At 57.6% G+C, this 56,938-nt stretch carries 52 protein-coding genes and 2 pseudogenes (2 of these 54 cut by a window edge); 25 read left to right on the top strand and 29 right to left on the bottom strand.

Annotated elements, in window-relative coordinates; genetic code table 11:
- Both EE949_RS30250 and EE949_RS30245 read right to left on the bottom strand, forming a co-directional pair.
- A protein-coding gene (locus EE949_RS30250) for a methyl-accepting chemotaxis protein (protein ID WP_422765485.1) crosses the window boundary here: on the bottom strand, positions 1-208 show its 5' end (the start). The gene continues 521 nt to the left of window position 1, outside the view; the window shows 208 of its 729 coding nt (coding positions 1-208); its start codon is at positions 206-208; the stop codon falls past the left edge of the window.
- 126 nt (positions 209-334) lie between these two features.
- Positions 335-1,105 (bottom strand): annotated as a pseudogene (locus EE949_RS30245) (MCP four helix bundle domain-containing protein); the annotation flags it as partial.
- Between the two features lie 170 nt (positions 1,106-1,275).
- On the opposite strand from EE949_RS30245, the gene EE949_RS11850 reads away from it, so the two are divergent.
- Positions 1,276-2,286: an AraC family transcriptional regulator gene (locus EE949_RS11850; protein ID WP_122664453.1), complete on the top strand. Its 1,011-nt coding sequence runs from the start codon at positions 1,276-1,278 to the stop codon at positions 2,284-2,286.
- Positions 2,287-2,623: 337 nt separating this feature from the next.
- Here the strand turns inward: EE949_RS11850 and EE949_RS11845 are convergent, their stop codons facing one another.
- The 10 genes and pseudogenes from EE949_RS11845 to EE949_RS11805 all read right to left on the bottom strand — a co-directional run bounded on the left by EE949_RS11845 (position 2,624) and on the right by EE949_RS11805 (position 11,767).
- The gene (locus EE949_RS11845) at positions 2,624-3,853 is read right to left on the bottom strand and encodes an OprD family porin (RefSeq protein ID WP_122664452.1); all 1,230 of its coding nucleotides are present in this window, start codon (positions 3,851-3,853) and stop codon (positions 2,624-2,626) included.
- A gap of 101 nt (positions 3,854-3,954) precedes the next feature.
- On the bottom strand, positions 3,955-5,268 hold the full coding sequence (locus tag EE949_RS11840; protein ID WP_122664451.1) for a dicarboxylate/amino acid:cation symporter: 1,314 nt from the start codon (positions 5,266-5,268) through the stop codon (positions 3,955-3,957).
- 54 nt (positions 5,269-5,322) lie between these two features.
- Positions 5,323-6,186, bottom strand: a complete 864-nt coding sequence (locus tag EE949_RS11835) for an amidohydrolase family protein (RefSeq protein WP_122664450.1) — start codon at positions 6,184-6,186, stop codon at positions 5,323-5,325.
- 107 nt (positions 6,187-6,293) lie between these two features.
- Positions 6,294-7,079 (bottom strand): LysR substrate-binding domain-containing protein, encoded by a 786-nt coding sequence (locus EE949_RS11830; protein ID WP_240350639.1) that lies wholly within the window; start codon positions 7,077-7,079, stop codon positions 6,294-6,296.
- Between the two features lie 40 nt (positions 7,080-7,119).
- Positions 7,120-7,173: pseudogene (locus EE949_RS29795) on the bottom strand (hypothetical protein); the annotation flags it as partial.
- Between the two features lie 66 nt (positions 7,174-7,239).
- Entirely contained in the window at positions 7,240-8,319 is a 1,080-nt protein-coding gene (locus EE949_RS11825) for a 4-oxalomesaconate tautomerase (RefSeq protein ID WP_122664449.1), read from the bottom strand.
- A 3-nt stretch (positions 8,320-8,322) separates the two neighbouring features.
- Positions 8,323-9,051 carry a 4-carboxy-4-hydroxy-2-oxoadipate aldolase/oxaloacetate decarboxylase gene (locus tag EE949_RS11820; protein WP_122664448.1) on the bottom strand — a complete coding sequence of 243 codons (729 nt, stop codon included), beginning with the start codon at positions 9,049-9,051 and terminating at the stop codon, positions 8,323-8,325.
- Positions 9,048-9,785 carry a 4-oxalmesaconate hydratase gene (gene galB / locus EE949_RS11815; protein ID WP_122664490.1) on the bottom strand — a complete coding sequence of 246 codons (738 nt, stop codon included), beginning with the start codon at positions 9,783-9,785 and terminating at the stop codon, positions 9,048-9,050. Before galB ends, EE949_RS11820 begins: the two co-directional genes overlap by 4 nt.
- A gap of 207 nt (positions 9,786-9,992) precedes the next feature.
- Positions 9,993-10,919: a LysR family transcriptional regulator gene (locus tag EE949_RS11810; protein WP_122664447.1), complete on the bottom strand. Its 927-nt coding sequence runs from the start codon at positions 10,917-10,919 to the stop codon at positions 9,993-9,995.
- A 158-nt stretch (positions 10,920-11,077) separates the two neighbouring features.
- The gene (locus EE949_RS11805) at positions 11,078-11,767 is read right to left on the bottom strand and encodes a GntR family transcriptional regulator (RefSeq protein WP_205505096.1); all 690 of its coding nucleotides are present in this window, start codon (positions 11,765-11,767) and stop codon (positions 11,078-11,080) included.
- A 320-nt stretch (positions 11,768-12,087) separates the two neighbouring features.
- Between EE949_RS11805 and EE949_RS11800 the strand changes: the two genes are divergently transcribed.
- The 3 genes from EE949_RS11800 to EE949_RS11790 all read left to right on the top strand — a co-directional run bounded on the left by EE949_RS11800 (position 12,088) and on the right by EE949_RS11790 (position 15,542).
- The gene (locus EE949_RS11800) at positions 12,088-12,765 is read left to right on the top strand and encodes a DUF2848 domain-containing protein (protein WP_122664446.1); all 678 of its coding nucleotides are present in this window, start codon (positions 12,088-12,090) and stop codon (positions 12,763-12,765) included.
- Positions 12,766-12,770: 5 nt separating this feature from the next.
- The gene (locus tag EE949_RS11795) at positions 12,771-14,111 is read left to right on the top strand and encodes an amidase (protein WP_122664445.1); all 1,341 of its coding nucleotides are present in this window, start codon (positions 12,771-12,773) and stop codon (positions 14,109-14,111) included.
- Positions 14,112-14,210: 99 nt separating this feature from the next.
- A complete protein-coding gene (locus EE949_RS11790) occupies positions 14,211-15,542 on the top strand; it encodes an MFS transporter (protein WP_122664444.1) in 1,332 nt (443 codons plus the stop codon).
- Between the two features lie 70 nt (positions 15,543-15,612).
- On the opposite strand, the gene EE949_RS11785 is transcribed toward EE949_RS11790, so the two are convergent.
- Positions 15,613-16,284 (bottom strand): Crp/Fnr family transcriptional regulator, encoded by a 672-nt coding sequence (locus EE949_RS11785; RefSeq protein WP_122664443.1) that lies wholly within the window; start codon positions 16,282-16,284, stop codon positions 15,613-15,615.
- Positions 16,285-16,377: 93 nt separating this feature from the next.
- Between EE949_RS11785 and EE949_RS11780 the strand changes: the two genes are divergently transcribed.
- Entirely contained in the window at positions 16,378-17,070 is a 693-nt protein-coding gene (locus EE949_RS11780) for a hypothetical protein (protein ID WP_122664442.1), read from the top strand.
- 66 nt (positions 17,071-17,136) lie between these two features.
- On the opposite strand, the gene EE949_RS11775 is transcribed toward EE949_RS11780, so the two are convergent.
- Positions 17,137-18,477, bottom strand: coding sequence for an MFS transporter (locus EE949_RS11775; protein ID WP_122664441.1), 1,341 nt, complete (start codon positions 18,475-18,477; stop codon positions 17,137-17,139).
- A 176-nt stretch (positions 18,478-18,653) separates the two neighbouring features.
- Positions 18,654-19,559 (bottom strand): LysR family transcriptional regulator, encoded by a 906-nt coding sequence (locus tag EE949_RS11770; protein WP_122664440.1) that lies wholly within the window; start codon positions 19,557-19,559, stop codon positions 18,654-18,656.
- Positions 19,560-19,647: 88 nt separating this feature from the next.
- On the opposite strand from EE949_RS11770, the gene EE949_RS11765 reads away from it, so the two are divergent.
- Positions 19,648-20,025, top strand: coding sequence for a carboxymuconolactone decarboxylase family protein (locus tag EE949_RS11765; protein ID WP_122664439.1), 378 nt, complete (start codon positions 19,648-19,650; stop codon positions 20,023-20,025).
- A 245-nt stretch (positions 20,026-20,270) separates the two neighbouring features.
- Here the strand turns inward: EE949_RS11765 and EE949_RS11760 are convergent, their stop codons facing one another.
- A complete protein-coding gene (locus EE949_RS11760; RefSeq protein WP_122664438.1) occupies positions 20,271-21,626 on the bottom strand; it encodes a dicarboxylate/amino acid:cation symporter in 1,356 nt (451 codons plus the stop codon).
- A 93-nt stretch (positions 21,627-21,719) separates the two neighbouring features.
- Complete coding sequence (locus EE949_RS11755) at positions 21,720-22,775, bottom strand: tartrate dehydrogenase (RefSeq protein WP_122664437.1); 1,056 nt, start codon at positions 22,773-22,775, stop codon at positions 21,720-21,722.
- A gap of 137 nt (positions 22,776-22,912) precedes the next feature.
- On the opposite strand from EE949_RS11755, the gene EE949_RS11750 reads away from it, so the two are divergent.
- Positions 22,913-23,821, top strand: a complete 909-nt coding sequence (locus EE949_RS11750) for a LysR family transcriptional regulator (protein WP_122664436.1) — start codon at positions 22,913-22,915, stop codon at positions 23,819-23,821.
- Here the strand turns inward: EE949_RS11750 and EE949_RS11745 are convergent.
- On the bottom strand, positions 23,818-24,960 hold the full coding sequence (locus EE949_RS11745; RefSeq protein WP_122664435.1) for a glycerate kinase: 1,143 nt from the start codon (positions 24,958-24,960) through the stop codon (positions 23,818-23,820). The genes EE949_RS11750 and EE949_RS11745 overlap by 4 nt on opposite strands.
- An 83-nt stretch (positions 24,961-25,043) precedes the next feature.
- Positions 25,044-26,174 carry a sugar diacid recognition domain-containing protein gene (locus EE949_RS11740; protein WP_122664434.1) on the bottom strand — a complete coding sequence of 377 codons (1,131 nt, stop codon included), beginning with the start codon at positions 26,172-26,174 and terminating at the stop codon, positions 25,044-25,046.
- Between the two features lie 322 nt (positions 26,175-26,496).
- Between EE949_RS11740 and EE949_RS11735 the strand changes: the two genes are divergently transcribed.
- The 3 genes from EE949_RS11735 (at position 26,497) to EE949_RS11725 (ending at position 29,866) form a co-directional block, all read left to right on the top strand.
- Positions 26,497-27,507, top strand: a complete 1,011-nt coding sequence (locus EE949_RS11735; RefSeq protein ID WP_122664433.1) for a zinc-binding alcohol dehydrogenase family protein — start codon at positions 26,497-26,499, stop codon at positions 27,505-27,507.
- Between the two features lie 23 nt (positions 27,508-27,530).
- Entirely contained in the window at positions 27,531-29,054 is a 1,524-nt protein-coding gene (locus EE949_RS11730; protein WP_122664432.1) for a UxaA family hydrolase, read from the top strand.
- A 98-nt stretch (positions 29,055-29,152) separates the two neighbouring features.
- The gene (locus EE949_RS11725; protein WP_122664488.1) at positions 29,153-29,866 is read left to right on the top strand and encodes a FadR/GntR family transcriptional regulator; all 714 of its coding nucleotides are present in this window, start codon (positions 29,153-29,155) and stop codon (positions 29,864-29,866) included.
- 96 nt (positions 29,867-29,962) lie between these two features.
- On the opposite strand, the gene uxuA is transcribed toward EE949_RS11725, so the two are convergent.
- The 6 genes from uxuA to EE949_RS11695 all read right to left on the bottom strand — a co-directional run bounded on the left by uxuA (position 29,963) and on the right by EE949_RS11695 (position 37,316).
- Positions 29,963-31,138, bottom strand: coding sequence for a mannonate dehydratase (gene uxuA, locus EE949_RS11720; protein WP_122664431.1), 1,176 nt, complete (start codon positions 31,136-31,138; stop codon positions 29,963-29,965).
- A 17-nt stretch (positions 31,139-31,155) separates the two neighbouring features.
- Entirely contained in the window at positions 31,156-32,628 is a 1,473-nt protein-coding gene (locus EE949_RS11715) for a mannitol dehydrogenase family protein (RefSeq protein WP_122664430.1), read from the bottom strand.
- 11 nt (positions 32,629-32,639) lie between these two features.
- Entirely contained in the window at positions 32,640-33,938 is a 1,299-nt protein-coding gene (locus EE949_RS11710) for an MFS transporter (protein WP_122664429.1), read from the bottom strand.
- A gap of 67 nt (positions 33,939-34,005) precedes the next feature.
- Entirely contained in the window at positions 34,006-35,037 is a 1,032-nt protein-coding gene (locus EE949_RS11705) for a Zn-dependent oxidoreductase (RefSeq protein WP_122664428.1), read from the bottom strand.
- Between the two features lie 60 nt (positions 35,038-35,097).
- Positions 35,098-36,309, bottom strand: a complete 1,212-nt coding sequence (manD, locus tag EE949_RS11700) for a D-mannonate dehydratase ManD (protein ID WP_122664427.1) — start codon at positions 36,307-36,309, stop codon at positions 35,098-35,100.
- Positions 36,309-37,316 carry a sugar kinase gene (locus tag EE949_RS11695; RefSeq protein WP_122664426.1) on the bottom strand — a complete coding sequence of 336 codons (1,008 nt, stop codon included), beginning with the start codon at positions 37,314-37,316 and terminating at the stop codon, positions 36,309-36,311. The genes manD and EE949_RS11695 overlap by 1 nt, the downstream gene beginning before the upstream one ends.
- A 151-nt stretch (positions 37,317-37,467) precedes the next feature.
- On the opposite strand from EE949_RS11695, the gene kdgR reads away from it, so the two are divergent.
- On the top strand, positions 37,468-38,250 hold the full coding sequence (gene kdgR / locus EE949_RS11690) for a DNA-binding transcriptional regulator KdgR (protein ID WP_122664425.1): 783 nt from the start codon (positions 37,468-37,470) through the stop codon (positions 38,248-38,250).
- A gap of 6 nt (positions 38,251-38,256) precedes the next feature.
- Here the strand turns inward: kdgR and EE949_RS11685 are convergent, their stop codons facing one another.
- Positions 38,257-39,222, bottom strand: coding sequence for a LysR family transcriptional regulator (locus EE949_RS11685; protein ID WP_122664424.1), 966 nt, complete (start codon positions 39,220-39,222; stop codon positions 38,257-38,259).
- A gap of 153 nt (positions 39,223-39,375) precedes the next feature.
- On the opposite strand from EE949_RS11685, the gene EE949_RS11680 reads away from it, so the two are divergent.
- From EE949_RS11680 to EE949_RS11665, 4 genes are read left to right on the top strand one after another with little or no spacing between them, the layout of a single operon-like run.
- Entirely contained in the window at positions 39,376-40,686 is a 1,311-nt protein-coding gene (locus EE949_RS11680; RefSeq protein WP_122664423.1) for an MFS transporter, read from the top strand.
- Positions 40,683-41,438 carry a class II aldolase/adducin family protein gene (locus EE949_RS11675; protein ID WP_122664422.1) on the top strand — a complete coding sequence of 252 codons (756 nt, stop codon included), beginning with the start codon at positions 40,683-40,685 and terminating at the stop codon, positions 41,436-41,438. The genes EE949_RS11680 and EE949_RS11675 overlap by 4 nt, the downstream gene beginning before the upstream one ends.
- On the top strand, positions 41,435-42,364 hold the full coding sequence (locus EE949_RS11670) for a 2-hydroxyacid dehydrogenase (RefSeq protein ID WP_122664421.1): 930 nt from the start codon (positions 41,435-41,437) through the stop codon (positions 42,362-42,364). Before EE949_RS11675 ends, EE949_RS11670 begins: the two co-directional genes overlap by 4 nt.
- Before the next feature lie 22 nt (positions 42,365-42,386).
- Complete coding sequence (locus EE949_RS11665; protein WP_122664420.1) at positions 42,387-43,616, top strand: Zn-dependent hydrolase; 1,230 nt, start codon at positions 42,387-42,389, stop codon at positions 43,614-43,616.
- Positions 43,617-43,712: 96 nt separating this feature from the next.
- Here the strand turns inward: EE949_RS11665 and EE949_RS11660 are convergent, their stop codons facing one another.
- Positions 43,713-44,570: an SDR family oxidoreductase gene (locus EE949_RS11660; protein ID WP_122664419.1), complete on the bottom strand. Its 858-nt coding sequence runs from the start codon at positions 44,568-44,570 to the stop codon at positions 43,713-43,715.
- 331 nt (positions 44,571-44,901) lie between these two features.
- Between EE949_RS11660 and EE949_RS11655 the strand changes: the two genes are divergently transcribed.
- The 3 genes from EE949_RS11655 (at position 44,902) to EE949_RS11645 (ending at position 46,784) form a co-directional block, all read left to right on the top strand.
- Positions 44,902-45,417: a DUF4142 domain-containing protein gene (locus EE949_RS11655; protein ID WP_122664418.1), complete on the top strand. Its 516-nt coding sequence runs from the start codon at positions 44,902-44,904 to the stop codon at positions 45,415-45,417.
- 69 nt (positions 45,418-45,486) lie between these two features.
- Positions 45,487-45,708: a PLD nuclease N-terminal domain-containing protein gene (locus tag EE949_RS11650; protein ID WP_122664417.1), complete on the top strand. Its 222-nt coding sequence runs from the start codon at positions 45,487-45,489 to the stop codon at positions 45,706-45,708.
- A gap of 398 nt (positions 45,709-46,106) precedes the next feature.
- On the top strand, positions 46,107-46,784 hold the full coding sequence (locus EE949_RS11645; protein WP_122664416.1) for a DUF3313 domain-containing protein: 678 nt from the start codon (positions 46,107-46,109) through the stop codon (positions 46,782-46,784).
- Positions 46,785-46,999: 215 nt separating this feature from the next.
- Here the strand turns inward: EE949_RS11645 and EE949_RS11635 are convergent, their stop codons facing one another.
- Entirely contained in the window at positions 47,000-47,917 is a 918-nt protein-coding gene (locus tag EE949_RS11635) for a LysR substrate-binding domain-containing protein (protein ID WP_122664487.1), read from the bottom strand.
- 199 nt (positions 47,918-48,116) lie between these two features.
- Here EE949_RS11635 and EE949_RS11630 point away from each other — a divergent pair, with 199 nt between their 5' ends.
- The 4 genes from EE949_RS11630 to EE949_RS11615 all read left to right on the top strand — a co-directional run bounded on the left by EE949_RS11630 (position 48,117) and on the right by EE949_RS11615 (position 52,129).
- The gene (locus tag EE949_RS11630; protein ID WP_122664415.1) at positions 48,117-48,866 is read left to right on the top strand and encodes an SDR family NAD(P)-dependent oxidoreductase; all 750 of its coding nucleotides are present in this window, start codon (positions 48,117-48,119) and stop codon (positions 48,864-48,866) included.
- Positions 48,867-48,959: 93 nt separating this feature from the next.
- The gene (locus EE949_RS11625; protein WP_205505097.1) at positions 48,960-50,264 is read left to right on the top strand and encodes an MFS transporter; all 1,305 of its coding nucleotides are present in this window, start codon (positions 48,960-48,962) and stop codon (positions 50,262-50,264) included.
- Between the two features lie 18 nt (positions 50,265-50,282).
- Positions 50,283-51,125, top strand: a complete 843-nt coding sequence (locus EE949_RS11620) for a transketolase (RefSeq protein ID WP_122664414.1) — start codon at positions 50,283-50,285, stop codon at positions 51,123-51,125.
- Positions 51,122-52,129: a transketolase family protein gene (locus EE949_RS11615; RefSeq protein WP_122664413.1), complete on the top strand. Its 1,008-nt coding sequence runs from the start codon at positions 51,122-51,124 to the stop codon at positions 52,127-52,129. Before EE949_RS11620 ends, EE949_RS11615 begins: the two co-directional genes overlap by 4 nt.
- A 67-nt stretch (positions 52,130-52,196) precedes the next feature.
- Here EE949_RS11615 and EE949_RS11610 read toward each other — a convergent pair whose 3' ends face one another.
- Positions 52,197-53,141, bottom strand: a complete 945-nt coding sequence (locus tag EE949_RS11610) for a LysR family transcriptional regulator (protein ID WP_122664412.1) — start codon at positions 53,139-53,141, stop codon at positions 52,197-52,199.
- 128 nt (positions 53,142-53,269) lie between these two features.
- Here EE949_RS11610 and EE949_RS11605 point away from each other — a divergent pair, with 128 nt between their 5' ends.
- From EE949_RS11605 to EE949_RS11595, 3 genes are all read left to right on the top strand, one after another.
- Positions 53,270-53,674 carry a RidA family protein gene (locus EE949_RS11605; RefSeq protein ID WP_122664411.1) on the top strand — a complete coding sequence of 135 codons (405 nt, stop codon included), beginning with the start codon at positions 53,270-53,272 and terminating at the stop codon, positions 53,672-53,674.
- A gap of 153 nt (positions 53,675-53,827) precedes the next feature.
- Positions 53,828-56,209: a TonB-dependent siderophore receptor gene (locus EE949_RS11600; protein WP_122664410.1), complete on the top strand. Its 2,382-nt coding sequence runs from the start codon at positions 53,828-53,830 to the stop codon at positions 56,207-56,209.
- Positions 56,206-56,938: the 5' portion of a FecCD family ABC transporter permease gene (locus tag EE949_RS11595; RefSeq protein WP_122664409.1), read on the top strand. Its footprint extends 326 nt past the window's final position; only the first 733 of its 1,059 coding nucleotides appear in the window; its start codon is at positions 56,206-56,208; the stop codon falls past the right edge of the window. The genes EE949_RS11600 and EE949_RS11595 overlap by 4 nt, the downstream gene beginning before the upstream one ends.

The following is a 56,938-nucleotide window of genomic DNA, read 5'->3' as shown; positions in this document are numbered from 1 at the left end:
TGGTGTATGAGGACAGCAGTTGAGCCTCGGTTGACGCACTGGCAACGTGCTCAGCCAGCTCGGAGACCGATCTGACGGTGCTTTCAAGCTCCTCTTGCCCCTCGCGGGCAGCACGCGTCGACGATCGCGATTCTTCCGACGTTGCCACCGCATTTCGCGCGACCTCCTCGACAGCGTGACTCATTTCTGTGACCGCAGTAGCCGCCATCTCTATTTCGCCGTTCTGGACGTTGAGATCGGCGTTACTGTCTCGCATCAATGCGTCCATTTCCTCAGCCGCAGAACCCAACTGATCAGAAGCTCCGCCCACTTGGGAAAGGGTCGCCTGCAGACTTGCTCTCATACGCTCCATTGACTGCAATAACATCGCCGCTTCGTCGGTCCCGGTGATGTCTTGCTCCAGACTGCGCAAGTCGCCAGAGGACACTTTTTCGGACGCAGCAAGCGCCTGGCTGATAGGCCCGGCGATGCTGCTGGTCAGGCGCCAGGCCAAAAGAATCGTAGCCAGGACCGCCAGGGCAATCACCCAGTAGATAATGATTTCCGCATCATCGTAAGCGTCACTCGCACGGTCGCTGGCAATCGACTTTTCGTTATCGTTGAAGGCTTCCAGCTCTTTCAGGAGCCTGGTGACCTCCTGGGCGGTAATGGTCATCTCATCCACGACCAGCCCGCGTGCGGCGTCTCGTTGATGCGCTTTCAACAGCTCATACGCGCGGACCGCGCCTGCGCTGTATTGGCGGTAAGACGAGGCGATGCCATCGATAAGATCAGCTTCGTTTTTCGAGCCTATCAGTGGCCGGTAAGCAGCTATCGCGGCATTGAATACTTCGAGTTGAGATTGCAGGTTCGCGTAAGCAGCCTGAAGATGCTGATCATCAGCAGAAACCAGTTTGACCGCATCAACCCGGGTATTGGAGAACGCCAGCGCAATGTCATCCCCCAGAGCAATACCTGGGAGAGAGCTGTTTTCAATCACCAGGCCTTCATTACGCACGGTAGACATTTGATGAAGGCTAAACAGCCCTAGCGCACCGACGATCAATACAATCAATGCAAAACAGGCCATGACACGATTGGCTATTTTCAACGTTCTTAGCAGCATGTGGAGAGACCTCGTTAATTCATATAAAAACCGTTCTGCTTTGCTCACATCGTTGGCAGCAGCGAAGTACGCGAGCAACACAGCGCTGAGCAAATGAGTTAAATTCGCTCCCTGAAAAACCTTCATAACCACAATAAAAAAGGAACAATTTAATTTGACACGGGATAAAAATGCTCAGCCTCTCCCCCACCTTTGCTCAGGCGTGTATCGACGCAATAACGCCCTCCGCAAACAGCCGTCGTGATTTACAAGCCGGTTCTGCAAATACAGCGCCGTCGGGTGGCGATAAAAACATCCCGCTAAACACAATCATGCAACTTCTGGTGGCTGCGCAGCAGCGCGCGGGCAATGAGGACATCGGCTTGCTGGCCTACAACAAAGCACACCCAGGTAATCTGGGGCTTTTAGGTTATGCAATCATGTCCAGCGCAACAGTGCTCGATGCACTCCGGCATATTGTTGAGTACCACGAAACCATCGGCATCGGCTTCTGTATGTTCCTCGATGAGTCGCCTGCCGCGATTCGTATTGCGGGTGTTCCTTCGGACGCACAAGCTGCTTGCCTGCCGAGGGCATTCATCGATGCAGTGACGTCGATTACCCTGGGGCTGATCCACTGGCTAGTGCCCGCCACTCGAATAATGCCGTTGGCGGCCGAGTTCACATACTCGAAGCCCGCGCAGACCGGGCAGCTGGAAGCACTCTTCGGCAAAAATATAACGTTCAACGCCCCCGTAAACGCGATGACGTTTTTACGCACGGATTGCGACTTATCCATACCGACCGGCGATACATCGCTGCAGTCGATTCATGGAAACCACCTTGCCATGCAAAAACAGCAACTGGAAATGGACAGTGCAGTTGCCCGGACCCGGCGCGTTATATTGCAACATCTTCATCAAGGCAAATCGTTGGCGATGGACGATGTGCTGAACAGTTTGAACCTCACCCAACGTCAACTTTCGCGTTTCCTGAAAGCCGAGGGTATGTGCTTTCAACGTCTGGTCGACGACGTAAAGCATCAGCACGCCATTCATTTGCTGATCAATACTTCAATGGCGCTCAAAGAAGTTGCTTATCGTTTAGGATTTAAAAATCAAAGTGCATTCAACAAAGCGTGTGAACGATGGTTTGGCAAGTCGCCGGGTAACTACCGTATCACCACCAGACCCCAGTGCTGATGTACCCCGTCAAAAGATGAGCCAGTTTAATCGGTTCGATGCAGTTGCGCCGCCCAGGTCAGGTGTTTCCATTTGTCCTGAGGCGCCATGCGCTTATCCCCGGCATACTTTCAGGCGACACGGGTGGTCCAGCAATGCCTGGCCAGCTCACGAACCTGATTTCACTTTATCGGTGGAAGTTCGCTCACTGGGTCGTGCCAAAGGATGAACACACCCCACAGTCGACGCTTGCAGTCAGGAAGAGGCCCCGCTCCGTGACTTCGCCCTCCCCGCACCATCGATGCGCAGATTGGTTGAAGGGTTCAGCCGGCCCGGCACATGGCCGGGCCGGGAGGCACTACAGCGAGTTGAACAGATAGCTCACGATGAACCGGTTTTCATCGATGTCACGTCCATCATCACTGCGATAAGTGGCGTTTCTCAACCGTACCGACAGACCTTTTAATGTCGTCTGGAAGGCATAAGCGATGTCTATGTCCCGCTCCCACTCTTGCTCGGCACCCTGTTTCTTCAGACCGTCACCTTTGATGTACGCGGTGAAAAAGCTCAGTCCCGGAATACCCAGTGCCGCAAAATCATAGCCATAACGCGCCTGCCAACTGCGTTCACCCGCGCTCCCGAAGTCGTGATATTGGACGTAGTTCGGCAGATAGGGGTTATTGACGTAGGGGAAGCCAGTAGCGCCTTTCATTATCTGATAGGTCGCCATGACGCTATGTCCCGAATCGAAGCTGTAGCCGAAAGCTGCAGAATAGGCTCGGTTATCAACTTCTCCGGTCCTCGCAGCGCCCACCTCGTCGCTGGCAAACGCGCGCAGGTCACTGGTTAGTACACCGTCGGCAATTCGGGTCGTGTGGGTAAGGCCGAGAAATTGCTGGCGATAGACGTTTTCAAGTTCGCCATAGTAGTAAGTCGCGGTTAAAGCCGGCGTCAGCTTATAGCTCCCGCCCCCATAGCGAAAAGATTCACCGATCCCGGTAGCGCGGTAACGCCCATCTTTCGGGTTAATGCTGATGTCCTGAAGGTTTGTAGAATCCGGCGTGATGGTTTTCTCGAAACTTGCCAGGTTGACCGTCAAACGGTCGACCTCAGTGGAGGTCAGTTGCCAGCCCTGGAATGTCTGGGGAAACAGTCGGCTGTTGTTGTACTGCAGCACCGGCGTTTTCGGCAGGGACATGCCGTAACGCAAAGATGTGTTGGCTATTTTTAATTTAACCCCACCACCCGCCCTGGCGTATTCCGGCGCCGCCTCGCCTGAGGCTCGCTTGGGTAACAGCCCGCTGCCGCTGCGGTCAGGACTGGAGTCCAGCTGAAAACCGGCGAATGCCAGTACGTCGAGTCCGAAACCAACTGTGCCTTGGGTATAACCGGACTCGGCATTGATCAAGAAACCTTGCGCCCACTCTTCTCTTTTCGACACTCCCGCGCCATCGCGAAAGTCGCCGTTGTAGTAGAAGTTACGCGCTTCAAGGCGAACCTTGCTGTCATCGATAAAGCCCTGCGCCCATGCGCTGCTGAAACTCACTAAGCCTGAGCCCAGCAAAATGCCAAAGAGGGTTCGATTCATTTTTATTATTTTCCGGATGCAAGGCGTCGCTGCCCGGTATGAACCGGACAGGACGCAGTTATTGTTAGAGGTGTAGGTGTTGGAGGTACCGCTAAGCGGGTTTACGACTTGCTGTTCAATTCCCTGGCCAGCACGTCGCGATCAAGCTCTTTCTCCCAGGCAGATATCACCAGTGCGGCCACGCCGTTACCGATCAGGTTGGTGATGGCCAACCCGGTGCCCATGAAGCGGTGAATACCCAGAATCAGGACCATGCCTGCCACCGGCACCAGCGGCACAACCATCAACGTGCTGGTCAGCATCACGAAGGCTGCACCTGAAACGCCGCTGGCACCCTTGGAGGTCATCATGGCCACCAGAACCAGAGTGAGCTGTTGGGTGAGGGTCAAATCGATATTCAACGCCTGAGCAATGAACAGCACCGCCATGGTCAGATAAATGTTGGTGCCATCAAGGTTGAAGGAATATCCGGTCGGAATGACCAGCCCGACAACATGCTTCGAGCAGCCAAGCCGCTGCATCTTCTCCATGATTTGCGGCAGTACCACTTCCGAGGAACTGGTGCCCAGCACAACCAATAGCTCTTCCTTGATGTAGCCCATGAAACGGATGATGCTGAAACCGCAGCCCCGTGCCACCGCCCCCAATACCAGTACGACGAACAGCGCACAGAGTATGTAAAAGCTGCCCACCAGCTTCATCAGCGGTAACAGTGAGCCAACGCCATAAGTGCCCACGGTGAACGCTATGGCGCCAAACGCGCCGATAGCAGAGAGCTTGGCGATGATGTGCACGATACGAAAGAAAACGCCCGACAACCCTTCGATCATGTCGTAAACAGGCTTGCCCTTTTCACCCATGGACGACAGGGCGCAACCGAACAGGATCGACACCAGCAAGATGCACAGCACGTTCCCTTCCGAGAAAGCCTGGGCGAATGTCGAGGGGATGATGCCCATCAGGAAGTCCACCATGTGCATATGCTGGGCTTTTTCGGCGTAACCGGTGACTGCAGATGCATCCAGGCTATTCACGTCGACGTTGAACCCGCCGCCTGCGTTGAACAGATGCCCGCCAATCAGGCCAATGATCAACGACACAGTGGAAATCACTTCGAAGTAAAGCAGCGCTTTCCCCCCTACCCGCCCTACCTTCTTCAAGTCACGCATGCCCGCAATACCGCTGACAACGGTGCAGAACACCACCGGCCCGATGATCATCTTGATCAGCTTGATGAATGCGTCGCCCAGAGGCTTCAGGTCGGCGGCAAATGTCGGCCAGTAATGGCCGACAGCAATACCGGCGACGATGCCTATCAGTACCTGAAAGTACATCGCCTTGTAGAACGGTTGCTTGGCCTTCACACCTTGCGCGGGAGGCGACTGTGCTTCAGCAGATGTCGGATGCGGGGTCATGATCTGGACTCTTGTCTGTCTTATTGTTGGAAGGCGTTGCGTGATACGAGCTAATCAACGTCCGTAGAGCTTGAGAGGGTTTTCAACCAGTAGTTTGTGACGCACAGAGGCGTCCGGGCAGAACTGGAACATCAAGTCCACGAGCCCGCCATCGTTAGGCATGTCCTTTGTTATATTCGGGTGCGGCCAGTCAGTGCCCCACAGAACACGCCCTGGCGCGGCCTGAATCAGTTGTTGCGCGAAGGGCACAGCGTCGTCGAATGGCCGACGCCCTGCCGACACACGCTCCGCTCCGCACACTTTGACCCATGCCAATGGATTTTCCATCAACCCCAGCAGGGCTTCGAATGCCGGTTGCCGGAGGCCGTCCTGAGCTTTGACCCGTCCCATGTGGTCAATGATGAAGGGCACGGGTATGCGTGCCAGCCGCTCTGCATACGTCACGATGTCCTGCGCATCCAGATGCAGCACCACATGCCAACCGAGATCAGCCAGGCGGTCGACGGTCTGATCGAACACGTCGAGATCCGGTGCACCGCCCAGATGAGCAACGAAATTGAACCGCACCCCGCGCACGCCGCCCTCATCGAGCTCTGCGAGTTGTTCATCGGTTTCGCTGCCATCAACAATGGCAACACCGCGATACCGCCCTTCTGCCCGGGCAATGGTGTCGAGCATGGCGCGGTTATCACTGCCGTGGCAGCTCGCCTGCACAATCACACCGCGACTGAAGCCCAGATAATCATGCAGCGCACGCAGATTGTCATAAGGGGCATCGGGGGGCGTATAGCTTCTGTCATTGGCGTAGGGGAATTGGTCGGCAGGGCCGAACACATGGCAGTGAGCATCCCATGCGCCCTCAGGCAGCGCATGTCGAGGGCGCGTTGGATGGGCGTCCGGAGCAAGGCAACTTTTCATCTCGTGTCCTTTTATTGGTGTTAGTGGAGTCGATGCCTGATGGTGGCGTTGTCGATTCCCTACAACAACAGGACCTGTTTTCTAGCAGCTATGCACGTTTCGCATAGCTAATCCTTAGGGATGCATATCTCATGAACCAGCGCCAATGCCTGCTCCGCGAGGCGCGACAGCGGCCGTTGTTCGGCGGTGGCCACAAACAGGTGCGTTTGAATGACAGGGTCGATGATTTGTGCGGCCTTGAGTCCCTCGAACGAATCATCACGTCTGGTCAGCGCCGACTGGAAAAGCACACCGTAGCCCATGCCAAGACGTATCAGTTCCAGTACTGAAGGGATGCTGTCTATTTCCAGACGGACATCGATGGCGACCGAATGACGAGCCGCTTCGGACTCGATCAGGCGCCGGATTGAATGGGGTTCGCTGGGCGTGATCAGCGGGTAACGGCCAAGATCGAGCATGGAGACTTCGGCGGGAAGCTCCGAATCGGCACTGCCGATCAACATGAGTGGCTCGGCACGCACATGCTGGTAGTTCAACTGCCCGCTCTGGCCGGGATTGAACAGCAGCGCGAAGTCCAGGCGACCCAGCAGCAGCCATTCGCGCATCGAATGGCTCAGGCCTTCTTTGATTCCCAGCGTGCAGCCTGGGAATCGCTCCTGGAAGGCTGAGACCAATGCGACCGTATGACGTCGGGAGATGCTTGGCGGCAAGCCAATGACTACCTTGCCGGAAAGCGTGCCACGTTGCTCTCGCAACTCTTCACGCGCGACCTGTATTTGCCGCAGAATGCCCTTGCCGTGGCTGAATAAGCGCTGCCCCGATGCCGTCAGCTGCACGCTCCGGCCATTGCGTAAAAGAAGATGTTCCTGCAACTCGACTTCGAGCTGACGCACTTGCCGACTGCGAGAGATTCAATACTGCGGCGGCACGGGTGAAGCTGCCAAACTCGGCCACCCGGACAAAACATTCCAGTTGCTTAAGATCCATAAGGAACGCCAGAGCAAAACACCACTTTAACGTGTGTTCGCTCTGGCGGCTAACCACGAGGAAGGATCAGCTTCTTGCAACGGCCAGCTCCGGGATCAGCACATGACCGTCGAACAACAGGCGCGCCGTGCGTAACAAACCGCATCCGGCGATCTCACCCTTGTCGCGGCGTATCTCGACGGTGAACTCCCCTGTGGGGTGCTCTACCGACAGCGCGAGATTGTCGCCCGGTGGAACATTGGCCAGGCCTTCCGTGACAGCACCTGGAACCAGGCACGCACTGGCTACGCTCACCGCGCCGAAGACACCGATCGCGGCATGGCAGGTATGAGGAATAAAAGTCCGGCTGCTGATTGATCCGCCCTTGGTCGGTGAAGACACGATGCTCATTTTGGGCACCGTGCGAGCGCTGACGTCCCCCAGTTTCATTAGCGTTCCCGCCTGCAAGCGAATCGACTCCAGTTGCGCCTTCAAAGCTTCATTGGCGTTAAGCTCGGCTGGGCTTTCCTGGCCATTCAGCCCCAGATCGGCGGCTCGTAACAGCACAACGGGCATACCGTTATCGATGCAGGTGACCTCGATGCCGTTGAAACGGTCACGGGCATTACCGGTGGGCAGTAAAGCGCCACAACTTGATCCGGCGATGTCATCAAAACGGACAACCACCGCCGCAGCAGTACCGGGTACTCCGTCAATCCGTGCTTCACCGTCGTAACGCACTTGCCCGTTAGCGGTCTGCACCAGCGCAGTTGCGGTCTGACCGGTGTTTTCCATGTAGATCCGGACCGGGGTCTGCCCGTCCACGATCGGTAACAACCCACGCTCCAGGGCAAAAGGTCCGACGCCAGCGAGGATATTGCCGCAGTTCTGGCCGTAATCCACGCGTGGTTCGTTAACCACAACCTGAGCAAACAGGTAATCCACATCAACCCCGGGACGTGATGAGCGACGAATGATTGCGACTTTGCTGGTCAGCGAATCGGCACCGCCAATACCGTCGATTTGTCTTGGGTCCGGCGATCCCATGGCAGCCAGCAGCAATGCATCACGCCGAACCGCGTCGGATGGCAGATCGTCAGCAAGAAAATAGGCGCCTTTGGAGGTGCCCCCGCGCATCATCAAACAGGGAATACGGTTTTGCGCCATTGCTCAGGTCCCCGTTTGATCGCGAATCGCCTGGTCGAGGCTATCGTAATACTTGAGTCCTTTTTCAGTCAGACGTGGACGCATGTTGTAGATATCCAGCCCCAGCTCGCCCGCCGCAAGACGCAGGCGTTTCTGCTCTTCAAGATCGGCACGCTGGCGGCCCGCGTCTATCACCTGCGCCAACTCATCGCGCCGCACAATGACCACTCCATCATCATCTGCCAGCACTACGTCACCCGGGTTGATCAATTGCCCCGCGCAAACAATCGGAATATTGACCGAACCAAGGGTTTCCTTGACGGTGCCCTGGGCATGGACCGCCCTCGACCACACGGCGAAGCCCATCTCACGCAGAGTCTGCGTATCCCGTACGCCTGCATCCAGCACCAGGCCTTTGACGCCGCGAGCCTGCAGCGAAGTAGCCAGCAAGTCGCCAAAGAAACCATCGGAGCATGGCGAAACGGGCGCGACCACCAGGATATCGCCAGGCTGACATTGCTCCACCGCGACATGGAACATCCAGTTATCACCGGGCGCTACCAGCACCGTTATGGCGGAACCGCTGATTGCAACGTCGCGCATGACCGGTCGAATTTCAGGCCCCAGCAAGCCTTTACGGCCCTGTGACTCGTGCACCGTGGCAACGCCGTACCGAGTCAGTTCAGTGATCAGCGACGCATCGGCACGTTGAATGTTACGCACCACTACGCCGGTCTTGCCGATAAGGCTCATCGCAGATTCTCCGTCACACGCGGGAAGATGCTCTGATACCCCTCGCCGTACACGATATTTTTGCTGGCGGTGATACCTATGTTGCGCTTGGCCTGCACACCTCGTTGCAGGGCGACGCGGGTGTAGTACTCCCAAAGGTGTTCTTGACCTGCCATGCACTGAATAGCTGCGTATTTTTTGTCCCAGACCTCTGTGATGTTCAGCAGCACGTCGGGACGCCACTCACATTGTTCTGGCTGGTGCGGTTCAAAGCTGTAGACCGGAGGGGCACCGACGATTTGCTCTCCGGGCTTGTAGCCTTCAGCCTGAGCGATGATGCGCGCTTCCTGGGTCAGGTGGATGGCCAGCGGGTGATCGTAGTTGTAGGGATCTTTCAGCGAATGGCTGAGCACAAACTCCGGTTGCACGCGACGGAAAACATCGGCGAGACGAAACAGCGTGTCCTTGTCGGCCCGCATCGGGTAGTCCCCGATGTCAAAGAACTCCACGGTGGCGCCGAGAATATCGGCCGCCGCTTGAGCCTCTTCACGACGAGCAGCCTTAACCTTCTCTTCGGTCATTTCGGCGCCCTTGCGCCACAACTTGGCCGACTCACCGCGCTCACCGAACGAGAGGCAGACGATATGCACCTCGTAACCCTGAGCAGCATGCAACGCGATGGCACCGCCCGCGCGCCAGACGAAATCGGCAGAGTGAGCGCTCACCACGAGAGCGGTTTTTTTGGGGGAAGTCATGTTGCCTGGTCCTTTGTTAGTCATTGTTTGCGCAACCGAGGAATTGATGGTGGCTTCATCAATCCCTCGCAACAACATGACGGACGTTCTAGCAGCTATGCAGGATTTGCATTGCCGGAAGGCTTTTCATGGCTGACAACTTCGATTTGATGTTCCTGAGAGCGGCCGCAAACCAGAAGGCTTGTTTCAATAGCCGGGACTTCAGCCCTACCTCGCAGTGCTGAGAATCACCATGTCCGGCCCCATCTCTCTGGCGTATTGCTCAAGCGTGTGACGCGCAATGCTCACCACCTGTTCAGTGAGCTCCAGGCCTACCCCGGCGCGCCAGCAGGCAATGATATCCAGCGCCTGAGGCCGGGGTACGTTTTCAAGGATGTACAGCTTGCCATCGGCCAATTCCTTGCTCACCAACGAGGCCGGCAAGGCGCCGATGCCAAATCCGTCGCAGACCAGCCGGGTCATGGCAGCCACCGAGTTGACGCAACTGATCCTCGGGTTCTCGACGCCCCCTGCGTGCAGCAGATTGAGGATGTCCTGATGCGGACGGGAATTGCGGGAATAGGTGATGATCCGCTCACCCGCCAACTCATAGATCGACGCATAACTGCGATGGTAGATGGAGCCTGCCGGAACAATCCACTCAACCGGGAATACCGCCAGGTGCTGGTTGCGTACGGAGTCACTGCGGACCATATCGGTCTGCACGATCAAATCCAGATAGCCCTTCTGCAACTGGTCGCACAAGTTAAGCGATGTATCGACCGTAAGTTCGATTTCAACCGCTGGGTAGCACTCCATGAGAGTCGATATGAAAGGGCTCAGCCACGTATGAATGACCGTGTCCATGATGCCGATCCGCAGGCATCCCTTCAGGTAGCTGGTCGCGCTGATTGATTGCTGGAGCGCGTGCAGGGTGTCGATCATTTGCTCGGCATAATCGAGCACCCGCTCGCCCTCGGGCGTCAGGGACACACGTTTGGAGTCACGCAGGAACAGCTTGGCGCCGAGCTCTTCCTCCAGCGCGGCGATCCGGTTGGAAATCGAGGCTTGGGTGCTGAACATTTTTTCGGCGGTCAGGCGAAAGCTTTTCAGCCGTGCGACCCATACAAAGGTTTCCAGAAACTTCATGTTCATGCACAACAGCCCGTACAGAAAATAGTTGATCCACCTACGCAAACGGCGTCAGTACGCCGGATCCACACGCAAGTTGCACGCCAGAGTTTTCAAGGCACGGGATATCGCGACAGATCGACGCACACGCTGTATGTGGCTCGACCGGTGATGCAGACCTGTCACAAGGTGCGCATGATGGCTCGGCGGAAGTCATCGATGTGATGATGGATGGCTTTGATCGCCGCTTCGCTGTCGCGGTTCTGCATCGCGGTCAGAATCTGCATGTGCTCGTCGTAGATACGCTCACTGTGATGCATTTCAGACAACGTCAGAAACCAGAAGCGCGCCTGCTTCTCATGCAACGTGCGCAGCAGTTCGGCCAACACCCGATTGCGCGCAGCGGCAGATATCGCCAGGTGAAACTGCAGGTCGACTTCCATCAGGCCCTTTACGTCGCGGCGCTCCAAAAGTGGCTGGGTACGCCCGATAATCTCGCGCATACGCGTGAAGTCTTCCTCCTGGGCGCGTTCGACGGCCAGTCTTACGCACAACTCTTCGTTGGTTCTGCGCACTTCGATCATGTCGAGGATGTCGTTAAGCGAAATCGGTGTCACCATCACGCCCTTGCGCGGCAGGATAGTCACCATGCCTTCCATTTCCAGACGGTGCAGTGCCTGATGCACCGGGGTACGACCAAGCCCCAGCAACTGAGTCAGTTGCGCCTCATTGATAGCCTCGCCCGGCCGCAAGTGGCAGGAAATGATCCGTTGCTTGATCTGTACATACGCCAGTTCGCGCAGACTGGCCCCACTTTTAGCGGGTGATTTGCCAACTTCGTCGGCGTTCGGCAGGTCAGTTGAATCAAGCAATCGGTTAATCCTCAAGGCGTCGCTGATATATCACTGTATTTCATATCGGCTGGATTGTCGCTTTCTACGCCGCTGCCAGCCGGTAACAAAACGCGCCATTAGTGAGCGCCGATCGCTCAAATGTGGTGCAACGCGGGTAACAGGTAACGTTTTCGATTACTCCATCCCCCCTCGGAAATACTCACAACCTATTGATAATAATCAGATTAGTTGCAAGCTCCACAGAGCTGGCATATCAATTGCGTATTGATAAACCTGTGATATATCAGTGTAACTTCACGACGCACTGATGTTCTTCCTACTCAAACGAGGGCACCGCTTTGACTCAGCTAAATCTTCAGGTCGCTAACCATGGCGAAGTTGTTGTAGACATCGATCACTTGATCATTGCCGGTTGGGCCGGTCGCAACAGTGCCGCAGTGGAACACCATATTGCCGAGCTGGAAGCCCTTGGGGTTCGCCGCCCGACACAGATTCCTTGCTTCTATCGTGTCGCCGCCAGCCTGCTAAACCCATCTGAAACCATTCAGGTGCCCGGGAAAGATTCCTCCGGCGAAACCGAGTTCGTCCTCATCCCCAGCAGCCTTGGCTTGTTGGTCGGGTTGGGCTCGGACCACACAGACCGCAAGGTCGAGGCCTTCGACGTCACCGTTTCCAAGCAAATGTGTGACAAGCCGATTGCCGCTACTGCGTGGCTTTTCGATGAAGTCCAGGGGCATTGGGATCAACTGATCATGCGCACCTGGCGTACTCGCGACGGTGCCCGCACGCTCTATCAGGAAGGTCCGGTCACCAGCCTGCTGGCCCCGGCAACCCTGCTGGCCAAACTCAATGACAGCGCGAGCCTAGAGCAAGGCACCGCAATGTTCTGCGGTACTCAACCCGTGATTGGTGAGTTGGGCTACGGCGAAACCTTCGAAATGGAACTGTTCGACCCTGTACTGAACCGCAGCCTGCGCCATGCCTACAGCGTGGAACCGTTGCCAGTCGCGGAGTGATATCGATGAAGCCAATCAAAGAGCTTGCTGAAGATCTTGCCAGTGGCGCCACGACCAGTCAGGCCCTGGTCGCGGCTGCGCTGGAACGTATCAATACACACCGCGCCCAAGGCGGTAATGCCTATATAACGGTGGATGCTGACAGTGCCATGCAAGCCGCGCAGGCCAGTGACCTGGCGCGCGCCGCAGGCTATGTGGCCTCCCCGTTGGCTGGCCTGCCGGTTTCGATCAAGGATTTGTTCGACGTGACCGGTCAGGTCACAGCCGCGGGTTCCAAAGTGTTGGCCGGTAATGCCCCGGCTACCGCTGACGCTCCGGTCGTCGCTCGTTTGAAAGCTGCCGGTGCGATTTTGCTGGGTCGCACCAACATGAGTGAATTCGCGTTCTCTGGTCTGGGGCTGAACCCGCATCACGGCTCACCTGTCAGCCCCGTCGCTGCCGGGCGCATCGCCGGTGGATCAAGTTCGGGCGCAGCCGTCAGCGTGGCCGAAGGCATGGCAGTGGCCGGGCTGGGTACTGACACCGGTGGATCGCTTCGCATACCTGCGGCGTTCTGCTCACTGGTAGGGTTCAAGCCCACCGCCAGCCGTGTCTCTGCCCAGGGGGCATTTCCGCTGGCAACGAGCCTGGACTCGATTGGCGCGCTCACCGCCAATGTCGACGACAGTATTTTGCTCGACAGCGTCCTGTCAGGCGAAACCCTTGATACTCGCCCTGCCTCACTGCAAGGGCTGCGTCTGGCCGTCACCCGTGATTTCGTCATGGACAATGTCGATGCAACCGTCGCGGCTGCGTTTGAACGCTGCCTGCAACGCCTGAGTGACGCCGGTGCATCGATTCGCTGGTTCGACTTTCCCGAGTTGCACGAACTGCCGAAGATCAATGCCGCCGGTGGGCTGACGGCGGCCGAAGCCTGGTATCTGCATCAGGGTTGGCTGACCGGTGAGCACGCTGCGGACTACGACCCACGCGTGGCACAGCGCATTCGTCGCGGCGAAGCATTGAGCGCCGCCGATTACCTGGATCTGCTGGCCGAGCGTCAGAAGATGATCGCACTGGCAAGCCAGAAGCTGGCGGATGCCGATGCATGGCTGATGCCCAGTGTTGCGGTGGTTCCGCCTGAACTGGCGCCACTGGAGCAGGACGATGCTCATTTCTTCGCCACTAACGGCCTGGTTCTGCGCAACACCAGCGTGATCAATTTTCTCGACGGGTGCGCACTGGGTCTGCCGTGTCATGTAGCGGGTGAATTACCGGTGGGGTTGTCGATTGCCGGGCTGAACGGCCAGGACGCCCGAGTATTGCAAATCGCGCGCAGTGTCGAAGCCCTGTTGCGCGCCCCTTAAACGTAAGCGTGATTGTCGTTGCGCTCGTGGCCGATACCACGCGCGAACCGCTATGGCGGCTTCTGAAAGCCGCCAGCTCTTGATCGATGGAGATGCAACATGAACCACAATCCCGCCCTGCCCGCCAGCTCAGCTGAAGGTGCCTCTGACAAGGCCGCGACCGCTGCAACCTACCGCAAGATTGCCTGGCGCTTGCTTCCGTTTCTGGTGTTTCTGTTTGTGCTGGCCTGGATCGATCGGGTCAACGTCGGCTTCGCCAAGCTGGCCATGCTCGATGATCTGGGCTTCAGCGAGGCCGTCTACGGGCTTGGAGCCGGTATCTTTTTCATCGGCTATTTCCTGTTCGAAGTGCCTAGCAACCTCTTGCTGGAAAAGATCGGTGCACGTCGTACGCTGGCCCGGATCACGATCCTGTGGGGCCTGACGTCGATGGCGATGGCCTATGTCTCCAGCCCGATGTCGTTTTACATCTTGCGGTTCTTGCTGGGTGTGTTCGAAGCCGGGTTCTTTCCTGGCGTGGTGCTGTACCTGACGTACTGGTTCCCGGCCGCACAACGGGCACGCATCAACGGGATGTTCATGACCTCGTTCGCGATTGCCGGTGTCGTCGGTGGGCCGATTGCCGGCTTCATCATGAGCCGCATGGTGGGTGTCGGTAGCCTGGCGAACTGGCAGTGGCTGTTCATCCTCGAAGGCATACCGTCGGTGATCGCAGGCTTCGCCGTGCTGCGTTATTTGCCGGAAAAACCGGTCAATGCCAAGTGGCTAAGCCCTGCTGAGCAACAGATGGTCAGCGCAGTGATTGCCCGCGAAGATGCGGAGCCGGAGAAACACAGCGACCTGAAAGCCCTGATCCGCAACCCCAAGGTCTGGCTGTGTACGCTGGTGTATTTCTGCATCGTCTCGGGTAACGCCACTATTGCCTTCTGGACGCCCTCGGTGATCAAGTCGCTGGGCGTCAACGACACCATGAGCATCGGCTTGCTGGCGGCGATTCCCTTTATCGTCGGCACCTTGGCCATGCTGTGGAACGGTCATCATTCGGACAAAACCGCCGAGCGTCGCATTCATTGCGCCACTGCCGCCTTGCTGGCAGGTCTGGGGTTGATCGCAACCGGTCTTTGCCTGGGCAATGCGACCATGGCCCTGATTGCGTTGACCATCGCAGCAGCCGGCATCCTTGCTGCGTTTCCGGTGTTCTGGTCGATCCCTGGCGCGTTCCTCGCCGGTACCGCAGCGGCTGGCGGCATTGCACTGATCAACTGCATCGGTAACCTGGCAGGCTTCATCGCGCCTTACATGATCGGCTGGCTGCGCACACTGACTGGCAGCCTGGCAGCAGGTCTGTACTTCGTGGCTGCGCTGGAAATTCTGGCTGCTGTATTGGTGTTCTGCCTGTTCAAGGATGTGAAAGTCAGCCGTACGAAATGAGTTGTCTGATTAATTGATAAAGATCGGGGCATTGCGCTGTTCAATGCCCCGATCTTCATTCCCCTCCCCGCTAACTCTCTTGTGCTGCATCCCTGAGCTTTTGCAGATCCAGGATCGTGACGGCGCCGTATCGAACAACTAACAGGCCTTCGGCCTCCCAGATTTTCAGCTGACGGTTGATGCTCTGACGAGAAACACCGAGTTGTTGGGCGATATTTTCCTGGCTTACCCTGAGGCAGAGCTCTTCTTCAATGCCTGGATGTTTGGTCAAAGAAACGAGTCGGTTAGCCAACCTGACGGGCAGAGGATTCAGGACCGAGCTCCCGGCCCAATCGAGCGCCATTCGAAATCTGCTACAAACCAAACGAGTAATTGCCAGAAGAACATCCGGCCGACTTTCAATGATCTGCCAGAACGCGCTTGCAGGAAGAAACGCAATATCCGCTTGCGAGACTGCTCGAACGTCATACGTTCTCGGCAAACCGTCCAAAAGTGGTACTTCCCCGAACCAATCTCCAGATGCCAATTGAGCAAGAAAGAGCTGGCGCCCATTTGCTCCCAGGCTATTGACTCGCAAGGTGCCTTGAATCACACGAAACATTCCCAGTGGTTCAGATCCCTGAGCAAACACTGCCTCTGACTTTACCAACGTCCTGACCCGTGAGGCCTCAAGCAAAATCGCGTCCACCTCTGGCGGTAGAGAGAAGGATGGGGATGTAATCTTGGGAGATCGTTCAGACATTGCCAAAACCCGACAATCTTGGTTTGAAGGCTCCGATAGTATCAAAAGCGCCTAGCCTGTAGACGACAGGCTTACCTGAAACAGGAATACAGAATGTACGTCGGTCACTTCGCCATCGGTCTGGCAATCAAGGCCCGCTATCCCAAAATCCCTGCAGTACCCATCATGATGGGAGTTGGCTTTTTGGATCTGCTCGATGGGATTTTCATCATTCTCGGCTTCAACACCGTAACCCCCAATTTAAATAGTGGGCCGTACCTGTTCTTTGATCTGACCTTTATTGATTGGGATCACTCACTGCTTGCCGCTGTATTCTGGTCAGCCATTTGGGGACTGCTTTTCATAAAGCATCGCCCAGTAGCCGTTGTGGCCGCGCTGGCAGCCTTCTCTCACTTCATCGCTGATTGGCCGATGCACAACAGTGATCTGGCACTGTATCCCCACTCGGTTGAGCATTACGGTTATGGCCTGTGGGGCAAGCTGGGGACTGCCTCCTGGATTCTCGAAGGGATTTTCTCAGCCCTCCTGGCAGCCTACGCATGGCGACTCAGCGCACGACGCGGTGTGAGTTTGATTTGGCCTTGTGCAGTGCTGTGTGTCCTGTTCTTGCAGCTATCCCCGGTCGCTTCGCCCATGAAGCTTGTTGCCACTCTCAATGAACCTCTGACGCACATACTTCACGGGATTTTGGTCTCACTAGGTTTCCTGGTTCCAGGGCTGCTCATGTCATGGCTTTTGAATAGAAGTGAACGACTACATGAGCACGCGTCAAAACAATCGCTTTGAAGACCGCCCACAAAAAAGCCCCCGACCATTGGCTCGGGGGCTTTCTCTATGCCTGAACCTTACAACCTATTTCTCCAATGGCTTACCCGCCGTCTCTCTGGCGCAGATCAGTGCAATCAACGTAATGCTCAGCGCTGCACACACGTACAACGAAACGGCCAGTGTCGAGTTATAAGACTTGTACAGGCTGGCGATGATCAGCGGAGCGAAGCCGCCGCCGATAATGCCCGCCAGGGTGTAGGCCAGCGACGAACCGGCGTAGCGCACCCGGGTCGGAAACTGCTCGGTTACGAAGGCAGCTTGCGGGCCGTACATCGCGGCGTGAATGACAAGCCCCACGACGACTGCGATGCAAATCGACAGAGGCTCGGCAGTGTTCATCAGTTTGAAGAATACAAAAGCCCAGACCATCGCACACAGCGCGCCACCAATGTACACGGGACGGCGGCCAATCTTGTCGGAGAGGATGCCGAACAGCGGCACACATATCGCGTTCAGCCCCGCGCCAATCATCGTCGCGGTGAGCGCCAGAGGTCGCGGCAAGTGCAAGACCGTCGTCACGTACGTCAGCGTGAACACTACAACCAGCGCATAAAGAACGTCCGATCCGACACGTGCACCGCCTGCCAGAAGCAGTCGACGCCAGTGGTTACTGAAGACTTCCTTGATCGGCGTTTTTGCCGTTGCGTTGTGCGCTTCGATTTCCTTGAAAACCGGGGTTTCTTCCACTCCGCGACGCAGCCAGAGGCCAAAGATCACCAATGCGACACTGGACAGAAACGGAATGCGCCAGCCCCACGACTGGAAGTCTTCCGGGCTCAGCCCCCAGGAAACCAACGCGATGAAGCCGGTGCCCAGTAACGTACCGCACGATGGACCTACTTGGGTGAAAGACGCATTACGACCACGCTGGTGCTGCGCGCCATGCTCCATGGAGAGCAAGACCGCGCCCGCCCATTCGCCGCCAATTGCCGCGCCCTGCACAAAGCGCAATGCCACCAGCAGAATCGGACTCCAGATGCCCCACGCGGCGTAAGTGGGCAACAAGCCCATCAGTCCTGTGGCCACGCCCATCAATACCAGCGTGGTGACCAACACAAAACGACGGCCGAGCTTATCGCCCAGATGCCCAAAGACAATGCCACCGAGAGGTCGTGAGATGTAACCGACGGCATAGGTGGAAAACGCGAGAATAGTGCCGGTGAGAGGATCAAACGACGGAAAGAAGATCGCGTTGAAGACCAGCGCTGCCATCAGGTTGTAGACCGTGAAGTCATACCATTCCAGCGTGGTGCCGATGGTACTGGCAGCCGCCAGGCGGCTCATTTTCTTGCCCGAGGCAACAGGCGCTGAAGAGGCAACAGGTGCCGAGTCGGACAGCGCCTGTGTAGTTTGCGTCGTACTCATCATGTTCTCCATTGATCAAGAATGAAGAAATGATCCGTCGACACGCCAAGGTGTGACAAACGGGTTTTTTACACAGCAACGATCAGTTTTTCTTGTGCAAAACGACCTGCGCACCAATCAAGTGCCAACGATGATCCACCCTGGCGCAAATAGGTAGATTCAGCGCCTGAGCAGGCTCATTCCGGCTTCGCCTTGATCCGCACAAGTTCGAGGAAATAATGCAGAACTGCCGACGATTTGCGGGCATTCCACACTACCGCGATCCCGCTGGACAGCTTGCTCGCCTGATCGTTGAGCGGGCGAAAGACCACACCGCGCCGCGTGACATTTTTGAGTGAGGCGGAAACAAATGCGATGCCCTGCCCCTCGGCAATCAGGCCGAGCAGGATGTGATGATCGTCGGGTTCAGGAATCGTGCGCGGTTTGAAGTTGTGTCGCTCAAAGACCGCTTGGCAATGATCATAAAATCCGGGATTCAGCCGACGCTCAAAGCGAAATATCGACTCATAGGCCAGATCTGAAAAACCAAGCCTGCGCTTGCGGGCAAGGGGATGGCTGGCTGGCAGCGCAACCACTACTGGCTCTTCCAGCAATGTCTCGACATTCAGGCCTTTGGTCTCGGTGTGCAGGCCGATGAAAGCCACATCCATTACCCCATTGCTGATATCCCGCACGAGCCTGATCGAGTGCTTGCCGGTCGCGGTGATCCGCACACCCGGATAGCGCAGGTGTAGCGGCCCTGACACATCAGGAATGACGCTGCGATCAAACACCGTGGTGTATCCCACACGCAGTTGATCGCACTCATCCTCAATCGTCGCTTGAGCAATTGCCACCGCTTTCGCCGCCTGTGCCAGTGTTCGTTTGACCTCTGGCACGAACGCCAGGCCCGCCTGGGTCAGGGTGACGCCGGTTGTGGTCCGCACGAACAAATCGACGCCGAGCAAGGTTTCCAGCTGGCGGATCTGCCGACTGAGCGGTGGCTGGGAAATATTCAGGCGCATCGCGGCACGCCCAAAGTTGAGTTCCTCGCTGAGGGCAAGGAAGTACCGGAACTGCCGCAGATCGATGGCTTCATTCATACCGAAAAGGTATCACCGAAAGAGTATTGGATCAAAAGCCAAGGTCCCGCCTAAGGTGCCGGGCACAGTTCATCTCAGGATGATACCTATGGAAAACCAACGTTATGTCAGAGGTTTGGCGAAGCTTAAAGAGATTGATGGTCAGGCGGGCGAAAATGTCATTGAGAGCCTGAAGGATATTGCTCCTGATTTCGCACGACTGCTTATCGAGTTTCCGTTTGGCGATATTTACTCAAGGCCCGGTCTGGACCTGAAGACCCGAGAACTTGCCGTAGTCGCGGCGCTCACGGCATTGGGTAATGCAGCACCACAGCTCAAGGTGCATATCCATGGTGCACGTAATGTTGGCTGCTCCGAGCAGGAGATTGTCGAAGTCATCATGCAGATGGCTGTGTATGCCGGCTTCCCCGCCGCGCTTAACGGGCTGTTTGCGGCCAGGGAAGTGTTTTCGCAGATAGCTGAATGATACGTTCATACCTGCGTGCTGTGGCCCGGCAAACCACTGACCTGTAGGAGCTCACCGAGGTTACGAGGCCAGCGATGGCGGTGTATGAGACAGGCCGCCATCGCGGCCTCGCGTTGCTCGTGCGCTCCTACAGATTCAGTGATTATTTCGCGACGGCACGGCTCGATCGCCTGGAACATGCACCCCGGTTCAAGGGAGTGCATGTTGTTCGATAGACGCCCTACACTTCTGGAATTACACAAAACCTAGGACAGGCGCCTCGCCCTTTCGAGGCCGTCCACCAACGGACTGCCCCCCGCCGTGGGATAAGCCGCCACATTCTCAGCCTGTTTAACAGGCTTCGCTTCCTCGGGTTCACCGTTGAGCGCCTTGTTCATCTTCACCGTGTCCAGCGCGCCTACCCATTTGGCGATGGCCATGGTGCCGACGCCGTTTCCAATGGTGTTGGTGATCGCCCGTGCCTCTGACATGAACCGATCCACACCCAACAGCAGGACCATTCCCGCGACCGGAATCGTACCCAGCGAAGACAGCGTCGCCGCCAAAATAATGAAGCCCGAGCCGGTAACCCCAGCAGATCCTTTGGAGGTAAACATCAATACGGCCAGGACAATCAACTGGTCACTCAGCGTCAACGGCGTGTTGGTCGCCTGAGCAATAAAGATCGCCGCGATGGTGTAGTAGATCGCCTGGCCATCAGGATTGAAGGTCAGGCTGGACGGGATGATCATGCCGGCCACGGGTTTCGACACTCCGGCTTTTTCCATCTTCGAGATCATCTGCGGCAGCACCGACTCAGACGAACTGGTGCCCAGCACAGTGAACAACTCCTCCTTGATGAACTTGAGAAACTTCCACAGGCTGAACCCGCTGTAGCGGCAGATAGGCCCCAGCACAAAGATCACGAATACGATGCAGGTCAGGTAAACACAGGCCATTAATTTGCCCAGCGAAAACAGCGAACCAAAACCGTATTTGCCAATGGTGAAGGCGATTGCACCAAACGCACCGATGGGTGCCAGACGCATGACCATGTTGACGATGCGAAACATGCCCTGCATCAGGCTGTCGAGCATGTCGACAAAGGGTTTGCCACGCGGCCCGACGTGAGCCAGCGCGACACCCAGCAATATTGAAAACAGCAGGATTTGCAGCACGTTGCCTTTGGCAAAGGCATCGACGATAGTGTCTGGAATGATGTTCATGAAAAAGTCCATGAACGTCGTGTGTTTCGCTGCGGTGGTGTAGTTGGCAAGACTGGAGGCATCGAGTGTTGCCACATCGATGTTCATGCCTGCGCCGGGCTTGAACACATCAACCACCACCAGGCCGACGACCAGCGCCAGGGTCGACACCACTTCGAAATAGATCAGCGCACGAAAACCGACGCGCCCTAACTCTTTCATGTTCTCCATCTTGGCGATGCCTGTCACTACCGTGAGGAAGATCACCGGAGCCAGGAGCATTTTGATCAGTTTGATAAACGCATCGCCCAACGGTTTGAGCGCGGTACCGGTTTCCGGGACCAGCACGCCCACCAGCGCGCCGAGGATGACCGCGATGAGCACTTGCACGTATAGCTTGCCAAATATTCTTTTCATGACAGGGCCCTGATTTTTATTGTTGTCAGGAAATGCCGAGAGGTCAGTTCCAGTGAACTGCCCCTTGGCGTTGTGCCGCAGTACTACTTTGAATCAGCGCTTGATCAGCGCGATCACCGCATCGGTGATCTGCCGGGTAGTGGCGGTGCCGCCGAGGTCCGGAGTATGCAAGCCACTCTCGGTTACCGCTTCGATGGCCGACATCAATTGCTTGGCGGCTGCGGGCTCACCCAGATGTTCAAGCATCATTGCGGCGGTCCAGAACGTCGCGATCGGATTCGCCACGCCTTTGCCCGTGATGTCGAACGCAGAGCCGTGAATCGGCTCGAACATTGAAGGGAATTTGCGCGACGGGTTGAGATTGGCCGTCGGTGCAATGCCCAGGCTGCCGGACAAGGCAGCGGCAAGGTCCGAGAGAATGTCGGCATGCAGATTGGTGGCGACGATGACGTCCAGCGTCGACGGTTTCAGCACCATCCGCGTGGTCACTGCGTCGACCAGTTCCTTATCGATTTTGACGTCCGGAAAGTCCTTGGCAACCTCATAGAAAATCTCGTCCCACAACACCATGCCGTGTCGCTGGGCGTTGGACTTGGTGACCATGGTCAGATGTTTGCGTGGACGGCTTTGCGCCAACTCGAACGCAAAACGATGAATGCGCTCTACCCCTGCACGGGTAAATACCGACACTTCAGTGGCGACTTCTTCAGGCAAATCACGGTGAACACGGCCACCGTTACCGGAGTATTCACCCTCTGAGTTTTCCCGCACCACCACCCAGTCGATCTGCTCGCCGTTATGCAGCGGGCTTTTAACCCCCGGCAGCACTCGCGCCGGACGTACGTTTGCGTACTGATCAAAGCCCTGACAGATGGGCAGACGCAGGCCCCAAAGGGAAATATGGTCTGGCACGTTGAGTGCGCCGACCGCACCGAAGAAAATCGCATCGAAGGTTTTCAGCTCTTCCAGGCCGTCCTCGGGAATGTAGTAACCGTTTTTCAGGTAGTTGTCGGAATTCCAGTCGAAGTGTTTGAAATCCAGTTCGAAGCCGGATTTTTCAGACAGGGCCTGCAGCACTTCAACGCCTGCCGCGATGACTTCAACACCGATGCCGTCACCTGGAACTGCAGCAATTTTGTATGCGCTCATCGTCAACTCCACTCTCGTCACGTTCTTGTTATTCCCGTCGAACCGGGCTGTCCAAACGGGGTGTGATCGGAGTATATGTAGTGAATCAAGACGCATGAGTTACTCCAAATCACTACATAAATAACTTTGAGTTACGAATGAGCCAGACCCTGGATTTGTCTTTTTTCCACTTGTTGGCCAACAAGGGCAGCCTTGCGGCGACAGCACGCGAGCTGGGCGTTACCCCGCCAGCCGTGAGTAAACGCTTGACCGCGCTGGAGGCGCGGCTAGGCATCCGCCTGGTCAACCGTACGACACGATCAATGAGCCTGACCTCGGAGGGCGAACTGTATTTCTCTCATGCGGCGCGCATCCTGACCCAGATCGACGATCTTGAGCAGTTGATGAGTAGCAGTCGTGCCACGCCTAAAGGCTTGATTCGCGTCAACGCGTCCCTGGGCTTCGGCCGTCGGCATGTTGGCCCTGCCCTCGCGGCGTTCTTCGCCCTGTATCCCGAAGTCGAAATCCAGCTGGAAATCAGTGACCATCCTCTGGATCTGGCGGCACACGGTTTCGATTTGGGCATTCGTTTCGGAACCCTGCCGGACGCCGCCTTTCATGCACGAAAGATTGCCTCCAACCGGCGTTTGCTGTGTGCCTCGCCGCTGTACCTGGAAAAATACGGCACACCGCAGAAGCTCAGTGAACTGCAGAACCATAACTGCATTTTCATTCGCCAGAACGAGTCACCTTACGGGGTCTGGAGCTTTACCAATGGCGGGCGCACGGACAACGTCAAGGTGCATGGCGCACTGGGTTGTAATGACGGCGAAGTCGCCCTGAACTGGGCGCTGGAGGGGTTCGGCATACTGCTCAGGGCCGAATGGGACATTGCCCGTTATGTGCGCAGTGGCCGCCTGCGGCTAGTGCTTGAGGACCAGACGCCGACCCGCGCTGACGTGTATGCGGTGTATCCGCAGCAACTGCATTTGTCAGCGCGGGTGCGCAGCCTGATCGACTTTCTGATCGAGCGTTTCAAGCACATTGATAACGTCGAAGATAACTAGCGTCGTGTGTGCCCCAGTTGCCAGACGCGGGCGACATCCCTGGCGCTCTGCTGCAACAAGCGCGAGGCGTCCTGACAGGCATCAGTCAGACTCATGGGACCTGAAACCACCGAAAACGCGGCGGTAATGCCGTGCTGATAAAGCGCTTCATAACCTTCACCCAGAGTGCCAGCGAGAATCAGCACCGGCACATTATGCTTTTGCGCGATCCGGGCGACCCCCATAGGGGTTTTGCCCCTCAGGGTCTGGAAGTCGCAACTGCCCTCCCCACTGACCACAAAGTCTGCGCCCTGAACTTTATCTGCCAGGCCGACCAACTCGGCAACCACTTCAACCCCAGGTCGAAAACCCGCTTTCAGGAACGCTTTTGCGGCAAAGCCCATGCCTCCCGCAGCACCCGCGCCGGGTTCGTCCCGCACATCGTGCTCAAGCACGGCAGCGCAGCAGTCCGCATAGTGGGCCAGTGCGTGGTCCAGTGATTGTATTTGCTCAGGGCTCGCGCCTTTTTGTCGGCCAAAGGTAAATGACGCACCATGGGGCCCGCACAGCGGGTTATCGACATCAGCGGCAATTTCGAAGCTGACGGACTGCAAACGCGGGTCAAGGCCTTTCAGCTCGATGCGCGCCAGACCGGCCAGCGCCAAACCACCGGGCTGCACTTCGTTTTCTTGTGCATCATAAAAACGCACACCCAGCGCAGTGAGCATGCCCGCGCCGCCGTCGTTGGTTGCGCTGCCGCCGATGGTCAATACGACTTTCTCAGCGCCAGCATCAAGGGCTTCAACGATCAGTTGGCCGGTACCCACAGTAGAGGTGATACACGCGTCACGTTGCGCCACTGCCACCAGTTGCAAGCCACTGGCCTCGGCCATTTCAATGATTGCGGTACGTGACTCGGGTAACCACCCCCAATGAGCAGTGACCTCAGTGCCCAGTGGTCCGGTGACGACAGACTGACGTCGCTCACCGTCGAGTACCGCGAGAATCGCGTCAACGGTGCCCTCACCGCCATCGGCCATGGGGCATTGAACAAGTTCGGCCTGGGGAAAGACTTCCGCCAGCCCCAGCGCAATCGCTTGAGCTGCACCGGCGGCACTCAGGCTGTCTTTAAACGAATCAGGTGCTATGACGATCTTCATCGACGCTCTCCGGCGATCTATTTGTTGTGTCTTCAGGCTGACAGCCTATGCATCTAATACGCTTCGGTCTTCAGAACAATAAATTAATTACTTAATTGGTCGCCCGCACAAGCCAGTGGAGTTTCCGGCAGCAATTGCACGCCGAGATATAACGTCATCACATCGTCCAGCCTGTCGAGGTCCAGCCCGGTGATTTCCGCGATGCGATCCATTCGGTAGCGCAGGCTGTTGCGGTGCAAGCCCAATGCTGCTGCGCACTGTTGAACCTGACCGCTATGTTCACACCAACTGCGCAGGGTCTGCATCAACTGGCCATTGCTGTCCCTGGCACGGACCTTCTCGACAATCGCCAACAATTCGTCTGTTGCGCCCTCGTCCCGATGCGCCCACAACATCACCGGCAGGCGATAACGCGTCAGGTGCAAGACTTTCTCGTGTGTCGTCACCGCCAGTCCATAAGCGCTGAGTGTCTTCACCCGGGCACTGACTTTGCGCAGTTGCACGATGCTTTGCGCAGGCACTCCGACTGCCATGCGGTCTATCAGCCAGCCCTGGGCCTGCATTTTCTGCAGGAGCTTGTCCGGATCAATAACCGTTGCTGACGGGTGGCACCAGAGCAGTGTTTTAGCAGAGTAACTCAGGCACCAGCTGTCCGGCGTTCGCCCCTGTAACCATTCACAGACCGCTGCAATGGCCTGATCCGAGGCCAGCTCAATCCATATCGGTGTGCGTGCAAGCTGAGGTTTGAGGCCCATTCGTTGCGCTTCATCCAGCAGCCGGCCCGGTTCGCCAGTTTCACCCAGCAGCAGTGACAGGAGTTCATCAATACGCGATTTGCGCCATTGGCGCTCAGCCTCCCGATGGCGCTGAACGACGAGCATTTCAGCGGTCATCTGCAACAATTGCGCGTAAGTGCCTAGCGCTTGCGGATCCCCTGTCAGCCCCAGTACGCCAATCAATCGCCCGTCATGCATGAGCGGTACGTTGATACCCGGTTGAACGCCCTTGAGGCCCGATGCCTGATGAATGTCGATGGACACGGTTTGCTGAGTGGCCAAAACCTGCTGCGCACCCTCGTGGCGGGTATTGATACGCCCGACTTCACCGCTGCCCAGGATCAATCCCTGGCTGTCCATCACATTGACGTTGCACGGCAGGATGGCCATCGCCCGGTCGACTATCTCCTGCGCCAGTGCGTAGTCCAGTTCAAACATCTTTTTGTCCTTATGCCCTGCGAGGGTGCTTGAGAGTGCTCGGGCCGGATCAAGGCCCGCTGATCATCATGAAGGTCACATCATCGGTTTTACAAGCGGGCGTCCGGTGCCGCATTCATTTACCTGAACAATACAATTGGTCAGTCCAATCTAGATTCATTTGATATTGGTCTTGCCAATGTAATGTGCGGCGTGTAGTTTTTCAGCCGTGATCATCCGAGCGGGCACCTGTCCGACTACAACAAAAAGAGATCCCACTGATGAATAGATCCCCCATCCGCAGCGCGTTCGGTGTCCTTCCCTATTACCAAGGAGCATCAGCATGCTGACTGTCATCTGTAATGAACCTGGCTCGTTGACCGCCATTGAACGTGACAAACCGGTCCGGCAACCCGGAGAGGTCCTGATCCGTGTCAAACGTGTTGGCGTCTGCGGCACTGACCTGCATATCTACACCGGCAACCAGCCTTACCTCGATTATCCGCGCGTGATGGGCCATGAGTTCTCCGGGGTGGTCGAAGACGCTGACGGCACCAGCGAGCTGGCTATTGGCGATGTGGTTTACGTCATGCCTTACCTTTCCTGCGGGACCTGCATCGCCTGCCGTCAAGGCAAAACCAACTGCTGCACCCGCATCCAGGTGCTGGGGGTTCACTGCGATGGAGCTTTCACCGAATACCTGAGCATCCCCCAGGCATTCGTCCACAAAGCGGTGGGTGTGTCCCTTGATCAGGCCGCCATGATCGAATTCCTGTCGATCGGCGCACACGCGGTGCGGCGCTCAAATGTTCAGGCAGACAAGCGCGTGCTGGTGGTCGGTACCGGCCCGATTGGCATGGCAGCGGCGATCTTCGCCAGCCTGCGCGGCGCGAAGGTCACGGTGCTGGATACCCGGGATGATCGACTGGCGTTCTGCTCGCAGCATTTGAATATCCACGCGGCCGTGAAAATCGGCGAAGGCGACAAGCAGGCCCTGTCTGACCTCACAGAGGGTGATTTCTTCGACGTGGTATTCGATGCCACCGGCAATGCCCGGGCGATGGAACGCGGCTTCGAGTTCATCGCGCACGGCGGCACTTACGTGATGATTTCGGTGGTCAGGGATTCCATTACCTTTTCCGACCCTGAATTTCACAAGCGTGAAGCCACGTTAATGGGCAGCCGTAACGCCACAAAGGAAGACTTCCACTATGTGGAGGAATGCTTGCGCAACGGCCTGATTCCGGACGCAGCGTTGAACACCCATCGGCTGACACTCAAGAATGTGGCCGAGTCGTTCACCACCTTGCTCGACCCGAAACAGGGCGTCGTCAAAGCCATCATCGAGTGCTGAAAAACCGTTAAAGAGGACGCACCATGAACCAGCCCTCCTTGCTTGTTTTGACACCCGGAGATGATGTCGCTGTGGCCCGGGGCGACATCGCCGAAGGCCAGCCGTTGAGCGCTGACGGCATCCAGCTTATCTCTCGGCAGTCGATTCCGTCTGGCCACAAGATTGCGCTGCGCAGCGTGGCTGTCGGGCAGCAGGTACTCAAATATGGCCAGACTATCGGCCAGGCGACCCAGCGCATCGAGCCCGGCGACTATGTGCACGTACATAACCTCGCGATGCCGACCGCCACGACCGAACACAGCGTGCAAAACGCTTACGTGCCCACAGCATTGAGCCATGAGCCGGTCACATTCGAAGGTTACCTGCGCGACGATGGACGCGTCGGTACCCGTAATTACATCGGGATCATTTCCAGCGTCAATTGCTCCGCGACTGTCTGTAAACACATTGCCCAGGCGTTCTCTGACGGACGTTTGAAGGACTTTCCCAACGTCGACGGCGTGGTTGCCATCACCCACGGCAGCGGCTGCGGCATGGGGGCCAAAGGCGAAGGCATCGATATCCTTAAACGGACGCTAAGCGGCTACGCGAATCACGCCAACTTCGCCGGAGTACTGTTGATCGGTCTGGGGTGTGAGGTTAACCAGCTTACGCCGTTGCTTGATGAGCTTGACGATCGCTCGGCCCTGCTCAAGGCAAGCCTGATCATTCAGGACGCGGGCGGCACGCGCGAAACCGTGCAACGTGGCATTGCTTATATAGAGGCGATGTTGCCGGTCATTAACAGCTTCAAGCGCACAACCGTCCCCGCCAGTCATCTGTGCGTTGGTTTGCAATGCGGTGGTTCGGACGGCTACTCGGGGATTACCGCCAACCCGGCACTGGGCGCAGCGGTGGATCTGCTGGTCAAGCAAGGCGGCACCGCGATTCTTTCGGAAACCCCGGAGATTTATGGCGCTGAACACCTGCTGACGGCCCGCGCCGCCGCCCCCGACATCGCAGCTAAATTGATGGAGCGGATTCGCTGGTGGGAAGCCTACGTGCAGCACAACGACGGTGACATGAACAACAATCCCTCGCCGGGCAACAAGGCCGGGGGCATCACCACTATTCTGGAAAAATCCCTGGGCGCTGTGGCCAAAGCAGGTGCCACCGGTTTGATGGGGGTTTACCAGTATGCGGAAACCATTGAAGCCCGCGGGCTGGTGTTCATGGACACGCCCGGCTATGACCCTGTGTCGGCTACGGGTCAGGTGGCGGGTGGCGCGAACCTCATCTGTTTTACTACCGGCCGGGGTTCGACCTATGGCTGCAAGCCCACCCCATCGCTGAAGATCGCTACCAATACCGGGCTGTTCCAGCGGATGGAGCTGGACATGGATTTCAATGCCGGAGGGATTGTTGATGGCCTGGAATCAGTGGCCGAGTCCGGCCAGCGCTTGTTCCAGTTGATGCTGGATACCGCTTCCGGACGGCAAACCTGCAGTGAAGAAAATGGTCTGGGGGATAACGAGTTCTTGCCGTGGCAGATCGGCGCGGTGATGTGATGACGCCCTGAGCCTCTATTCCATGGACCGCTTCAGCAGCGGCGAAGTAAACGGTCGCTATGGTAGCCTTCGCCAACTTTCCGATGGACGCCGACGCCATGGTTTCACCGATCAACGCCGCTGAGCGAAAGCCGTATCAGAAAATTGCCGATCAACTGCGCAATTACATCGCGCAGGCGGAATTCAAAACCGGCGCGAGGCTGCCTCCCGAACGGGATCTGACACGGCTGCTGGGGGTGTCCCGACCTTCGCTGCGCGAGGCGCTGATTGCGCTGGAAATCGAAGGTGCCGTTGAAATCAAAATGGGCTCGGGCGTCTATGTGCGCGCCAGCCTCAAGGACGGCAACAGCAAGCCTGTAACCTTGGGCGAAAGCCCATCGGAGCTGATGCAGGCCCGTGCGCTGATCGAAGGTGAGAGTGTGATTCTGGCCTGTTTGCATGGCAAGAAAAGCGATTACCGTTTTTTGCAGGACTGTATCGACGCGATGCGTGAAAGCATTGCCAACGGCCTGCCGCCCCTTGAGGACGACCGTAAATTTCATCAGCGGCTGGCTAAAATGAGCGGCAACTCGGCCCTGGTGCGGATCATTACGGCGCTGTTTGATGAGCGACATAATCCGATTTCAGCCCACCTCAGCAAGCACTCAGAGAGTGCTTCGACTTGGGAAGCTGCAGTCATTGAGCATGAGGCGATTCTGCGCGCGGTTGCCAGCAAAGACGTGCTTGGCGCCCAGACCTCAATGCGCCAGCATTTGAGCCGTTCGGAGGGGCGTTGGCTGCAAGCGCTGGAGCCGGAGGATGTTAGGGGTTAGCGTTGACTTTATATCTGTGGCGCCTGTATCGCGGGCAAGCACCGCTCCCACATGAGATCGCATTCCCACCTGTGGGAGCGGTGCTTGCCCGCGATATCAACCCAACTGCTGCCGCACGGCCAATTCAACCCCGCGAATCTCAGCCAGCCCTTTAAGCCGACCAATCAATGAATAACCGGGATTGCTCTTGCGGTGCTGATCGTCCAGCAGTTGATGACCGTGGTCCGGACGCAGCGGCAGGCGTGGGCCGCCTTCGCGTTCGCGTCTGCGCTCTTCGGTGACCAGCTCGCGGATAACGCCGACCATGTCTACGTCACCGTCCAGATGATGCGCTTCGTGGAAGCTGCGCGGGTCGGCTTCGCGGCGGGTTGAGCGCAGGTGCGTGAAGTAGATGTACGGCGCAAAGTGCTTCGCCATCGCCACAAGATCGTTATCTTCGCGCACGCCATAGGACCCGGTGCAGAACGTCAATCCATTGGCCTGGCTAGGCGCGGCGTCCAGTAACCACTGAGCATCGGCCGCAGTAGAGAGGATACGCGGCAGACCAAGCAGCGCACGCGGCGGATCGTCCGGGTGGATAGCCATTCGCACGCCGACTTCTTCTGCTACGGGAATCAATGCACGCAGAAAATAGCCCAGATGCTCGCGCAATCTGGCTTCGTCGATGTCTGCGTAAGTGCGCAGCAGGGCCCGGAAATCTTCCAGCGTGTAATGCTCTTCAGCGCCCGGTAAACCTGCGATCAGGGTATTGACCAGTGCCTGGCTCTGGCTGTCGCTCAGCCCGTCGAAATAGACCTTGGCTTGCTGAACATCTGCGTCGCTGTACTCGGCTTCTGCCCCGGGACGCTTGAGGATGAACAGATCGAACGCGGCAAATGCAGTCTGATCAAAACGCAGCGCCCAGCCTCCATCCGCCAGTTGCCACGCAAGGTCGGTACGCGTCCAGTCCAGCACCGGCATGAAGTTGTAGCAGACGATATCGATGCCGCAGCTGGCCAGGTTACGCACGCTCTGCTGGTAGTTGGCAATGTACTCGTCACGTCGGCCGCAGCCGCGCTTGATGTCTTCGTGTACCGGGATGCTCTCCACAACCGACCAGGTCAGACCCGCGGCTTCAATCATCTGCTTGCGCGTGGCGATGGCTTCTACTGGCCACACCTCGCCATTGGGAATTTCGTGCAGCGCAGTGACGATGCCGGTCGCGCCGGTTTGCCGAACGTCTGCCAAAGAAATCGGGTCTTTGGGGCCGAACCAGCGCCATGTCTGTTCCATGTGCTTCTCCTTTCTTGTTAGTTATGAGCAGCAAAGCGTTGCAACACGCTGTTTATGCCGTCGCCTGTCAGCGAGGCATAGGCCTGTTGCACGGCGTCGCGAAACGCCGATCGCTTCGACAGCTCGGTCGGGAAGACTTCATCCAGTTCCAGAAACGCATCCACCAGTGATGCGCCTTCGTATCGCCCCGCCAGATCAGCAAAGGTGGCGTTCAACGGGTCATCAATCACTTGCCCCGACGCTTGTGTGCAGTAGCGAATCCAGGCGGCAATGCCCAGCGCGGTGCTGGAAATGTCGCGACCGTTGTCGAGCAGTTGCTGTGCACCCAGCAACCAGCGTTGCGGCAGTTTCTGCGAACCGTCCATGGCGATCTGTCGCAGCCGGTGTTGCAGGCTGTCATTGGCAAAGCGCACCTTCAGATCGCGGGCATAGAGTGCAAGGTCGATACCCGCTGGCATGTTCAGGGTGGGCGCTGCTTCGTGGGTCATATAGTGCTCGATAAGCCCCGCCAGTCGCGGATCGTTAACAGCCTCGAACACCGACTCATGACCTGCCAGCACACCCACATAGGCCAATAGGGAATGGCTGCCGTTGAGCATGCGCAGCTTCATCGTTTCGAAGGGCTGCACGTCGTCGACCATCTGCACGCCTTCCACTTCCCAGTCAGGGCGACCCAGCGGAAAGTTGTCCTCGATGACCCACTGGCTAAAGCTTTCACAGACCACCGCCGCAGGGTCGTGGCAGTCCAGTTGCTGCTCCAGACGACTGAAAGACTCTGCCGTCATGGCCGGGACAATCCGGTCGACCATGCAGCTGGGAAACGCTACGTGCTGATCGATCCACTGCGCCAGTTCCTGGTCCTGCTCTGCCGCCAGTCCGCGTACTGCCAGTCCGCGTACTGCCTGCCGGGTGCGCTGGCCGTTATCAGGCATGTTGTCGCAACACAGCACAGTAAACGCCGGAATCCCGGCCGCGCGGCGGCGGCGCAAGGCTTCGAGTACAATGCCCGGTGCCGAACGTGGCGTTTGCGGATGAGCAATGTCATGGGCAATCGTCGGGTCCTCAAGGCGTAGTTGCCCTGTGGATGGGCTCAGGCAATAACCTTTTTCAGTGACGGTGAGCGTGACAATCCGCGTTTGCGGCGCGGCCATGCGCTGTAACAGCAACTCCAGCTCATTACCGCCCTCACCCGCATATAACGCTTCGCGCAGGACAGCAATTTCACGCAGCGTCACCTGTTCGCGGTCGCTGTACTCGGCAATGTGGTAGCGACCGTCCTGTTCACGTAAAAGATCAACCACCGCACGATTGGAGCGCAAATTGGCGCTGCACAACCCCCAGTCGCTCTGGCCATGACGATTGAGGTTACGTTGCAGGTAGACCGCCTGATGGGCGCGATGAAACGCCCCCAGGCCCAGATGCACAATTCCAATGACCGCTTCCGGTTCTGACGCAGTGCCGGTAGCGGGCACGCGGTTCACAATAGGCATCGACACACTCCTTATGTTCTGGGATGGCTCAAGGCCGAATCATGTTGCGGAACCGGCACAGCCGCTTCACCGGTGTCGGCAGCGCTTAGCGGTTTGACGTAGCGCGCCACACAGACCGCGCCGATCACGGTCAACAGCCCTGCCAACAGGAATGCACTGGTAAACGAACCGGTGAATTGCACCAGAAAACCGGTCAGGGTCGGGCCAATGATCCCCGAGGTGTTCGCCAGAAAATGCATGAAGCCGCTAACACCACCAACCCGGGCAGCAGGCACGGTGTCCTGGATGATCGCCCAGTAGATGGCGCCGGTCAGGTACAGGAAGAACACCGCCAGTGCGACGAGAATGACCGCCGGATAAAGCGTTTTGACGATCCCCGCTACCGCAATGCAGGCCGCACACGCCAGCAGGCAGGTGACCAGTACGACTTTGCGCGAGAACATCATCCGTCCGGTCTTCTTGAACACGAAGTCGGAGATGAAACCGCCCAGCGCCAGACCCAGGAAACCCAGCAGCCACGGAATGACGGTGGCAATGCTCATGTCCTTGACGTTCAAGCCGTGGGCCATGGTCAGGTAGCTTGGGAACCAGGTCAGGAAGAAGAACAGCGTGTAGTTATAGGAAAAGAACGCCAGCGAGGTGAACAGCACAGTGGGTTGTTTAAGGTAATAACGCAGCGGATGCACCGGCAACGAAGCCACTTCGCTCGTGCCTTCGGCGCGCTGGATTTCCTCGGCAACCTTACCTTCTGGTTTGTCCTTGACGAACTTGTACCAGACCGCAGCCCAGATCAGGCCCACGATCATGATGATAATGAATGAGACCTTCCAGCCGTAGCTGATGGCGATAAAGCCCACGACAGGCCCGGAGATCGCACCGCCCAGCGGCGTGCCGGACATCGACGAACCCAGCGCCCGAGCCCGCTGTTTTGGCGTGTACCAGTTGTTGACCATCTTGCTCGTGGTAACGCTCAGAGGTCCTTCACCCATGCCGAACAGAATGCGGATTAGCACCAGAGAAGCAAAGCCTACGGTCAGCACAGTGAGGCCGCTGAACAGAGACCACAGCACCATCGCCAACAGCAGAGTGGTTTTCGCGCCGTAGCGGTCAGCCGCCCAGCCACCGATGAAGTTGAACGCCGCGTAGCCGACGAAAAAACTACTGAAGATCATGCCCATCTCACCCGTCGTCAGACCGTAGTCCTTCTGGATGAAAGGAGCTGCCACGGACAATGCCGAGCGATCCAGGTAGTTAATGACGCCTGCCAGGAACAGCATGATGATAATTAATGTACGACCTTGACCAAACATTGGAACCTCCCGCTTTTTATGTTTATTCGGTGAGGGTGCCCAAAGGGGCACTCGTATCTATATCGGACTAGTGACGCGCTTCACTCAACTGCACCAGCACCTTGCGGGTCTGTTCAGGATGGTTTTCGATCAGGTCGATGGCCGCTGGCATCTCGTCGAAAGACACCTGATGGCTGACCAGTTCCTGAACCTGCAATTTGCCGCTGGCGATCAATTCGATCACCTTGGGAAACTTGCGGTTGTTCAGGCGCGAGCCCACCAGCGTCAGCTCTTTCTTGATCATCTCCAGTTGCACCAGATCACTCGGCGTTGCATTGAAGCCCAGCAAGCCGATTCGTCCCGCTGGCGAGGCCAGACGAACCATTTGCGGCATCAGCGCAGGAATGCACGCTGCGTCGACAATCAGCGGCACACCTTCGCCCTGGGTCAATTCGCGCATCGTGGCTTCGACGTCGACATCCTGACCATTGAGGGTGCGACTGGCGCCCAGGGCTCTGGCGGTTTCCAGGCGAGCGTCGATGACATCGGTGACGGTGATGTCGGTCAACCCCAGCGCCCGGGCCATCTGCACCAGGGTCAGGCCAATCACGCCCGCGCCGTAGATCAACAGACTGTCGCCCGGATGGACGTGCATGCGATCCAGCACGTTGAGCGCAATGGAGTAAGGTTCCACCAGCGCAGCGTGGCTAAGGGACATTGAGTCAGGCAGGCGATGGGCGTTACTGGCCGGCACGCAGACCTGCTCGCTGAAACCACCGTCGCGGTGGACGCCAATCACCTGCAATCGGGTGCAAACGTTCGGACGGTTAATCCTGCACGGGTAGCACGTACCGCAACTGATGACCGGGTCGATGCACACGCGGTCGCCCGCCTTGAGGTGCTCAACGCCCTCGCCCACTTCGCGTACCACGCCGGAGAACTCGTGGCCGGTCACCCGAGGAAAACGCACGAAAGCGTTCTGGCCGTGGATGATGTGCATGTCCGAGCCGCAGATACCGGCGTAGGCGACGTCCACCTTGACTTCGCCGGGTGCGATTTGCGGCACCTCGACGTTGGTCAGGCCGAACTCAAAAGGTGCTCTTACTTGAAAGGCTTTCATCGGGTAACTCCTGTCAGGGCGGCCGCCGCCTGATGTTTTTGTTGTGATGGTTCGATTGTCTTACCAGTGCCAGAGCGTGCCGTCTTCCAGGCGATTGACCGGCAGGCTGGCGCGTTTGTAGGGATATTTCGCTGCGAGGGTCTCGTCGATATCGACGCCATGGCCCGGGGTTTCGCCAGGGGTGAAATGGCCGTCTTCAAAGCGATAAGCGTGAGGGAAGACTTCGTCGATGCGTTCGTCGTGGGGCATGTGTTCCTGAATACCGAAGTTGGGCACCCAGGTATCGAAATGCAGCGCGGCGCCCATGCACACTGGCGACAGGTCGGTGGCACCGTGAAAACCGGTGCGCACCTGAAACAGCGCCGCAAAATCGGCAATCCGTCGCACATGGGTAATGCCACCTGCATGCACCAGCGTGGCACGGATGTAGTCGATCAACTGTTCCTGAATCAGCTCGCGGCAGTCATGAATCGAGTTGAACACTTCACCCACCGCCAGTGGCGTGGTGGTGTGCTGGCGGATCAGGCGAAACGCCTCCTGATTTTCAGCCGGGGTGCAGTCCTCCAGCCAGAACAGGTTGAAGGGCTCGACGGATTTGCCCAGCCGACCTGCTTCGATCGGCGTGAGGCGATGATGGACGTCATGAAGGATGTGCAAGTCATCACCAAAGCGCTCGCGAACGGCCGCAAACAGCTTGGGCACATAGTTAAGGTACTTCGCGGTGTCCCACATGTGCTCGGCAGGCAAATCACTGTCGGCCGGTTCATAACGCTCGCCGCTGCGTTTGGCCACGCCATAGGTGGTGGCGATGCCGGGAATCCCGCATTGCACGCGCACGGCTTTGTAACCCAGTTCTACATGGCGGGCGACTTCGTCCAGGCAACCTTCGATGTCTTTACCCGTAGCGTGCCCGTAGACCATCACCCGCTCGCGGCTTTTGCCGCCCAGCAATTGATACAGCGGCATGTTGGCTGCCTTGGCTTTTATGTCCCACAACGCGATGTCCACTGCGGCAATCGCGGTCATGGTCACCGGGCCACGGCGCCAGTAAGCCCCGCGGTACAAGTATTGCCAGATGTCTTCGATGCGATGGGCATCGCGCCCGATCAGCGCGGGCAGCACATGCTCTTCAAGGTACGCGACCACTGCCAGTTCACGGCCATTCAGGGTGGCGTCGCCGATGCCGTAAATGCCGGCGTCCGTGACGATTTTAAGGGTGATCAAGTTACGACCCGGGCAGGTAACGATCACGCGAGCTTCAATGATTTTCATCAGTTGCGGGCCTCTGCGGCAAAAGAAAATGTAGGCATATCCAGACTGGGCATTGCGGCGTTAGGGATCAGTGCACCGCGATGCTGGACGACTTGAGCGGCCAGTCGATGTCCGCACTGGGCGGCCAGCTCCGGCTCGCCACCTTGTAGGCGACACGAGAGATAGCCGGCGCTAAAGGAATCACCTGCCGCCGTGGTGTCGACGATGTTGTGTACCGACTCAGCCGGTACTTCATAGCGTTCCCCGGCACAGTCGATCAGACATGACTGCGCGCCGCGCTTGAGCACCACTTCGCCCACGCCGAAGCTGGCGTAGGCCCGGAACAAGGCCTCGACATCGGCGTATCCAAACAGGGCTTCGTCGTCTTCCCAGGTAATCAGGGCCAGATCGGTCAGGCGCAGAATGTCGCTGTAGGCCTTGCGCGCTGCGTCGGCGTCAGGCCACAGGTGAGGACGGAAATTGTTATCGAAGACAATCCGGGTACCGGATTCGCGGGCCTGACCTACAGCTTGTAGGAGGCGTTCGCGGCCTTGAGGCGTGAGGATCGCCAGGCTGATGCCGCTGAGGTAAAGGACATCGTAATTGGCCAGAGCCTGCAGCATTGCATCCGCGTCAGGCCCGTCGAACATGCGCCGTGCGGCAGCCTGACCGCGCCAATACACAAAGCGCCGTTCGCCACGGGGATCCGTCTGGATAACGTACAGACCTGGCAATGCATCCTTGATCACCCGCACATGCTGGTTGCCGACTCTCTCGTCACACCACAGCTGGCGCATGGCGTCGCTGAAGCTGTCTGCACCGATGGCGGTCACGTACTCCACCGCAATGCGTGAGACGGGATTCAGCCGGGCCAGATAGACCGCGGTATTCAGCGTGTCACCGCCGAACGTCTGGCTGAAGTCCGAGGCTGACTCGGCGCGCATCTCGATCATGCACTCACCCACCAATGCGACTTTGATGGGTTGGCTTGAGACGGATTGTGGCCGTTGTCTTGAAATTACATTCATCATTACGCGCCTTTATTATTTTTAAAACGGCGTTTCATTTGTAGCTTGTGAAGGAGTTTTGATCAGATTTTCCAGCCCGTCAAGAAAAATGAAACAGCGTTTTGATTCGCTAGCGTATATCCTTGGGTTTTCCGTTCCCGTTGGAGCCTTCATGGACAACAGCACTCTCCAGAACAATGAACTGGTCTCCGCAGTAGGCCGGACCATGGCGGTACTAGAGGCATTGGCAGAACATCCCGAGGAAAGCGGCGTATCGGAAATCGCGCAGAAACTGGACATGTCCAAAAGCACGGTTTACCGCTTTTTGCAGTCACTCAAGGCACGCGGTTATGTGGTGCAGGATGCCGAGGATCGATACCGGCTCAGCGTCCGGCTATTTGAATTGGGCGCGCAAGCCTTGCCCCATCTGGACATCGTCCGCGAGGCTGAACCGGGTATGCGCCGTATCAACGAGCTGACCGGTGAGACCGTGCACTTGGGGATTCTTGACGAAGGCAGCATCGTTTATGTGCACAAGATCGACTCCAAATACAACTTGCGCATGTACTCGCGCATTGGTCGACGCGCACCGCTGTACTGCACCGGGATTGGCAAAGTGCTGATGGCGTGGCTGGAGCAGCCTGAGTTGCTTGCTCACTTGCAGGAAGAAAGCTTCGAACGCCGTACGGCTAATACCCTGACCACCGTTGATGCCTATTTGCAGGAGCTTCAAGTGGTTCGCGATCAGGGCTACGCCGAAGACCATGAAGAGTTCGAAGACAATATGCGCTGTCTGGCCGCGCCAATTCGCGACCGGTTTGGCCATGTGATCGGCGGCATGAGCGTGTCATTCCCCTGCTTCCGCTTTCGCGAAGAACTCAAGCAGGATTACGTCAAACAGCTCGTTGCAGCCACCCAGCGCATTTCCAGTCAACTGGGCTGGCACGCCCAATAGTCGGGATTAGACCGCCTCTTCGATGACTCGCCGAAACGACTCAAGAAAAACCGTCTCGGCGCGGTTCATGCGTTGATCGCGATTCCACATCAGGAACATGTCGACATCCACCACACCCTCCGCCGGTGGCAAACGCCAGATCAGACCGTTGTGCAAATCGTTGTCCACCAGGTGTTCTGGCAAACAACCAATGCCGTAACCGGCGATGATCAATCGGCGGATCTCTTCGAAACTGGGCGATGAGGCGACGATTTTCCCGGTGAAGCCCTGCTGATCACGAAACACGGTCAAGGGCGAAAGATTGCCGCCGAGCTGGTCGCTGGTGAAGCTGACAAAGTTCTCACCCTGCAGTGCATCGAGCGCCAACCCGCGTTTGCCGAACAGCCGATGTCGCTTGCCGCAGAAAAACGCATAGCGCTGGCGCATCAACAGCACACGCTCCAGTTTCGCCTGAGGGAAGCGACACAAGCCAATCCCCAGACTGGCTGTTTTCTGGTTCAGAGAGCTCTGAATATCCGAGCTGCGCATGACCTCCAGTTCAAGTTCAACGCGCGGATGCAGCAAATGGAAGTCAGCAAGAAAGTCATCATAGAGGGGGGACTGCACATGGCTGATGGAGAGCACGCGTACCTTACCCACGACCTCCTCCTCGGCGTCTTCAACGGCCGTGCCCAGGCGTGAAACGTTGCCGTACATCTCTTGAGCAATACCAAACACTTCCTCTCCGGCGTGAGTCAGGTCGAAGCGCGGCCCCTTGCGGACAATCAAGGCGCAATCGAGCTGTTCTTCAAGGCGTTTGAGCGACTGGCTGACCGCTGATTGCGTGACGAAAAGCCTGGCCGCCGCGCGGCTGATACTGCGTTCTTCTCCAATCGCCAGATAGGTACGCAGCAGATTCCAGTCGAGGCGGTCATTGAGAAAGCGCCGACCTTGCCATTTGCCTTGAGCCTCGCCCGATTCGATATCGCTCATTCCCACACCATTAGTAGCCTGACTAATACATGAAATAAGTATTAGCAAATTGATTAATTATAGGCTGCGAGCGATAAAGCATGGAAGCGCCCTTAGAGCGCCACGTAATCAGCCTCGACCCCTGCCATAACGCCAAAACCAAAAGGGCCTTGCATGCGAACCTCATCGAACCAGCCTCGCCGGGCGGCTGCCGCCGCATTCGTCGGGACGACCATCGAATTCTACGATTTCTACATCTATGCCACTGCCGCTGCGCTGATCCTTGGCCAGGTGTTTTTCCCCAGCGATACACCGGGCCTGAGCACCCTTGCCGCGTTTGGCACTTTTGCAGTCGGCTTTATCGCGCGGCCCATGGCCGGGATGGTCTTCGGTCACCTCGGTGATCGTCTTGGGCGCAAGAAGATGTTGTTGTTCACCATGCTCTTGATGGGCCTCGCGACGACAGGTATCGGCCTGCTGCCGACCTACGCCACTGCCGGTATCTGGGCACCTGTCGGCCTGGTAGCGCTGCGTATCGTGCAAGGCATTTCCGTCGGCGGCGAATGGGGCGGCGCGGTACTGATGGCCAGCGAGCACGCACCGAAGGGCCGCAAAACCTTCTATGCCTCCTTCGCCCAGTTGCGTAGCCCGGCGGGTTTGCTGCTGGCGCTGATCGCCTTCAGGCTGGTGACGTCTTTAGAGCCAGCGGAATTCGCCGACTGGGGCTGGCGCCTGCCGTTTCTGGCCAGCGGTGTACTGATGATGATTGGCCTCGTCATTCGCTTTGGTGTTGAAGAGTCGCCGGAATTCAAAGACGTGGCCGCGAAAGGCGAAACCGCCAGGTACCCGGTGCTGGACGTGCTGCGTACCTGCTGGCGGCAGATTTTCTTCGCCGCCTGCGCCGTAACCATCGGCTCTGCTGGTTTCTTCTTCACCAACACTTTCATGATTACCTATGTCACCCAGTACCAGGGCATCTCCCGGGCAACGATTCTGGATTGCCTGTTCATCGTGACCATCTTGCAGTTCATTTCACAACCCATCAGCGCATTGCTGGCCGAGCGCATCGGTGAAGGCCGCTTCCTGATGCTGGCCGCCCTGCTCTCGATGGTCATGCCCTATCCAATGTTTTTGCTGGTGGGCACCCAGAACCTGGCATTGATGACTCTGGGCATCGCGATGGCCGTGATCACCCTTTCGGCGTTGTACGCAGTGATTGCCGGATACATGGCGCAAGCCTTCCCTGCACATCTGCGCTACAGCGGGATTTCCATCGCCTATCAACTGATCTGCGCGATTGCCGGGGGCAGCACACCGATCATCGGCACCTTGCTGGCTACGCACTACGCCGGGCAATGGCTGCCACTGGCGATTTTCTTCAGCGTACTGGCAGGTATTTCGCTGTTCGGCGTGTGCGGTCTGGCGCGTTTGCGAGGTGACACCAGCGCGGCGGCACAGCCAGCCTTCAACAAGGAGCTTTCATGAATACCCCTTACTCTATCGACGCCGTGGAATGGCAGGCACGCTGTGAGCTGGCGGCCCTATACCGGTTGATCGCACACTTTCGCATGACCGACTTGATCGATACCCACATCAGCCTGCGCATTCCGGGTCCGGAGCATCACTTCCTGATCAACCGCTACGGCGTGATCTTTGACCGGATGAAAGCCAGTGATCTGGTGCGCATCGACCAGCATGGTCAGGTCGTCAATGGCGACACGGAAAACAGCCGGGTCAATGCTGCCGGGTTCATTGTTCACTCAGCGATCCACATGGCGCGTGAGGACCTCAACTGCGTGATTCATACCCATACGGCAGCCGGAATGGCAGTCGCGGCACAGGAGCAAGGTCTGTTGCCGATCACCCAGCATGCGCTGAAGTTCTACGGCAAGCTCGGTTATCACACCTATGAAGGGATCGCCCTGTCGCTGGAAGAACGACAGCGTCTGGTGGCCGATCTTGGCCCTCATAAAGCAATGATTCTGCGCAATCACGGCTTGTTGGCAGCGGGAGGCAGCGTTGCCCAGGCCTTTCACGAAATTCATTTTCTGGAGCGTGCCTGTCAGGCGCAGATTCAGGCCTTGGCCGGTAACAGCAAGCTGCTGCAACCCAGCGAAGAAGTCTGCCGCCTGACCGCCCAGCAATTCGATCGCGACGAGGCAGCGGAAATTATCCAGCTGAGCTGGAATGCCGCGCTGACCCTGATAGAAGACCAGCGCGAGTCGTACTGCTCATGACCACTGTCGTTCTGTTGAGTCGCGACACCGCCCTGCTCGGCCAACTGCAAGCGGCATTTGCCCGTCAGGCTCCGGAGCTACAGGTCGTACTGGCTGACGATCCGGCCGCTGCTCAGGCGCAAGTCGCCGCCTGCTGGTACCCACCCGCCAACAGCATGGCCCGGTTGCACAATCTGCAGCTGGTGCATTCGGTGGCTGCGGGCGTCGATCATTTGCAGACCGACCCAAGCCGCCCTGACGTGCCTGCTTGCCGGGTGGTCGACCTTGACCATCGTCAGGGCATGACCGAATACGTGCGCTGGGCAGTGCTGCATTTTCACCGGGACTTTGATCGCGTCATCACCCAGCAACGTGAGAATTACTGGCTGCGTCACCCTCAACGGCCTGCCAGTCAGTTCAGGGTCGGTGTGATGGGCCTCGGTTCGCTGGGCGCGGCCATTGCGACGGATCTGACCGGAGCCGGTTACGCGGTACGCGGCTGGGCCCGCAGCCCGCGCCAGTTGCCGGGCGTAACCTGCCATCACGGTAACGAGCAATTCGCTGAATTTATCGACGGCCTGGATATGCTGATCAACCTGCTGCCACTGACCGACGCCACGCGCGGTATTTTGTGTGCAAACACCTTTGCCGCCCTGGCCCCTGGCGCCGTCATCGTAAACGCGGGTCGCGGCCAGCACTTGCGGGTTGATGACCTGCAGCAGGCACTGGCTTGTGGGCAACTGCGCGGCGCCGTGCTTGATGTATTCGAGCACGAACCGTTAACACGCGATGACCCTCTGTGGCAGATGCCGGGCGTAATCGTCACGCCCCACATGGCGTCCGCCGCCTCTCATGATTGCATCGCGCTACAGGTGGCGGAAAACGCGCGCCGCCTGATCGGTGGTGAACCCCTGAACAATCTGGTGGACCCGACGCTGGGCTACTGAAGAAACACGCAAGAGGTTGGTAATGAACGTATATCAATGCAACGGCGACCGCCTGTGGGGCAGCCTGATGGACATGGCCAAAATCGGCGCGACGGCCAAAGGTGGCAACTGCCGTCTTGCTCTGTCAGCAGACGATAAAGCCGGTCGCGAACTGTTCATGAGTTGGTGCCAGGCAGAAGGCATGACCCTGAGCTTCGACGCCATTGGCAACCTGTTTGCACGACGTGCCGGGCTGGATGACAGCCTTGCGCCAGTCGTCATGGGCAGCCATCTGGACACCCAGCCCAAAGGCGGCCGCTTTGATGGCATCTATGGCGTATTAAGCGGACTGGAAGTGGTCCGCTGCCTTAATGAACAGGGTATTCAAAGTCAGCGGCCTATCGAAATTGCCGTCTGGACCAATGAAGAAGGCGCGCGCTTCACCCCTGCCATGTTCGGTTCGGCCGTGTTCACCGGAAGCCTGGACTTACAAACCGCGCTGGACGCCTGCGATGCAGAGGGTATCAGTGTCGCCCAGGCGCTGGACGCCACCGGGCATGTGGGTGAGCAACCATTCAAGCGCCCTTTCGATGCGTATTTCGAAGCGCACATCGAACAAGGTCCGATTCTCGAAGATAACGGCATTCCGGTGGGCGTCGTGACGGGCGGCCAGGCCATTTGCTGGCTCGATGTGCAGGTCCAGGGCCAGAGCGCCCATGCCGGTACAACGCCGATGAAGCTGCGCAAGGACGCCTTGTTCGGCGTGGCGCAGATGGCCGCGCAGCTTGAAGCACTGGCCGAGGAGTTCGCCCCTCAGGGTCTGGTGACCATCGGCCAGGTGAGCATCGCCAAATCATCGCGCAACACCATCGCTGGCAACGTGAGCTTCACCGTCGACCTGCGGCACCATCACGACGAGCAGATAGCCCTGATGGAGCAACAGGTACAGCAGCGCTTCGAGCAAATTGCCAATGCCCGGGGGCTGACGTTAAACATCCAGCGTCACTGGCTCAGCCCGGCCACGCCGTTCGACAGCGATTGCGTCGCGGCTGTACGGCGTGCGGTCGAGGCACTCGGTTATCCGCATCAGGACATTGTCAGTGGTGCCGGTCACGATGCAATCCTGCTGGCGCGGCACTGCCCAACCACCATGGTATTCATCCCCTGCGTGGGCGGGCTGAGCCACAACGAGGCCGAAGATGTATACCCCGAAGATGCACGCATGGGATGTGATGTGTTACTGAATGCGATTGTTGAACGAATTCAGGCATAGAGGCTTCGGTAAGTCGGCCAGCGCTGAAACGGTGTCGCCACAGGAACACTGCGGCGACATCTGGATGTTATCGACCTGCTGGATGGCAGGTTGTCTTCATAAAATAGGCTTGCCACCGGTTACGCCATACCGCGATCCGGAGATGTAGCTGCCTTCGTCGGAGGCCAGCAGTACGTAAATCGGCGCAACCTCAACAGGTTGCCCGGGGCGACCCAGCGGGGTTTGTGCGCCGAATTCTTTAACTTCCTCCTCGGGCATAGTCGACACAATCAGAGGCGTCCAGATGGGGCCTGGGGCGACGCTGTTCACGCGAATCCCGTGTTCGCCAAGCATTTGAGCCAGTCCCGCCGTGAAGTTGGCGATGGCGCCTTTCGTCGTTGCGTAGGCCAAAAGCGTGGGCTTGGGCATGTCTGAATTCACCGAACTGGTGTTGATGATCGAACTGCCCGCCGCCATGGAAGGCAGAGCCGCCTTGCAGATCCTGAACATGGCGGTAATGTTCAGATCAAAAGTCTTGACCCATTCTTCATCTGAAATCTCTTCCAGCGTCTCCCGGCTCATCTGGAACGCTGCGTTGTTCACCAGGATGTCGATGCGCCCGAACTTCTCGACCGTCTGCTCTACGATCGCGGAGCATTGAGCTTTTTGCGTGAGATCACCCGGCAACAACAGACACTGTCTGCCCGCCTCCTCCACCCAGCGTGCGGTTTCACTCGCGTCTTCGTGTTCGTCGAGGTAAGAGATCGCCACATCCGCGCCTTCCCTTGCAAAGGCAATGGCGACCGCACGGCCTATACCGCTATCACCGCCAGTAATCAGCGCGATCTTGTTCGCCAAACGTCCCGAACCTTTGTAGCTGGTTTCACCACAATCAGGGATCGGCTGCATTTTTTGCTGGCTACCCGGCACGGTTTGCTGCTGGCCCGCAAAAGGTGGTGTTGGATAATCAGTCATTGTGGCCCCTCCAGTATCATTGAAAAGTGATGCACTGAGGGTGGACTGCGACCCTTTCCGTGAGTTCGCACTTTCATATTCATGTCTGGACGACCGTTATCGACGTGGGGAGTTATGACTTCTGTATTAACTATCGAGTATGGGCCATCGCTGTTCTGAATTGAGGTGCTTAGATATTCAAACGCCATTGATGCAGACGATACCTGCCCGTCGGAATAATTCTCAAAAACGAGCCCAAAAAAGGCTGAACCTTTAATTAGTCGCTTACGTCACAGGTCCAGTAACAGGCGTGACAGTGCCTGGCCATTAAAATAAACAAAAGGAATATAAAATGTCTCTATTAGTTCGTAATACTGCACTGGCTCTTATCCTGGCGGCTTCCAGCCATGGCGCTTTTGCCGCACAGGATAACGACGATTTTGTCGAAGACGCGTCAGCCAAAGGCGTCGCTGAAGTGGAGGCTGGCAAACTTGCTCAGGGAAAAAGCACCTCCGCCGATGTCAAAGCGTTCGCGGACATGATGGTCAAGGATCACACCAAAGCGAATGAGGAACTGGCAAAAATCGCGGCAAGCAAAAAACTTGAAGTGTCCGATCAGGCCATGCTGATGGATAAGGCCAAATCAATGATTCTCGAACTGCGGGGCGCCAAGTCATTCGATCAGGCTTACGCCAACAATCAGGTCAAGGCACACGAACAGACCATCGAGTTGTTCGAAAAAGAAGCCAGCGATGGCAAAGATGCAGAGTTGAAGGCGTTTGCCAGCAAAACCCTGCCCGCGCTGAAAGAGCATTTGAAGCATGCGCAGGCCCTCGCGGAAAAACATGGCGGCGACGCCGCTCACTAACATCGGTTGCTAAAGGGCAGCGCCGCGATACGCGGCGCGTCCGCTCTTTCAGCAATCAGGAGATCGATAATGGAGATGTCTCTGTTTTCGATCGGCGCGGTGTTAATTGTCCTGCTGTTAGATGTGTGGGCAATTGTCAGCGTATATCGCAGCACCAAACCTGCGGGCACCAAGTTAAGCTGGGCTATTTTGATTTTGGCATTGCCACTGGTGGGTTTAGTCATCTGGGGCGTTACCGGTCCGCGTGGAGTCGCTAACCCTCCCACTTCCTCGGAACACAGTAAGGGTTGAAAAGCGTCGGAAAGTATCGATCGCCGTGAGCCTATGCCCACAGCGATCAACTTCCGGATGAGCGGCGGCTGTAAAACTGCAGTTACACCGTGCGGCTTAATAGCAAATCACGTTATTAGCTCTGCTTAATCAGGGCGGCGCAATGTTGTCGGCGGTGCGGCACAAGTTGCGCATGCTGTATGAGGACTGCTTTGCATCTTTACAGGTTTTCGGGCGTATTCGCTGGCAGTCGTTGAGTGACCTGCTAGCGTTCTCAGGGTGCCGTCCAACGGCGTGGGCGTAAACGTCGATCAAGGGTCATACCCGCGCAAGGACGTATCGGGGCGCAGTTGTATTTGCACGCGCAAATATGTCTGTTGAGCCCAAACAGGTTTCCCCAATACGCAGGGATTCACTCAATGAAAACTTCACGGCTACAAGTGCTACTGTGCTGCGCCGTTCTGGGCCTCGCGGGATGCGCCAGTTCGCGGGTCGATCCAAGCCAGTATTCAGGCTTTCTCAAGGACTACAGCCAGCTCAAACCGGCTGAAAGCGCGAGCGGAGCACCAGTCATGCGCTGGATTGACCCGGATATTCAACTGAACAAATACACTCACGTCTATATCGAGCCCAGCCAGTTCTACCCGAAGCCGCAACCGACGGCGGTGATCAGCACGCAGACGTTGCAAGCAATCACGCGTTACTTTGATACAGCGCTGAAACGCGAGCTGGGCAAAAACCTGAGCATCGCCACGGCACCCGGGCCCAATACCATTATTGTCCGCCCTGCGATCACCGCCGTATCAACGTCCACCGAAGGCCTCAGGCCTTACGAAATAGTCCCGGTTGCGCTGCTTGCTGCAGCCGTGAATACCGCGGCTGGCGGTCGGGATCAGAACGTTGAAATTGCTACAGAAGCGGCCTTTCTTGATGCGGACAACAACAAAGTGCTTGCCCAGGTCGTGCGTAAAGGCAGCGGTGAGGCACTGGAAAACGATAAAACCCAATTGACGCTGGACAGTGTGAAACCAGTATTGGACGGCTGGGCCAACGACTTGCGCCTGAGCTACGAGAAGCTCAGCGCCGGGAAAAAGTAAGTCTCTTGGTGCAAAGCCCTGCTTCTGAGGTGGAACGCCGGGCGAACACCTGTTAAACGAAATACACAAAAGGGTGTGTATGTTGGAGCGACGCTTGCCCGCGAACCAGATGACTCGGCAAGTGAGACCCACCGCATTATCGTTCTTCGCGGGCAAGCCTCACTCCTACAGGGTCCCTGTTTTCTTCGCAGATGCAGGCGACGCCCCGGCGATGTTCAATACACGAAGCCATGCCCCAACTCGGTTTCCATCCAGTGCAGAAAACGCCTCACCCGGGGAAAGCTCGAATGGGCTTTTGGATAGACCAGATGATGAGCCGCTACCGCTGCGCTCAGGGTTTGCGGTGCCACCTCGACCAAAGCGCCGGAAGTCAGATATTTCTGCGCCAGCAGTGTGCTTTCCAACGCAAATCCCAGACCGTGACTGGCGGCTTCAAGGGTCATGTACGAGCGGTCGAAACTCAAAGCGTAGGGTTTTTCGGGTCTCGCCAGGCCATGTTGAGCGAACCACTCCGGCCACTTCAGCAGGGTTGCTTCCGAGAGGATCAGATCACTTTCCAGCAACGTCGCTGCGCCATGAACAGGCCGTTGAGCCAGGAGTTTCGGTGAAGCCAGCACCGAAAATGTTTCATTGCCGACCGTACGCACTTCATAACTTGGCCAGTTTGGTTTGCCGTGCCGTATATCCACGTCGATCTTGTCGCGACTGAAATGCAGTGACTCGTAGGAGCACGACAGGTTGATCTGAATGTCCGGATGGCTTTGACGAAATGCTTCCAGACGCGGCATCAGCCACAACAAGCCGAAGCTCGGCGCGGAGTGCAGTCGCAAACAGTCAAGGCTGACATCGCTCGCCGCCCGTTCGGTGGCCACCGCGAGGCTGTGCAACAACCCCGACACGTCTTTCAGGTATTGCTCACCCACCGGCGTCAGGCTTACCCCTCGCGCCGCTCGCAGGAACAACTGGCGGCCAATCGTCGCTTCCAGATTGGCCAATTGATGACTCACCGCAGAGGGCGTCAGATCCAGCGCTTCGGCGGCCCTGGCGACGTTGCCAAAGCGAGCGGTCTGTTCGAAGCACTGAATGGCTCTCAGCGGTGGCAGTAAGGGTGGTCCATCAGCAGTGGGACGCATGGTCATACTCTTCGCTTTTCGTTCTTGTATTTACGAGCGTTCATATTCAACCACCTGCCCGGCCCATTGACGAGTGCTGAATTTTTTTCAGCATCCAATGATTTTTGCGTTATTGCTCACGGCATGCGTGCAGAACACTCTGAGCCATCGACGCGTTTCAGGTCGACATCATAAAAACAATATTCAGAGGTCACTGCCCATGCTTCTTCAAGGCAAAATCGCGATCATTACCGGCGCTGCTTCAGAGCGCGGCATCGGTCGGGCTACTGCAATCACTTTTGCGAGTCACGGCGCGAAAGTGGTCATCCTTGATCTGGATGAGTCCGCTGCCCGAGACGCTGCGGCGTCTCTGGGCGAAGGTCATCTGGGACTTGCCGCCAACGTCGCCGATCCGGCACAGGTTCAGCAGGCGGTGGCAAAGATCATCGAGCGTTTTGGCCGCATTGACGTGCTGGTCAACAACGCCGGGATTACCCAACCGATCAAAACCCTCGACATCAAGCCTTCGGACTACGACAAAGTACTGGACGTCAGTCTGCGCGGCACCTTGCTGATGTCTCAAGCCGTGATTCCAACCATGCGGGCGCAGTCATCCGGCAGCATTGTCTGCATGTCATCGGTGTCAGCGCAGCGCGGCGGCGGTATTTTTGGCGGACCGCATTACAGTGCCGCAAAGGCTGGTGTTTTGGGGCTGGGCAAGGCCATGGCGCGGGAATTCGGCCCGGATAACATTCGCGTCAATTCCATTGCGCCAGGCTTGATTCATACCGACATCACCGGCGGCTTGATGCAGGACGAGCGCAGGCACGCGATCATCGAAGGCATCCCGCTCGGTCGACTGGGTGCCGCTCAGGACGTTGCGAATGCGGCACTGTTTCTCGCCAGCGATCTGTCTGCATACCTCACCGGTATCACGCTGGACGTCAACGGCGGCATGCTGATTCACTGATACCGCATGAGCGGGTTACCCGCGCTGTTCTGGATCGATGATACGTCGGGCGACACGGCCTGACGGTCTATAAAAACAAGAGATCAGACCATCATGATTACCACCACCATGAGCCTTGATGCGGCTTCGGCTGTACGCTCCAACGCCTATCGTAAAACCGCCTGGCGGCTGATGCCGTTTCTGATGCTGTGCTACCTGTGTGCTTATCTGGACCGGGTCAATGTCGGCTTCGCCAAGCTGCAAATGATGAACGACCTGGCGTTGAGCGAGGCCGTCTACGGCCTTGGCGCAGGCATGTTCTTCATTGGCTACTTTCTCTGCGAAGTCCCCAGCAACCTGATCCTGCACCGTGTCGGTGCCCGTCGCTGGATTGCACGGATCATGATCTCGTGGGGCATCATTTCGGCCCTCTTCGCCTTCGTCGAAACCGCGCGGCAGTTCTACGGCCTGCGGTTTCTGCTGGGTGTCGCAGAAGCAGGCCTGGCACCCGGCCTGTTGCTGTACCTGACCTATTGGTTCCCCTCCTACCGCCGGGCAAAAATGACCGTGCTGTGGTTCATCGCGATCCCTCTTTCCGGAATGATCGGTGGCCCGCTCTCCGGCTGGATCATGAATGCATTCGCGGGTTTCCATGGCTGGGCGGGATGGCAATGGATGTTCGTCATCGAAGCCATTCCAACGGTCATCGTGGGCTTCTTCGTCCTGGGCTACCTCAAGGATGGCGTGCACGAAGCCACGTGGCTCACCGAAGAAGAAAAGCAACTGATCAACAAAGAACTGGCCGAGGACAACAGCCAGAAAGTGACACACGGCTCGGTCAATGATTTTCTGCGCGACCGCCGACTGTGGATGCTGGCCTGCATTTACTTCTGTGTCGTCATGGGCCAGTACGCAATCACTTTCTGGCTACCGACGCTGATTCGCAATGCGGGTCTCACCAACGCACTGCACATCGGCCTGATGACCAGCGTGCCTTACATGTGCGCCATCGTCGCCATGCTGTTGATGGGCCGCAGCGGCGACAAACATCGCGAACGCCGCTGGCACCTGGTCATCCCCATGATCGCCGGTGCCTGTGGTCTCTCATTAGCCGCGATCTTTGGCGGGAACCTGCTGTTGTCGGTGTTGAGCCTGTGCCTCGCGGCTGCGGGCGTGCTCTCGGCATCCTCGCTGTTCTGGATGCTGCCCACCACTTTGCTGGGCGGAGTTTCGGCTGCGGCAGGCATCGCCGGTATCAATAGCTTCGCCAACCTTGCGGGCTTCTGCTCGCCCTACCTGATCGGCTGGATAACCAGCACAACTGGCTCCAGCGCCATTGGGATGTACCTGATCACCGGCGTGTTGCTGGTGGGTGCCGTGCTGGTGCTGCGCATCCCGGCCGCCTCGGTCAATCGTTGAGTTAACGGAGTATTTATCATGACTGCAGATTCTTCACCGGCTACGGCGCTGCTCGAACGCGCCTACAACATACGCCGTCACGCGCTGAAGATGGGACAAGTCCAGGGGCAAGGCTATGTCGGCCAGGCACTCGGTGCAGCCGACCTGCTCGCAGTGTCTTATTTCCACGCGCTGAACTACCGGGCTGATGATCCTGAGTGGGAGGGACGCGACCGGTTTTATCTGTCCATCGGTCACTACGCAATTGCGCTTTACGCAGCGCTGATCGAAGCGCAAATCATCCCGCTTGACGAGCTGGAAACCTACGGCTCGGATGACAGTCGTTTGCCAATGTCTGGCATGGCCGCTTATACCCCCGGCATGGAAATAACCGGCGGCTCACTGGGCCACGGCCTGGGGATCGCTGTCGGTGCCTGTCTGGGCCTGAAGCGCAAACAGTCAGCCTCATTCGTTTACAACCTGTTGTCGGACGGCGAACTCAACGAAGGCTCGACCTGGGAGGCCGTGATGTCGGCGTCGCACTGGAAGCTCGACAACCTGATCGCGATCGTCGACGTCAATAACCAGCAGGCCGACGGGCATTCCAGCGAAGTGCTGGGCTTCGAGCCGATTGTGGATCGCTGGCAAGCATTCGGCTGGTTCACCCAGCGTGTCGACGGCAATGACATCAATGCACTGGTCAACGCCTTCGATGCGGCTCGCAGCCATACCGCTGCCCAGCCGAGGGTGATCATCTGTGACACCCGGATGGGCAAGGGTGTGGACTTCCTTGAAACCCGCGAGAAAACCCATTTCATTCGCGTCGATGAGAACGAGTGGGATCTGGCGCTCGACAATCTGCAGATCGGGAGAACCGTATGAGTGGCGTGAATAGCACTGCAACCGGCAAAAAACGCCTGACGACATCGGCGATGATCGCCTCGATAGCCTCTGAAGGTCAGGCAACACGCCCAGCTCCGTTCGGCCATGCATTGGCGAATCTGGCCGAGCAGCGCAAAGACATTGTCGGGCTGTCAGCGGACCTGTCCAAGTACACTGACCTGCATATATTTGCCAAGGCTCACCCAGACCGTTTTTATCAGATGGGCATGGCGGAACAATTGCTCATGAGTGCTGCTGCAGGCATGGCCCGGGAAGGCTTTGTGCCCTTCGCAACCACGTACGCCGTGTTTGCCTCGCGCCGGGCCTATGACTTCATCTGCATGGCCATCGCTGAAGAAAACCTCAACGTCAAAATCGTCTGCGGTTTGCCGGGCCTGACCACCGGTTACGGCCCCAGCCACCAAGCCACTGACGATCTGGCTATCTTCCGAGCCATGCCGAACCTGATGATTGTCGACCCGTGCGATGCATTGGAAATCGAGCAGGCGGTGCCCGCTATTGCCGCTCACCAAGGGCCGGTTTACATGCGCCTGCTGCGCGGCAATGTGCCGGTAGTGCTGGACGAGTACGGCTATACGTTTGAGATTGGCAAAGCCAAAACCCTCAGAACCGGCAATGACGTGTTGATCATCTCAACCGGCCTGATGACCATGCGCGCCCTTGAAGCCGCAGAAAAACTCCGCGCCGATGGGGTGGATGTAGCGGTGTTGCATGTGCCGACCGTAAAGCCGCTGGATGAGCAGACTATTCTGGCAGAAGCCCGCAAACCGGGACGGCTGGTGGTGACCGCGGAAAACCACTCAATCATGGGCGGGCTTGGTGAAGCGGTTGCCAGCGTGTTGCTCAGGAATGGCGTCACACCGACATTCAGGCAAATAGCCCTGCCGGATGCCTTCCTCGACGCTGGCGCGTTGCCGACGCTGCATGACCGTTACGGGATTTCCACGGCCGCAGTGAGCGCTCAGATAAAAGCCTGGCTGTAGCGCTACTGCCGGGGAAATGAAAGCCGCCCTTGCCGGGCGGTTTTCAGTGGAACCTGAGCGCCTGCTATCAGCGCTTGGTCATGTCGTTTTCATCACGCAATTCGAGCACCGGGGCATGCTCTGCCATGAGTTCTGCAACCCAATCGATGAAAACTCTGACCTTGATGCTGACATGCCGGTTCGGTGGAAAGGCCACGTAGAGCGGCATGGATGCCATCCGCCACTCTTCGAACAACGGAACCAGCTCACCAACTGCCACGTGGTCCTTTGCCATGTAGTCCGGCAGCCATATCACACCTAACCCCGCCAGCCCCGCTGCCAGATAGGCATTGCCATCGTCGACCGCCAGTACGTAGCGCCCGTGGATAAGCAGGTTCTCTTCGTTGTTACGCATGGCGTAGGGCAACGCTTTGCCGGTACGCGCCCAGAGAAAACCGACGATTCGATGTGACGAGTTTTCCAGATCACGCGGGTGCAGGGGCGTACCAAGGCGTTCCAGATAAGCTGGCGCAGCGTAGATTCCGAGCCGCAGGTCGCCTACCCGCCTTGCAATCAACGACTGGTCCGTGAGCTCGCCGCCGCGTACCACGCAGTCCACATTCTCACCAATGATGTCGACCACTCGGTCGCTGACACCCATGTCGATCTGGATATCCGGGTATTGCGCATGAAAAGCGGGCAGCGCAGGCATCAGGATCATTCTCGCCAGCGGACTGGGCACGTCCACTCGCAGCCTGCCTCGCGGCAACGACGCTGCGCTGGACAAGCCGGTTTCAGCGTCATCCAGGTCAGCCAGCAGCCTGATCACCCGCTCGTAATACACGGCGCCATCGGCAGTCACGTTGACCTTGCGCGTGGTGCGGTTAAGCAATTTCACCCGCAGTCTCGCCTCCAGTTGCTGAACCAGTTGGGTGACGGTGGTTTTGCTCATGTGCAGCGTATCGGCTGCTTTGGTGAAGCTGCCCGCTTCCACCACGCGAGCAAATGCCAGCATTGCATCAAAGCGGTCCATTTTTGCCTCGATTAACCGTTAGATTGTTTGGGATTCGCAAACAGTGCTGGATACGGTTGCTCGTTTATCGCGTGGGTGCAAGTGCTTAGAGTCAGTCGGGTTCGATATCCAGACAAGGTAACCAGACCATGACCACACGTGACGTAGTTTTCCCAGCCGGCCGTCAAGCGCTTTACGAACGTAACCGCTACTCCCCGGCTATCCGCTCCAACGGTTTTCTGTTCGTTTCCGGCCAGGTTGGCAGCAACGAAGATGGCTCACCGGAGCCGGATCTCGAAACCCAGACCAGAAAGGCCTTCACCAATCTGAATGCGATTCTCCAGTCAGCAGGCTGTACCTTCGATGATGTCATCGATGTGACGGTATTCATGGTTGATCCAGCGTCTCGATTCGAAACGATCTGGAAGGTCGTGCCCGAATTCTGGGGTAAAGCGCCGCACCCCACGCTGACCGCTGTGGGCGTTACCTGGCTGTACGGCTTTGACTTCGAGATCAAGGTCATCGCAAAACTTCCGGTAGCGTCTGCAAGCTGATCCGACCTGCGAGGACGGGTGTTTACATTCGTCCTCGATTTTTTTTGCATTTTTTTTGCCCGACGTTGAAAAAAATCCGCGAGCGTTACGTCTTTGCTGATCAGTTTGAGAATTTTTCGCAAACGTAATCAAGACGTATGAAGGATCGTATTGATGTCGCGCCTACCTGCATTGCCGTCTCTCGCCCTGCTCATCATGCTGCCCATGGGGAACAGTTGGGCTGCCGAGGCTCCTGAAAGTCCTCGTACCGCCCGTTACAGCATGAATGCCCAGCCATTGGCTTCGGCTCTGGCACAGTTCGCCCGGCAGAATCAGTTGCAGTTGAGCTTCGACGCTGCACTGGCCGCGGGCAAAACCGCACCGGCCGTCAGTGGAGAGCTCAGTGAGCGTGAGGCCCTGACGCAATTACTCAGAGACTCAGGTCTGGGCTGGTCGCTCACGGACGATCGCACGTTGCTGCTGTTCGCGCAGCCCGCCAGCGGCGCAGTCAATCTCGCCCCTTCCACCATTACTTCCACCCGTTTTTTTGAGCGCGCGGACGGCCCGGTACAGGGTTATCGTGCGACTCGCAGTGCCACCGGCACAAAAACCGACAGCGCTCTGCGCGACGTTCCACAGTCCATTCAGGTGGTGTCGCGTCAGGTGCTGCAGGATCAGCAGGTCAATAATCTTGGTGATGCGCTGACCAACGTCAGCAGCGTGCAGCGTAGCAATAGTCACGGCGGCTCTTCAGAGAGCTTCATCATTCGTGGTTTCAAGGCCACGACTTATGCCGTGGACGGCATGCTGATCAACCCGCTGGTGTCACGCCCTGAAGCGCTGCGTGACCTGGCCAACGTCGAACGTGTCGAGGTGCTCAAAGGGCCAGCGTCGGTGCTGTATGGCCGTGGCAATCCGGGCGGGCTGATCAATCTGGTGACGCGGCAGCCGAGTTTCACGCCCGAAGCAGAGGTCAAGGCGCAGGCCGGTTCCTATGATTTCTATCGGCTTGAGGCCAACGCCAGTGGTCCACTGGACGAAGCGAAGACACTGGCCGGGCGCATGACGGTTGCCACGCAGACCGAGCGCGGGTTTCGTGACACTTTTCGCGACAGCAAGCGCGTTTACATCGCCCCGACATTGCGCTGGGAGCCCAGCGAAGCCACTCGTGTGGATGCCGGCCTGGAGTACATCAACCAGACCAGTCCGTTCGACCGTGGGCTGATACCGGTGAATGGCAAGATCAACATGAGCGCCGACCGTTACTTGCACGAACCGTGGTCCAGGGACAAAGCCGACAAGTTTTCGGCCTGGTACCGCGCCGAGCATGACGTGAATGACTGGCTGACCCTGCGCCAGATGACTCGCTGGGACGAGTCCCACAAAAACCGTTATGTGGTGGATCTACGCGACCTCGCTGCTGACGGCCGGACCCTGCGCCGCCGGGCGACCGATGGCGATGAACGTGTCAAGACGCTGGACATGCAGTTCGAAGCCATTGCCCGTTTTGCGACTGGCGGCCTGAACCACACGGCGCTTGCCGGTTTTGAATACATCGACGGCAAGCGCAATGTTGCCAGCGATCGGGCGACACTGGGCTCCATCGATATTTTCAACCCGGTTTACGGCGCCCAGCCAGGCGCGTTCGCCTTCAACGAGGAGACCGATTACAAGGTTGAGTCTTACAGTTTTTATCTTCAGGACCAGATTGACCTGAGCGAACAATGGAAGCTGATCGTGGGCGCCCGCTACGACGATACGCGGCAGCGCAACACCACAACCGTTCCCGGTTCCGCTCCGGGCCAGGACCGTGTATCAACCCCGACTGATCTGGACCCGACCAAGGTTTCACCTCGCCTTGGGCTGGTGTATCAACCCACTGACTGGCTGGCACTCTACGCCAGCTACAGCACTTCATTCACTCCGCAGAGTGATACCCAGCGCAACGGCAGTACTCTGGACCCTGAGGAAGGTGAGCAATATGAGGTCGGTGCCAAGTTTGACCTGATCCCTGACCGCCTCAGTGCAACCCTGTCGATGTTCGAAATCACCCGACAGAACGTGGCTGCGCCCGACCCAACGGATGACAACTACTCCGTACAGACCGGCGAACAGCGGGTGCGCGGCGTTGAACTGGATGTCAGTGGCACACCACTGGAAGGCTGGGAAATCATTGGCAACGTCAGTGTTCTGGACGCCAAAGTCACCAAGGACACCGAAATAGAAACGGGCAACCGTCTGGACGGAGTGCCGATCCTCAGCGGCTCGATCTGGTCCAGCTATCAACTGCAGGATGGGCCGATGAAAGGCCTGGGTTTTGGCGCCGGTGTGATTGCCGTGGGCGAACGCCAGGGGGATATCAACAACAGCTATGACGTGGGTGGCTACGCCCGAGTCGACGCCAGCGTGTTCTACGACATTGATGAGAATATCCGTGTCGCCCTTAATGGCCGCAATCTGACTGACCGCAAGTACATCGAAACGGCAGCCGGTACCGACGGTAACTACGCAGGCGAGCCGGCCTCGTTCGTCGCCAGCGTGAGCGCCAGGTTTTGAGTCGTTCGCAGCCCACGCTGAACGCCGAAACACTGCATGTCGGCTACAGCAGAATCCTGCGTAAACGTCTGTGGATCTGCGCCGTACTGGTCGCGACGTTGCTGGCCTGCCTGGTGGCTGATATCACGCTGGGCACCACGCGATTTGCCGCCAGCGATGTCCTGCTGGCGATATTCGCCCCTGCCAGCACCGATCCGGACACCCAGGTGATTGTCCGCGAACTGCGCCTGCCCTTCGCGCTGATGGCGGTATTGGTTGGCGCTGCGCTGTCCCTGGCCGGGGCGGAAATGCAGACCATCCTCAACAATCCGCTGGCCAGCCCGTTCACCCTGGGCGTGTCATCGGCAGCCTCCTTCGGTGCGGCACTGGCTATTGTGCTCGACCTGGGTATCCCCGGCGTCCCCGGTAGCTGGCTGATCACCGCCAACGCGTTCATCTTCGCCTTTGCCTCGGTGTTGTTGTTGCAGGCGGTCGCGAGCCTCACGGGCGGCGTACAGTCACTGGTGCTGTTCGGCATCGCGCTGGTCTTCAGCTTCAACGCCATGGTCGCGCTGCTGCAATACCTGGCCTCGGCGGATGCCTTGCAGCAACTGGTGTTCTGGAGCATGGGCAGCCTGAGCCGTGCCAGTTGGCCTGCGGTGCAAACACTGGCCGTGGTGTTCTTTGTGGTATTGCCGTTCAGTTTGCGTGCTTCCTGGCAAATGACCACCCTGCGCCTGGGCGACGAGC

Source organism: Pseudomonas viridiflava, assembly GCF_900602065.1.
Lineage (GTDB): Bacteria > Pseudomonadota > Gammaproteobacteria > Pseudomonadales > Pseudomonadaceae > Aquipseudomonas.
This window is presented reverse-complemented; position numbering and strand designations above follow the sequence as displayed.

What these genes read in the sequence shown, in the direction of transcription:
- EE949_RS11765 (WP_122664439.1), top strand. Translation starts at nt 19,648, where the DNA reads ATGGAAAACCAACGTTATGTCAGAGGTTTGGCGAAGCTTAAAGAGATT.
- EE949_RS11625 (WP_205505097.1), top strand. Translation starts at nt 48,960, where the DNA reads ATGATTACCACCACCATGAGCCTTGATGCGGCTTCGGCTGTACGCTCC.
- EE949_RS11680 (WP_122664423.1), top strand. Translation starts at nt 39,376, where the DNA reads ATGCGAACCTCATCGAACCAGCCTCGCCGGGCGGCTGCCGCCGCATTC.
- EE949_RS11795 (WP_122664445.1), top strand. Translation starts at nt 12,771, where the DNA reads ATGAAGCCAATCAAAGAGCTTGCTGAAGATCTTGCCAGTGGCGCCACG.
- EE949_RS11735 (WP_122664433.1), top strand. Translation starts at nt 26,497, where the DNA reads ATGCTGACTGTCATCTGTAATGAACCTGGCTCGTTGACCGCCATTGAA.
- EE949_RS11825 (WP_122664449.1), bottom strand. Translation starts at nt 8,319, where the DNA reads ATGGCGCAAAACCGTATTCCCTGTTTGATGATGCGCGGGGGCACCTCC.
- EE949_RS11605 (WP_122664411.1), top strand. Translation starts at nt 53,270, where the DNA reads ATGACCACACGTGACGTAGTTTTCCCAGCCGGCCGTCAAGCGCTTTAC.
- EE949_RS11840 (WP_122664451.1), bottom strand. Translation starts at nt 5,268, where the DNA reads ATGACCCCGCATCCGACATCTGCTGAAGCACAGTCGCCTCCCGCGCAA.
- EE949_RS11745 (WP_122664435.1), bottom strand. Translation starts at nt 24,960, where the DNA reads ATGAAGATCGTCATAGCACCTGATTCGTTTAAAGACAGCCTGAGTGCC.
- EE949_RS11785 (WP_122664443.1), bottom strand. Translation starts at nt 16,284, where the DNA reads ATGTCTGAACGATCTCCCAAGATTACATCCCCATCCTTCTCTCTACCG.
- EE949_RS11730 (WP_122664432.1), top strand. Translation starts at nt 27,531, where the DNA reads ATGAACCAGCCCTCCTTGCTTGTTTTGACACCCGGAGATGATGTCGCT.
- EE949_RS11715 (WP_122664430.1), bottom strand. Translation starts at nt 32,628, where the DNA reads ATGCCTATTGTGAACCGCGTGCCCGCTACCGGCACTGCGTCAGAACCG.
- EE949_RS11725 (WP_122664488.1), top strand. Translation starts at nt 29,153, where the DNA reads ATGGTTTCACCGATCAACGCCGCTGAGCGAAAGCCGTATCAGAAAATT.
- EE949_RS11610 (WP_122664412.1), bottom strand. Translation starts at nt 53,141, where the DNA reads ATGGACCGCTTTGATGCAATGCTGGCATTTGCTCGCGTGGTGGAAGCG.
- EE949_RS11600 (WP_122664410.1), top strand. Translation starts at nt 53,828, where the DNA reads ATGTCGCGCCTACCTGCATTGCCGTCTCTCGCCCTGCTCATCATGCTG.
- EE949_RS11740 (WP_122664434.1), bottom strand. Translation starts at nt 26,174, where the DNA reads ATGTTTGAACTGGACTACGCACTGGCGCAGGAGATAGTCGACCGGGCG.
- manD (WP_122664427.1), bottom strand. Translation starts at nt 36,309, where the DNA reads ATGAAAATCATTGAAGCTCGCGTGATCGTTACCTGCCCGGGTCGTAAC.
- EE949_RS11710 (WP_122664429.1), bottom strand. Translation starts at nt 33,938, where the DNA reads ATGTTTGGTCAAGGTCGTACATTAATTATCATCATGCTGTTCCTGGCA.
- uxuA (WP_122664431.1), bottom strand. Translation starts at nt 31,138, where the DNA reads ATGGAACAGACATGGCGCTGGTTCGGCCCCAAAGACCCGATTTCTTTG.
- EE949_RS11780 (WP_122664442.1), top strand. Translation starts at nt 16,378, where the DNA reads ATGTACGTCGGTCACTTCGCCATCGGTCTGGCAATCAAGGCCCGCTAT.
- EE949_RS11790 (WP_122664444.1), top strand. Translation starts at nt 14,211, where the DNA reads ATGAACCACAATCCCGCCCTGCCCGCCAGCTCAGCTGAAGGTGCCTCT.
- EE949_RS11630 (WP_122664415.1), top strand. Translation starts at nt 48,117, where the DNA reads ATGCTTCTTCAAGGCAAAATCGCGATCATTACCGGCGCTGCTTCAGAG.
- EE949_RS11665 (WP_122664420.1), top strand. Translation starts at nt 42,387, where the DNA reads ATGAACGTATATCAATGCAACGGCGACCGCCTGTGGGGCAGCCTGATG.
- EE949_RS11760 (WP_122664438.1), bottom strand. Translation starts at nt 21,626, where the DNA reads ATGAAAAGAATATTTGGCAAGCTATACGTGCAAGTGCTCATCGCGGTC.
- EE949_RS11750 (WP_122664436.1), top strand. Translation starts at nt 22,913, where the DNA reads ATGAGCCAGACCCTGGATTTGTCTTTTTTCCACTTGTTGGCCAACAAG.
- EE949_RS11655 (WP_122664418.1), top strand. Translation starts at nt 44,902, where the DNA reads ATGTCTCTATTAGTTCGTAATACTGCACTGGCTCTTATCCTGGCGGCT.
- EE949_RS11705 (WP_122664428.1), bottom strand. Translation starts at nt 35,037, where the DNA reads ATGAAAGCCTTTCAAGTAAGAGCACCTTTTGAGTTCGGCCTGACCAAC.
- EE949_RS11675 (WP_122664422.1), top strand. Translation starts at nt 40,683, where the DNA reads ATGAATACCCCTTACTCTATCGACGCCGTGGAATGGCAGGCACGCTGT.
- EE949_RS11660 (WP_122664419.1), bottom strand. Translation starts at nt 44,570, where the DNA reads ATGACTGATTATCCAACACCACCTTTTGCGGGCCAGCAGCAAACCGTG.
- kdgR (WP_122664425.1), top strand. Translation starts at nt 37,468, where the DNA reads ATGGACAACAGCACTCTCCAGAACAATGAACTGGTCTCCGCAGTAGGC.
- EE949_RS11755 (WP_122664437.1), bottom strand. Translation starts at nt 22,775, where the DNA reads ATGAGCGCATACAAAATTGCTGCAGTTCCAGGTGACGGCATCGGTGTT.
- EE949_RS11810 (WP_122664447.1), bottom strand. Translation starts at nt 10,919, where the DNA reads ATGAACATGAAGTTTCTGGAAACCTTTGTATGGGTCGCACGGCTGAAA.
- EE949_RS11850 (WP_122664453.1), top strand. Translation starts at nt 1,276, where the DNA reads ATGCTCAGCCTCTCCCCCACCTTTGCTCAGGCGTGTATCGACGCAATA.
- EE949_RS11820 (WP_122664448.1), bottom strand. Translation starts at nt 9,051, where the DNA reads ATGAGCCTTATCGGCAAGACCGGCGTAGTGGTGCGTAACATTCAACGT.
- EE949_RS11645 (WP_122664416.1), top strand. Translation starts at nt 46,107, where the DNA reads ATGAAAACTTCACGGCTACAAGTGCTACTGTGCTGCGCCGTTCTGGGC.
- galB (WP_122664490.1), bottom strand. Translation starts at nt 9,785, where the DNA reads ATGACTTCCCCCAAAAAAACCGCTCTCGTGGTGAGCGCTCACTCTGCC.
- EE949_RS11615 (WP_122664413.1), top strand. Translation starts at nt 51,122, where the DNA reads ATGAGTGGCGTGAATAGCACTGCAACCGGCAAAAAACGCCTGACGACA.
- EE949_RS11770 (WP_122664440.1), bottom strand. Translation starts at nt 19,559, where the DNA reads ATGAATGAAGCCATCGATCTGCGGCAGTTCCGGTACTTCCTTGCCCTC.
- EE949_RS11835 (WP_122664450.1), bottom strand. Translation starts at nt 6,186, where the DNA reads ATGAAAAGTTGCCTTGCTCCGGACGCCCATCCAACGCGCCCTCGACAT.
- EE949_RS11685 (WP_122664424.1), bottom strand. Translation starts at nt 39,222, where the DNA reads ATGAGCGATATCGAATCGGGCGAGGCTCAAGGCAAATGGCAAGGTCGG.
- EE949_RS11670 (WP_122664421.1), top strand. Translation starts at nt 41,435, where the DNA reads ATGACCACTGTCGTTCTGTTGAGTCGCGACACCGCCCTGCTCGGCCAA.
- EE949_RS11620 (WP_122664414.1), top strand. Translation starts at nt 50,283, where the DNA reads ATGACTGCAGATTCTTCACCGGCTACGGCGCTGCTCGAACGCGCCTAC.
- EE949_RS11845 (WP_122664452.1), bottom strand. Translation starts at nt 3,853, where the DNA reads ATGAATCGAACCCTCTTTGGCATTTTGCTGGGCTCAGGCTTAGTGAGT.
- EE949_RS11650 (WP_122664417.1), top strand. Translation starts at nt 45,487, where the DNA reads ATGGAGATGTCTCTGTTTTCGATCGGCGCGGTGTTAATTGTCCTGCTG.
- EE949_RS11695 (WP_122664426.1), bottom strand. Translation starts at nt 37,316, where the DNA reads ATGAATGTAATTTCAAGACAACGGCCACAATCCGTCTCAAGCCAACCC.
- EE949_RS11635 (WP_122664487.1), bottom strand. Translation starts at nt 47,917, where the DNA reads ATGCGTCCCACTGCTGATGGACCACCCTTACTGCCACCGCTGAGAGCC.
- EE949_RS11775 (WP_122664441.1), bottom strand. Translation starts at nt 18,477, where the DNA reads ATGAGTACGACGCAAACTACACAGGCGCTGTCCGACTCGGCACCTGTT.